The 56,888-nt window shown below is 73.8% G+C and carries 45 protein-coding genes and 1 pseudogene (1 of these 46 running past the window's edge); 21 read left to right on the forward strand and 25 right to left on the reverse strand.

Annotated elements, in window-relative coordinates; all coding sequences use genetic code 11:
* Positions 1–73: 73 nt before the first annotated feature.
* The gene (locus NLX94_RS00005; protein ID WP_254380382.1) at positions 74–1,108 is read right to left on the reverse strand and encodes a PHP domain-containing protein; all 1,035 of its coding nucleotides are present in this window, start codon (positions 1,106–1,108) and stop codon (positions 74–76) included.
* Between the two features lie 71 nt (positions 1,109–1,179).
* A complete protein-coding gene (locus tag NLX94_RS00010) occupies positions 1,180–2,289 on the reverse strand; it encodes a hypothetical protein (RefSeq protein ID WP_254380384.1) in 1,110 nt (369 codons plus the stop codon).
* Between the two features lie 184 nt (positions 2,290–2,473).
* Between NLX94_RS00010 and NLX94_RS00015 the strand changes: the two genes are divergently transcribed.
* The 3 genes from NLX94_RS00015 to NLX94_RS00030 are packed head-to-tail and all read left to right on the forward strand — an operon-like array spanning position 2,474 to position 6,215.
* Entirely contained in the window at positions 2,474–2,986 is a 513-nt protein-coding gene (locus NLX94_RS00015) for a DinB family protein (RefSeq protein ID WP_254380386.1), read from the forward strand.
* The gene (locus tag NLX94_RS00025) at positions 2,986–5,073 is read left to right on the forward strand and encodes a carboxylesterase/lipase family protein (protein ID WP_302168618.1); all 2,088 of its coding nucleotides are present in this window, start codon (positions 2,986–2,988) and stop codon (positions 5,071–5,073) included. The genes NLX94_RS00015 and NLX94_RS00025 overlap by 1 nt, the downstream gene beginning before the upstream one ends.
* Positions 5,070–6,215, forward strand: coding sequence for a serine hydrolase domain-containing protein (locus NLX94_RS00030; protein ID WP_254380388.1), 1,146 nt, complete (start codon positions 5,070–5,072; stop codon positions 6,213–6,215). The genes NLX94_RS00025 and NLX94_RS00030 overlap by 4 nt, the downstream gene beginning before the upstream one ends.
* Positions 6,216–6,270: 55 nt before the next feature.
* Here the strand turns inward: NLX94_RS00030 and NLX94_RS00035 are convergent, their stop codons facing one another.
* From NLX94_RS00035 to NLX94_RS00060, 6 genes are all read right to left on the reverse strand, one after another.
* Entirely contained in the window at positions 6,271–7,794 is a 1,524-nt protein-coding gene (locus NLX94_RS00035) for an MFS transporter (RefSeq protein ID WP_254380390.1), read from the reverse strand.
* Between the two features lie 89 nt (positions 7,795–7,883).
* Positions 7,884–8,444, reverse strand: a complete 561-nt coding sequence (locus NLX94_RS00040) for a TetR/AcrR family transcriptional regulator (RefSeq protein ID WP_254380391.1) — start codon at positions 8,442–8,444, stop codon at positions 7,884–7,886.
* Between the two features lie 103 nt (positions 8,445–8,547).
* Positions 8,548–8,808 (reverse strand): DUF6158 family protein, encoded by a 261-nt coding sequence (locus NLX94_RS00045; RefSeq protein ID WP_254380393.1) that lies wholly within the window; start codon positions 8,806–8,808, stop codon positions 8,548–8,550.
* A gap of 49 nt (positions 8,809–8,857) precedes the next feature.
* The gene (locus tag NLX94_RS00050) at positions 8,858–9,790 is read right to left on the reverse strand and encodes a LysR family transcriptional regulator (RefSeq protein WP_254380395.1); all 933 of its coding nucleotides are present in this window, start codon (positions 9,788–9,790) and stop codon (positions 8,858–8,860) included.
* A gap of 143 nt (positions 9,791–9,933) precedes the next feature.
* Positions 9,934–10,350 (reverse strand): hypothetical protein, encoded by a 417-nt coding sequence (locus NLX94_RS00055; protein ID WP_254380396.1) that lies wholly within the window; start codon positions 10,348–10,350, stop codon positions 9,934–9,936.
* A 109-nt stretch (positions 10,351–10,459) separates the two neighbouring features.
* Positions 10,460–11,389: an aminoglycoside phosphotransferase family protein gene (locus NLX94_RS00060; protein ID WP_254380397.1), complete on the reverse strand. Its 930-nt coding sequence runs from the start codon at positions 11,387–11,389 to the stop codon at positions 10,460–10,462.
* Between the two features lie 278 nt (positions 11,390–11,667).
* Here NLX94_RS00060 and NLX94_RS00065 point away from each other — a divergent pair, with 278 nt between their 5' ends.
* Positions 11,668–13,059 carry a glutamate decarboxylase gene (locus NLX94_RS00065; protein WP_254380398.1) on the forward strand — a complete coding sequence of 464 codons (1,392 nt, stop codon included), beginning with the start codon at positions 11,668–11,670 and terminating at the stop codon, positions 13,057–13,059.
* 19 nt (positions 13,060–13,078) lie between these two features.
* Positions 13,079–14,584: an amino acid permease gene (locus tag NLX94_RS00070; protein ID WP_254380399.1), complete on the forward strand. Its 1,506-nt coding sequence runs from the start codon at positions 13,079–13,081 to the stop codon at positions 14,582–14,584.
* 71 nt (positions 14,585–14,655) lie between these two features.
* On the opposite strand, the gene NLX94_RS00075 is transcribed toward NLX94_RS00070, so the two are convergent.
* Positions 14,656–17,856 (reverse strand): TIM-barrel domain-containing protein, encoded by a 3,201-nt coding sequence (locus tag NLX94_RS00075; protein WP_302168619.1) that lies wholly within the window; start codon positions 17,854–17,856, stop codon positions 14,656–14,658.
* 236 nt (positions 17,857–18,092) lie between these two features.
* Between NLX94_RS00075 and NLX94_RS00085 the strand changes: the two genes are divergently transcribed.
* Both NLX94_RS00085 and NLX94_RS00090 read left to right on the forward strand, forming a co-directional pair.
* Positions 18,093–19,427 carry a chloride channel protein gene (locus tag NLX94_RS00085; protein ID WP_254380400.1) on the forward strand — a complete coding sequence of 445 codons (1,335 nt, stop codon included), beginning with the start codon at positions 18,093–18,095 and terminating at the stop codon, positions 19,425–19,427.
* A 147-nt stretch (positions 19,428–19,574) separates the two neighbouring features.
* Entirely contained in the window at positions 19,575–20,690 is a 1,116-nt protein-coding gene (locus NLX94_RS00090; RefSeq protein ID WP_254380401.1) for an esterase family protein, read from the forward strand.
* On the opposite strand, the gene NLX94_RS00095 is transcribed toward NLX94_RS00090, so the two are convergent.
* The 3 genes from NLX94_RS00095 to NLX94_RS00105 form a co-directional block, all read right to left on the reverse strand.
* Positions 20,662–20,937, reverse strand: a complete 276-nt coding sequence (locus tag NLX94_RS00095; protein ID WP_254380402.1) for a hypothetical protein — start codon at positions 20,935–20,937, stop codon at positions 20,662–20,664. The genes NLX94_RS00090 and NLX94_RS00095 overlap by 29 nt on opposite strands.
* Before the next feature lie 162 nt (positions 20,938–21,099).
* The gene (locus tag NLX94_RS00100; protein ID WP_254380403.1) at positions 21,100–21,768 is read right to left on the reverse strand and encodes a response regulator transcription factor; all 669 of its coding nucleotides are present in this window, start codon (positions 21,766–21,768) and stop codon (positions 21,100–21,102) included.
* Entirely contained in the window at positions 21,765–22,958 is a 1,194-nt protein-coding gene (locus NLX94_RS00105; protein ID WP_254380404.1) for a sensor histidine kinase, read from the reverse strand. The genes NLX94_RS00100 and NLX94_RS00105 overlap by 4 nt, the downstream gene beginning before the upstream one ends.
* 206 nt (positions 22,959–23,164) lie before the next feature.
* Here NLX94_RS00105 and NLX94_RS00110 point away from each other — a divergent pair, with 206 nt between their 5' ends.
* The gene (locus NLX94_RS00110) at positions 23,165–25,378 is read left to right on the forward strand and encodes an MMPL family transporter (protein WP_254380405.1); all 2,214 of its coding nucleotides are present in this window, start codon (positions 23,165–23,167) and stop codon (positions 25,376–25,378) included.
* 75 nt (positions 25,379–25,453) lie between these two features.
* On the opposite strand, the gene NLX94_RS00115 is transcribed toward NLX94_RS00110, so the two are convergent.
* From NLX94_RS00115 to malX, 5 genes and pseudogenes are all read right to left on the reverse strand, one after another.
* A complete protein-coding gene (locus NLX94_RS00115) occupies positions 25,454–27,259 on the reverse strand; it encodes an ABC transporter permease/substrate binding protein (RefSeq protein ID WP_254380406.1) in 1,806 nt (601 codons plus the stop codon).
* On the reverse strand, positions 27,259–28,332 hold the full coding sequence (locus NLX94_RS00120; protein ID WP_308402343.1) for a glycine betaine/L-proline ABC transporter ATP-binding protein: 1,074 nt from the start codon (positions 28,330–28,332) through the stop codon (positions 27,259–27,261). Before NLX94_RS00120 ends, NLX94_RS00115 begins: the two co-directional genes overlap by 1 nt.
* Positions 28,333–28,637: 305 nt before the next feature.
* Positions 28,638–29,450: pseudogene (locus NLX94_RS00125) on the reverse strand (SigB/SigF/SigG family RNA polymerase sigma factor); the annotation flags it as partial.
* A gap of 473 nt (positions 29,451–29,923) precedes the next feature.
* The gene (locus tag NLX94_RS00130; protein WP_254380407.1) at positions 29,924–31,153 is read right to left on the reverse strand and encodes a MalY/PatB family protein; all 1,230 of its coding nucleotides are present in this window, start codon (positions 31,151–31,153) and stop codon (positions 29,924–29,926) included.
* A gap of 4 nt (positions 31,154–31,157) precedes the next feature.
* A complete protein-coding gene (gene malX, locus NLX94_RS00135) occupies positions 31,158–32,753 on the reverse strand; it encodes a maltose/glucose-specific PTS transporter subunit IIBC (protein WP_254380408.1) in 1,596 nt (531 codons plus the stop codon).
* A 192-nt stretch (positions 32,754–32,945) separates the two neighbouring features.
* Between malX and NLX94_RS00140 the strand changes: the two genes are divergently transcribed.
* Positions 32,946–34,508, forward strand: a complete 1,563-nt coding sequence (locus tag NLX94_RS00140) for a S8 family peptidase (protein WP_254380409.1) — start codon at positions 32,946–32,948, stop codon at positions 34,506–34,508.
* 74 nt (positions 34,509–34,582) lie between these two features.
* On the opposite strand, the gene NLX94_RS00145 is transcribed toward NLX94_RS00140, so the two are convergent.
* Positions 34,583–36,085, reverse strand: a complete 1,503-nt coding sequence (locus tag NLX94_RS00145) for a cellulose binding domain-containing protein (RefSeq protein WP_254380411.1) — start codon at positions 36,083–36,085, stop codon at positions 34,583–34,585.
* Positions 36,082–37,644 carry a beta-N-acetylhexosaminidase gene (locus tag NLX94_RS00150; protein WP_254380413.1) on the reverse strand — a complete coding sequence of 521 codons (1,563 nt, stop codon included), beginning with the start codon at positions 37,642–37,644 and terminating at the stop codon, positions 36,082–36,084. The genes NLX94_RS00145 and NLX94_RS00150 overlap by 4 nt, the downstream gene beginning before the upstream one ends.
* A gap of 241 nt (positions 37,645–37,885) precedes the next feature.
* On the opposite strand from NLX94_RS00150, the gene NLX94_RS00155 reads away from it, so the two are divergent.
* Positions 37,886–38,731 (forward strand): GntR family transcriptional regulator, encoded by an 846-nt coding sequence (locus tag NLX94_RS00155; protein WP_254380414.1) that lies wholly within the window; start codon positions 37,886–37,888, stop codon positions 38,729–38,731.
* 23 nt (positions 38,732–38,754) lie between these two features.
* Here NLX94_RS00155 and NLX94_RS00160 read toward each other — a convergent pair whose 3' ends face one another.
* From NLX94_RS00160 to NLX94_RS00175, 3 genes are all read right to left on the reverse strand, one after another.
* Positions 38,755–40,335: a M12 family metallo-peptidase gene (locus NLX94_RS00160; protein WP_254380416.1), complete on the reverse strand. Its 1,581-nt coding sequence runs from the start codon at positions 40,333–40,335 to the stop codon at positions 38,755–38,757.
* 148 nt (positions 40,336–40,483) lie between these two features.
* Positions 40,484–41,329: a winged helix-turn-helix domain-containing protein gene (locus NLX94_RS38760; protein ID WP_302168622.1), complete on the reverse strand. Its 846-nt coding sequence runs from the start codon at positions 41,327–41,329 to the stop codon at positions 40,484–40,486.
* A 125-nt stretch (positions 41,330–41,454) separates the two neighbouring features.
* Positions 41,455–43,095 carry an IucA/IucC family protein gene (locus NLX94_RS00175; protein WP_254380417.1) on the reverse strand — a complete coding sequence of 547 codons (1,641 nt, stop codon included), beginning with the start codon at positions 43,093–43,095 and terminating at the stop codon, positions 41,455–41,457.
* Positions 43,096–43,214: 119 nt separating this feature from the next.
* On the opposite strand from NLX94_RS00175, the gene NLX94_RS00180 reads away from it, so the two are divergent.
* The 4 genes from NLX94_RS00180 (at position 43,215) to NLX94_RS00200 (ending at position 48,248) form a co-directional block, all read left to right on the forward strand.
* A complete protein-coding gene (locus NLX94_RS00180; RefSeq protein WP_254380419.1) occupies positions 43,215–44,879 on the forward strand; it encodes an IucA/IucC family protein in 1,665 nt (554 codons plus the stop codon).
* Positions 44,880–44,912: 33 nt separating this feature from the next.
* Positions 44,913–45,569, forward strand: coding sequence for a class I SAM-dependent methyltransferase (locus NLX94_RS00185; protein ID WP_254380421.1), 657 nt, complete (start codon positions 44,913–44,915; stop codon positions 45,567–45,569).
* Between the two features lie 143 nt (positions 45,570–45,712).
* A complete protein-coding gene (locus NLX94_RS00195; RefSeq protein WP_254380422.1) occupies positions 45,713–47,257 on the forward strand; it encodes an FAD-binding oxidoreductase in 1,545 nt (514 codons plus the stop codon).
* A gap of 64 nt (positions 47,258–47,321) precedes the next feature.
* A complete protein-coding gene (locus tag NLX94_RS00200; RefSeq protein WP_254380424.1) occupies positions 47,322–48,248 on the forward strand; it encodes a serine protease in 927 nt (308 codons plus the stop codon).
* Here the strand turns inward: NLX94_RS00200 and NLX94_RS00205 are convergent.
* Both NLX94_RS00205 and NLX94_RS00210 read right to left on the reverse strand, forming a co-directional pair.
* A complete protein-coding gene (locus NLX94_RS00205; RefSeq protein ID WP_254380425.1) occupies positions 48,202–48,594 on the reverse strand; it encodes a hypothetical protein in 393 nt (130 codons plus the stop codon). The genes NLX94_RS00200 and NLX94_RS00205 overlap by 47 nt on opposite strands.
* Positions 48,595–48,661: 67 nt before the next feature.
* The gene (locus tag NLX94_RS00210; RefSeq protein WP_254380426.1) at positions 48,662–49,612 is read right to left on the reverse strand and encodes an AEC family transporter; all 951 of its coding nucleotides are present in this window, start codon (positions 49,610–49,612) and stop codon (positions 48,662–48,664) included.
* A 186-nt stretch (positions 49,613–49,798) separates the two neighbouring features.
* Between NLX94_RS00210 and NLX94_RS00215 the strand changes: the two genes are divergently transcribed.
* The 6 genes from NLX94_RS00215 to NLX94_RS00240 all read left to right on the forward strand — a co-directional run bounded on the left by NLX94_RS00215 (position 49,799) and on the right by NLX94_RS00240 (position 55,896).
* Complete coding sequence (locus tag NLX94_RS00215; protein WP_254380427.1) at positions 49,799–50,944, forward strand: NADP-dependent oxidoreductase; 1,146 nt, start codon at positions 49,799–49,801, stop codon at positions 50,942–50,944.
* A complete protein-coding gene (locus NLX94_RS00220) occupies positions 50,931–51,404 on the forward strand; it encodes a MerR family transcriptional regulator (protein ID WP_254380428.1) in 474 nt (157 codons plus the stop codon). Before NLX94_RS00215 ends, NLX94_RS00220 begins: the two co-directional genes overlap by 14 nt.
* A gap of 194 nt (positions 51,405–51,598) precedes the next feature.
* Positions 51,599–52,837 carry a histidine kinase gene (locus NLX94_RS00225; RefSeq protein WP_254380429.1) on the forward strand — a complete coding sequence of 413 codons (1,239 nt, stop codon included), beginning with the start codon at positions 51,599–51,601 and terminating at the stop codon, positions 52,835–52,837.
* Positions 52,834–53,502, forward strand: coding sequence for a response regulator transcription factor (locus tag NLX94_RS00230; protein ID WP_302168623.1), 669 nt, complete (start codon positions 52,834–52,836; stop codon positions 53,500–53,502). The genes NLX94_RS00225 and NLX94_RS00230 overlap by 4 nt, the downstream gene beginning before the upstream one ends.
* 133 nt (positions 53,503–53,635) lie before the next feature.
* Positions 53,636–54,679: an alpha/beta hydrolase gene (locus NLX94_RS00235; RefSeq protein WP_254380430.1), complete on the forward strand. Its 1,044-nt coding sequence runs from the start codon at positions 53,636–53,638 to the stop codon at positions 54,677–54,679.
* Positions 54,676–55,896, forward strand: a complete 1,221-nt coding sequence (locus NLX94_RS00240; protein WP_254380431.1) for an acyltransferase — start codon at positions 54,676–54,678, stop codon at positions 55,894–55,896. The genes NLX94_RS00235 and NLX94_RS00240 overlap by 4 nt, the downstream gene beginning before the upstream one ends.
* Before the next feature lie 72 nt (positions 55,897–55,968).
* Here NLX94_RS00240 and NLX94_RS00245 read toward each other — a convergent pair whose 3' ends face one another.
* Positions 55,969–56,391: a DUF350 domain-containing protein gene (locus tag NLX94_RS00245; RefSeq protein WP_254380432.1), complete on the reverse strand. Its 423-nt coding sequence runs from the start codon at positions 56,389–56,391 to the stop codon at positions 55,969–55,971.
* Between the two features lie 105 nt (positions 56,392–56,496).
* Between NLX94_RS00245 and NLX94_RS00250 the strand changes: the two genes are divergently transcribed.
* A protein-coding gene (locus NLX94_RS00250; RefSeq protein ID WP_254380434.1) for a GNAT family N-acetyltransferase crosses the window boundary here: on the forward strand, positions 56,497–56,888 show its 5' portion. Its footprint extends 274 nt past the window's final position; the window shows 392 of its 666 coding nt (coding positions 1–392); it begins with the start codon at positions 56,497–56,499; its stop codon lies off the right edge, out of view.

Consider the following 56,888-nt stretch of genomic DNA (forward strand, 5'->3'; position numbering starts at 1 on the left):
CTCGGGTGCCCCGGCAGCGCGGCGAGGTGCGGTGCCGGGCGGCGCGGGCCAGGCAAGATCCGGAAGAGACGGCCTAAGGCAGTTGGCGGGTTCGGGTCCAGGCGAGGAGGTCGGGGGCGGACCAGGTGTTGACGACCCGGTCGGCCGTCACCCCGCATTCCAGGGCGCGTTCGCACCCGAGGGTCTGCCAGTCGAGCTGTCCGGGGGCGTGCGCGTCGGTGTCGATCGCGAAGAGGGTGCCCGCGGCCACCGCGAGCCGCAGCAGCCGGCGCGGCGGGTCCAGCCGCTCGGGCCGGCTGTTGATCTCCACGGCGGCGCCCGACTCGGCGCAGGCCGCGAAGACGGCCTCGGCGTCGAACTCGGACTCGGGACGGGTCCGTCCCGTCACCAGGCGTCCGGTGCAGTGGCCGAGGACGTCGAGGTGGGGGTTGCGTACGGCGGCGACCATCCGCCGGGTCATGGCGCGGGCCTCCATCCGGAGCTTGGAGTGGACGGAGCCGACGACGAGGTCCACCTCGGCCAGGAGTTCCGGCTCCTGGTCCAGCGAGCCGTCGTCGAGGATGTCGCACTCGATGCCGGTGAGCAGCCGGAACGGGGCCCAGGTGGCGTTGAGTTCGGCGACCGTGCGCAGCTGTTCCCGCAGCCGTTCCGGGGAGAGGCCCCGGGCGACGGTCAGGCGCGGCGAGTGGTCGGTGAGCACCGCCCACTCGTGCCCGAGGGCGGCCGCGGACCGGGCCATCGCCTCGATGGGGCTACCACCGTCGGACCAATCCGAATGCATGTGGCAGTCGCCGCGCAGGGCGGCGCGCAGGGCGAGCGCCCCGGGGCTGGGCGGCGGGCCCTCGGGGTGGGCCGCGGCCTTCTCCTCCAGCCCCCGCAAGTACGCGGGGATCTCTCCGCCGACGGCTTCGCGGACGACCTGTGCGGTCTTCGGGCCGATCCCCCTGACCGCTTCGAGGGTGCCCGCGCCGATCCGTTCGGCCAGTTCGCCCTCCCCCATCCGGCGGACGGCGGCGGCCGCCGTACGGAAGGCCTGGACCCGGTAGGTCGGCTCCTGGGCGCGTTCCAGCAGGAACGCGATCCGGTCCAGCGCGGCCACCGGGTCCATCGCGCGTCTCCCTCCGCGAAGCGGCGGAGAGGGGGCCCGGGTCAGGGACCCGCACCCCCTCTCCGCCCGGGTCAGGCGCCGTCGGCCGGGCCGGCCGCCGGACGGAACTGCAGGGCCAGACCTGCGAGTACGGCTCCGGCCGCGGCGCTCAGCACGGCCGCGATGCCGGCCCACTCCAGGGAGCCGCCGACCGCGCCGCCGAGCGGGTCGAACCCGGCGACGCCGCCGATCACGTGGAGCCCCGCCACACCGAGCGCGACCACCGCGCCGGCCCGCCAGGCACCGGCCGTGTCCCGTACCGCCAGCAGGGCGCCGGCCGTCAGGCAGAGCAGGGTGACGGCCAGGGCGAGCAGCCCGCCGGGCTCGCCGGAGGCCAGGGCCGCCGGATCGCCGGGCACGTGCAGCGCACCGCAGAGGAGCAGGGCCAGCGCCACCGGCCAGCGCAGTATGTGGCGCAGCGCGCCCGATGCCGGCGCTGCCGGGCCGCGGTCGGCGGTCAGGGACCGGGGCGTGCCCCGGGCCGGGGCCGCACGGTCCTGCGGTGCGGGCGGGTGGACGGGGGGACGTGCCCGGTCCGCCTGCTCGGGCCTGCGCTGCGGGGGCTGTTCGCCGGTACCGAGGATGCTGACGAGCAGCGCCACGTCCTCGATGGGCCGGCCGAGGGCGGCGGCCCGCAGCGTGATGTCGGCTTCGACCCGCTCGTGCGGGGGCTCGCCCAGCAGGGTCACCATCTCGCGGACCTCGTGGACGGGCCGGGCCACGGCGGCCGCGCGCAGCGCCGTGTGTCCGGGGTTGGGGACCTGGCCGGATTCCTTGAGGAGGTTCACCAGATCGGTGACCTCCCGCACGGAACGGCCCGTGGCCGCGGTCTCCAGGACGGTGTGCGCGGAGGCGTCCCCGGGCCGGGCGCCGGGGTCCGGGCCGGGTGCGGCCCCTGCCCCGGCCCCTGTGCCGATCCCTGTGCCGGTCCCTGCCCCGGGACCGGCCCGCAGGCCTGTCCCGGGATCTGCCGGGATGCCTTCCGGGCAACCGGGAGCGGTCCCGGACTCGGGCCGCGACTCGGGCTCGGGGCCGAAGTCGGGGTCGTCCGTGTCGGGGGCCGATGGCCAGACGTCCGTGGTGTCGGGGAGCCGGCGCGGTTCTTCGTACTCCGTCGCGGCGAGCGTGATCGGGTCATTCATGGAAAGCTCCGTTCGCCGACGCGCGGGTCTACACATCGCACGCCGGTCATCGTGCGTCATGGGAAGCGCACGCTTTGTTACATTCAGCGGCACCCGGCTCCGCTGCGCCATTCGGGGCGGGCAAACGGGGGTCCCCCGCGGTGCCGCGGGCCCGGGCGGCTCCTGTCGTGGGCATGGTGGGGGCATGAAGGGTACGGAGGTACTGGCCGATGCGTTCGGCCGGATCCAGGGCATCGTGCACGAGGCCGTCGAGGGACTGGAGCCCGCCCGGCTGGACGAGCGGATCGACCCGGGCGCCAACTCGATCACCTGGCTCGTCTGGCACCTGACCCGGATCCAGGACGACCACGTGGCGGACGCGGCCGGCTGGGAACAGGTCTGGCACGCGCAGGGCTGGGAAGAGCGGTTCGGGCTCGGCCTGCCCCGCGGGTCGACCGGCTACGGACACACCGCCCGCGAGGCCGGCGCCGTCCGGGTCGGCTCCGGGGAGCTGCTGCTGGGGTACTTCGACGCCGTCCACGAGCAGACCGGGCGGTTCCTGCGGGGGCTGTCCGCCGCCGATCTGGACCGGGTGGTCGACGAGCGGTGGGACCCGCCGGTGACCCTCGGGGTACGGCTGGTCAGCGTGATCGGTGACGACCTCCAGCACGCGGGGCAGGCGGCCTTCGTCCGGGGCGTGCTGACGAGGGGCCGCTGATGGCCTCCCGCGGCGCGGCCGGCCTGCCGGTCCTGCTCCGGTCGGCCCCAATCCGGTCGGCCTTGCTCCAGTCGGCCCTGCTCCGGCCGTTCCCGCTCCGGCCGGCCCTGCTCCGGCCGTTCCCGCTCCGGCCGGCCCTGCTCCGGCCGTTCCCGCTCCGGCCGGCCCTGCTCCTGGCCCTGCTCCGATCGGCCCTGATCCTGCCGACCCGACGACGGCTGACCCTTCACCGGCGGGTCATGCTCCGGCCGGTCGCGCCCCGATCAGCCCTGCGGCAGCCGACCCTCCCCCGGACGGTGCTGATCCGGCCGGCCCCGCGACAGCGGATCCTGCGGCAGCCGGCCCTCCTCCTGCCTGCCCTGCTCCTGCCCGTCGTGCTCCTGCTGTCCGCCGGTCCGGCGGCGGCAGCCGGCCGGTCGGCCACGGGCGTCCGGGCAGCCGTCGCCGACCGGCCGGCCGCCCCGGCCCCGCTCGCTGCCCCTGCCCCGTTCCCCGCCTCGGCCCTCTTCCCCGGCGCCCTCCCCGGCCCCCTGCCCGGGGCACCCGCCGGCGGAGACGGCGGGCGGCCCGTGATGGAGACCGATCGGGGGGCCGTGCGCGGGCGTGAAGCCGTCGGGTACCGCACCTTCGAGGGGATCCCGTACGCCGCTGCGCCGACCGGGCCGCGGCGCTGGCGGTTTCCGGAGCCCTCCGCGCGCTGGACGGGCGTACGGGACGCCGGTGCGCCCGGGGCCCGTTGTGTGCAGCTGCCCGCGGTGGGGCCCGGTGGCCCGAGCGGCTCGGAGGACTGCCTGTTCCTCAACGTCACGGCCCCGAAGGCGGCCGCCACCGCGCCCCGGCCCGTGATGGTCTGGTTCCACGGCGGCGGGTTCATGAACGGCGCCGGGGACCTCTACCGGCCGGGCCGGCTGGCGTCGGAGGGCGGGGCCGTGGTCGTCACGGTCAACTACCGGCTCGGGATCTTCGGCCTCTTCGGGCATCCCGGGCTCGGCGGAGCCCCCGCCTTCGCGCTCGCCGACCAGCAGGCCGCCCTGCGCTGGGTGCGGGCGAACGCGGCCCGCTTCGGCGGCGATCCCGGTAACGTCACCGTGTTCGGCGAGTCCGCCGGCGCCCTCAGCGTCTGCCTGCACCTCACCTCCCCCGCCTCGGCCGGCCTGTTCCACCGGGCGATCGTGCAGAGCGGCTCCTGCTCGCTGACTGTCCCGCCGCGCTCGTGGCTCCCGACGCTGCCCGCCTACGAGCCGTTCGCGCCGGAGCCCCTGACCGTGGCCCGGGGAACCGCGGCGGCGGTCCGGCTCGGCTGCGGGCGGCCTGCGGACGCCGAGGCACTGGAGTGCCTGCGCGGCCTCGCCCCTGAGGCCCTGGCGACATCCGAACTCATGATGCTCTTCTCCGCGGTGTCCTACGGCACCCCGCTGCTGCCCACCGAACCCCGACGGGCCCTGGAACGCGGGGAGTTCCACCAGGTCCCGGTGGTGCAGGGCTCCACCCGCGACGAGATGCGGATCTTCCTGGGGCAGACGCTGGCCGCCTACCCGGTCGCCGACCCGCAGGCCTACCGCTCCCGGCTGCGCGCCGCGTTCGGGGCACGGGCCGCACTCGTCGAGGCCGCCTATCCGGTGACGGCCCATCCGACGCCCGCGCTGGCCTTCGCCGCCGCGCTGACGGACGCCTCCTTCGTCTGCCCGCAGCTGCGGGACAGCCGGGCGCTGGCGCGGCACGTGCCGACGTACGACTACGGGTTCGACGACCGGGGCGCCCCGGACTTCAGCGGGCTCCCGCCGGTGCCCGGCTTCCCGTACGGGGCTTCGCACGGGTCGGAGCTGCCGTACCTCTTCGACACCGGGCTCCCGATGAGCGCCGCGCAGCGGGTGCTCGCGGAGCGGATGACCGGCTACTGGACCCGGTTCGCGGCGACCGGCGATCCCAACGCCCCCGGGACGGGGCCCTGGTGGCCGCGCTCCCCCGCCGTACTGTCACTGGCACCTGAAACCCTGGGCGGCATCGGCCCCGTGGACGCGGCCGCCCGGCACCACTGCGGGCTGTGGGACTCCGTAGAACAGGCTCTCGAAAGGACGGGCTCGTGACCGCTCTGACCGACATCCTCCAGCCGTTCGTGGACGACGGGACCGTGCCGGGGGCGGTGGCCCTGGTGGACCGGGGCGACGGCAGCGAGCCCGAGGTGGCCGCCGTGGGCAGCGCGGACGCCGGGGGCGGGGCGCCGATGGTGCGCGACTCGATCTTCCGGCTGGCCTCCCTGACCAAACCGGTCACGGCCGCGGCGGTCATGATGCTGGTGGAGGACGGCCGGTTCGCGCTCACCGACGCGGTCGCGCCCTGGCTGCCGGAGATCGCGGCCCCGGTGGTCGTACGGACCCCCGCGAGCCCGGTCGACGAGGTGGTCCCGGCGAAGCAGCCGGTGACCGTGGCCGACCTGATGACCTTCCGGGCCGGATGGGGATTCCCCTCCGACTTCTCGCTCCCCGCGGTCGCACCGCTCTTCACCGAGTTGCGCCAGGGCCCGCCGCAGCCGCAGGAGGTCGCGGAGCCGGACGCGTGGATGGCCGCCCTGGGCCGGATCCCGATGCTGGAACAGCCGGGCGGGGCCTGGCTCTACAACACCTGCTCGGACGTGCTGGGGGTGCTGATCGCCCGGGTGGCGGGGTGCTCGCTGCCGGAGTTCCTGGCGGAGCGGATCTTCGAGCCGCTGGACATGCCCGACACCGGTTTCGCCGTGCCGGCGGGGCAGTCGGGCCGGTTCACCCACCTGTACCGGCCGGGCCCGGACGGGGGCCTCGACCTCGTGGACGCGCCCGGCGGGCAGTGGAGCTCCCTGCCCGCCTTCCCGTCCGGCGCGGGCGGGCTGGTCTCCACGGCGGACGACTACCACCGCTTCGCCCGGATGCTGCTCGACGGGGGCGGCCCGCTGCTCTCGGCCGATTCGGTGCGGCGGATGACCACCGACTGGCTGACCCCGGCGCAGCGGGCCGGCGCCGCGCTGTTCCTGGAGGGCCAGGGCTGGGGGTTCGGCGGGTCGGTCGACGTGACGCCGACCGACCCGTGGAACGTGCCGGGCCGCTACGGCTGGCTCGGCGGCACCGGCACCGCCGCCCACATCGTCCCCTCGACGGGGGCCGTCACCGTCCTGCTGACCCAGCGGGAGCTGACCGGGCCGTCGCCGTGCCCGGAGACGATGCGCGCGGTGTGGGCGTACGCGGCGGCTTCGTAGCCACGGCGGCGGCTTCGTAGGCCGCCACGCCCTTCCGCAGGTGCGCCCTCCGCCGTCAGTGGTTGTCGGTCGGCCGCAGGTCGTGCGGGATCAGCGTCCAGGTGGTCGCCGCGGCGGCGATCGCGAGGACGCCGGCCATCAGGAACGCCGGGGTGATCGCGAGGGTGTAGGCCTGCGAGGCGGCGTCGAGCAGGGTCCGGCCGACGCCCCCGCCGAGCTGTTCGGCGGTGTGGGCGGCCTCGCCCACGGAGTCGCGTACGGCGGCCAGCAGGGTGGAGTCCAGGTCCAGGGCCGGGAGGTTGCCCCGGTAGAGCGCGGCTGCGGTGGAGCCGAGGATGGCGACGCCCATGGCCGAGCCGAGCTCGTAGCAGGTCTCCTCGATGGCGGCGGCGCTGGAGACCTCGTCGGCCGGGGCCGCGGAGATCAGGGTCACCGAGGCCACGGTGGTGGCGATGCCCGCGCCCAGGCCCATGATGGTCAGCGCCGCGGCGAAGGCGGGGTAGCCGAGGCCGGTGAACTGCTGGAGGGTCCAGGGCAGGGCCATGCCCGCGGCGAGGACCACCAGACCGCCGCCGAGCACGTGGCGGATCGCGAAGCGCTGCATGAGGGTCGGGGCGACCATCGAGGCGCAGATCAGCGCGAGCGGGGCGGGCAGCAGGCGCAGGCCCGCCTCCAGCGGGGAGTAGCCCTGGCCGTACTGGAACCACTGGGTGACCAGGAAGAGGATCGCGCCCATGCCCACCATGGGCAGGAAGATCGCGGTGGCGGCCACGCTGAAGGCGGGCTTGGTGAAGAGCCGGACCTGGAGCAGCGGGTTGTCCACGCGCAGCTGGCGGCGGACGAACAGGGTCAGCGACACGGCGGCGAGGATCAGCAGGGCCCAGGGCAGCGGGTCGGCGACACCGCTCTTGCCGAGCTGCTTGATGCCGCCCGCCAGGGCCAGCATGCCGACGATCGACTGGGCGACGCCCGTCCAGTCCCACTTTCCGGCGGAGCGCGGGGAGCGGGATTCGGGGAGGTAGCGCAGGCCTGCCGCGACGATCACCACGGTGACGGGCAGGTTGAGGAGGAAGGCGGAGTGCCAGCCGTAGTCCTGGACGAGCAGGCCTCCGACGACGGGGCCGAAGGCCATGCCGCCGCCGAAGACGGCGGCCCAGACGGCGAGGGCGAAGGCGCGTTCCTTGGCGTCGGTGAAGACGCTGCGCAGGATCGACAGGGTGGAGGGCATGATCGCGGCGCCGCCGACGCCGAGCAGGGCGCGGGCCGCGATGACGTGCCAGGCCTCGGTGGAGAAGACGGCGATGAGCGAGGCGAGGGCGAAGATGCCGAAGCCCGCCATGAGCAGGCGCTTGCGGCCCCAGCGGTCACCGAGGGCGCCGGCGGTGACCAGCAGACCGGAGAGGGCGAGTGCGTAGATGTCGATGATCCACAGCTGCTGCACGGCGCCCGGCTGGAGGTCGCCGACGAGCGAGGGGAAGGCCACGTTGAGGATCGTGGTGTCCATGGAGATGAGCAGGAGACTGCCGGAGAGGATCGCGAGCACGATCCAGCGGCGCGGGTCCTGCGTGGGGGTGTGCATGGGGGTTCCGTTCACGGTTGTTTCACGGTCTTCAGGGGTCCGCGCGGCGCGGTCGTACGTCGACGGGCGCTACGCGGAGGGGTGCGGGGTCAGGCCGCCGGGGACGGCCGGGTTCCGCTGAGGAAGGAGGCGAGGACGAGCCGGCCGATGTCGCGGCGGGCGAGGTGTCCGTCGCGGACGCCCTCGGCGGCGGCGTCGAGCAGTCCCCACAGCGAGTACCAGATCCAGTACGCGGGCAGGTCGACGCGGAGCCGGCCGAGGCGCTGGCCCATCGCGAGGAAGGCGAGGGCCCGCTGGTCCTGGCGCTGGATCCCGGCCCGGAACTCGGGGTCGGCGAGCACGGTGGCATCGCGCGAGGTGAACCCGTAGAGGTGCGCGGCGGGCAGCAGCCCGGTGACGAGTCGCTCGAGCGCGGCGTCGAACTCCGCTCCGCCGGCGGTACCGGGCAGGTCGGCGGGGGCGAGGCACCCGTCGACGACGTGGATGGCCCGGACGGCCACGGCTTTGAGGAGTGCCTCGCGGGTGGCGTAGCGGCGGCTGAGGGTGGCGCGGCTGATCCCGATGCCGCCGGCGATGTGCGCCATGGAGGCGCTGTGGTCGCCGGCGAGCACGCCCGCGGCGGCGTCCAGCAGCTCTTCTTCGTTCATCATGCGATCCTCCTTCGTATCAAACGATACAAATTTGTCTCACATGAAGCAAGTCTGATTCACGGATGAGCAGGTGAACGGGCTGGGGAGCGGGCGAGCAGCAGACTCAGCCCTGTTCTTCCGTGCCCGTGCGGGCACGGGCACCCGAGCGGGTGCGGCCCGTGGTCTGGGCGCGTTCCGGATGGCGGCGCACGTACTCGCGCTCCAGCTCGTCCATCCGCCGGGTGTGCGTGACCAGCGCGTCGTCCGATCCGTGCAGCAGGGTCTCGTGACGCGTGCGGTGGATGGCTTCGAGCTCCTTCATCAGGCGGCCCTCTTCCAGCCCGCCCGCCGACGGCCCGGCCTCACGTGCCTCGTGCTCCGCCATGGCAGGTCACCTCTCCCTCGGCCGGTCCGGGCGCCTCGCCCGGCCGCGCTCATCCCATCATCACCGAGGCGGCAGAGGGCTGCGCGGTCGCGCGGGCCGCGCAGCTGCGGGCCACCTCGTCGGCGAAGGCGCGGGCGAGCGGAGCGAGGGCGGACCAGCGCCGGACGGCCCAGCCGACGGCGAGCGGCGGCAGCGCGGGGACCGACACCAGGCGGAGCGGGCCGTCCGATCCGGGGACCTGCCAGCCGGGCAGCGCGGGGACGACGGCGTGGCCGAGGCCCAGTTCGGCGAGGAGGAGGGCGGTGTCCCAGTCGGCGGCGCTGGTGTCGGAGCTGATCCGGATGCCCGCCTCGGCGAGGGCGGCGTCCAGGTGGGCCCGGGAGGTGGAGTTCTCCGGCAGCCGGATGTGGCGGAGGGCTCCGAGTTCGGCCGGCTCCAGGCGGGAGCGGGCGGCGAGCGGATCGTCGGCGCCGACCGCGAGGACCCAGGGCAGCTCCATGACGGGCCGCTGCTCGATGCCCCGTACGGGGGCGCCGATGGTGATCCACGCGAGGTCGAGGTCCTCGGCGGCCAGGGCCTCGAAGCAGCTCCGGCTGGAGTTCTCGGTCTGGAACTCCAGGCTGACCCCGGGGTGGGCGCGCCGGAAGGCGACGATCGCCCCGGCCATGAAGTGGCGCACGGTGGTGGCCCCGGTGGTGACGCGGACCGAGCCGCCGTCGCCCCGGACGAGGGCGTCGAGCCGACGCAGGGCGCCGTCGAGCCCGGCGATCCCGTCGGCGGCGGCCGCCTGGAGGATCAGACCGGCCCCGGTGGGCGAGACTCCGCGCGGGTGCCGCTCCAGGAGCGCGGCGCCGGTCTCCTTCTCCAGGCGGCGGATGTGCTGGCTGACGGCGGACTGGGTGCGGCCGAGGTCGCGGGCGACGGCGCTGAGGCTGCCGGCCCGGCAGACGGCGACGAAGACGCGGAGATCATCGAGGGTCACAACCCCCAAGGTATCCCTTGGGGGTTACCAGAAATCCGGAGGATTGACTTGGATGTCCGGCTGCCCGACGATCACTTCACGGCCCAGGGCGGCAACCCGGTCCCGCCATCGCGAGGGCGGGACCGGGTGCCGACCCGCTGCCGCTAGGCCGCGGTGGCACCAGCCGCACCGGCCGTACCGGTGAGCTTGGCCAGGACCTGGTCGCGCAGGAGCTCGTACTCCGTGCGCAGGCGGCGCAGTTCGCTGTCCGGGGGGCGGGGTATGACGATCCCCTCGGTGACCTGCTCCTCCGGTGCGAACTGCTCGCGGGTGAGGTCGATCTCTATGCCGAGGCCCAGGCGGTTCCACCAGTGGTAGTCCACGCGCTCCCCGTCGACGAGGACCTCGCCTCGGATCAGCTCGCCGCCGAGCAGGTCGTTGAGGACGAGCGCGGTGACACCGCACTGGTCACGGGCCGGGTTCTCCCTGGTCCACCGGTCGCGGTACTCGGGCGTGCACGTCATCGCGCTCCAACTGCTGCGGACGGCCCGGTCGATGTCGGTCAGAAGGAAAGGTGTCATGCCGCCCATCCTCGCAACCGGCACTGACAACGATCCAGACCCCGGCCGACCGTCCGGTCGGATCGTGCGCGTTCCGGTCATTCGCGCTGCGGTTCCGTGCGCGTTCCGGTCATTCGCGCCCGGGGCCGGCCGCGAGGAGTTCGCCGATGACCTGCCGGGCGATGGACGCCATCCTCGGGTTCGTCACCCGGTAGTAGTTCAGCTCCATGAGCGCGATCGACAGGGCCCAGCCGCGTGCGCGGGTCCACATCGCGTCGTCGGCCCCCACCGCGGCCCGGAAGGCGGGGCGGGCCGCGCCCGGGAGGACGTACCAGGCCGGGATCAGGTCGACTGCGGGGTCCCCGAGGCCCGCGCAGCCGAAGTCGATGACCGCGCCGAGCCCGCCGCCGTCCGCCAGGAGCAGGTTCCCCGGTTGCAGGTCGGCGTGGATCCAGACCGGCCCGCCGGGCCACTCGGGAGCGCGAAGGGCCGTGTCCCACAGGGCGGTTGCCGCTGCGGCGTCGACCGCGCCGTCGGCGTCGAGCGCCGCGATCACGGTGCGGACCTCGGAGTCCCGCGCGGCCAGGGGTTCGCTGCGGTAGGAGGGCGGCCCGTCGGCGGGATCGACCCGGCGCAGGGAGAGGACGAACTCCGCGAGGTCCCGGGCGAGCAGCTCCGGTTCCGGAAGGCGCCCCGTCACCGGGATCTCGCCCGGGAGCCACCGGTAGACGGACCAGGGCCAGGGGTACCCCTCGGCGGGCCCGCCGATGCCCAGCGGCACGGGTACGGCCACCGGCAGCGAAGGGGCGAGCCGCGTCAGCCAGTTCTGCTCGGCCTCCACGTCGCCGGCGGAGCCCGCCGTACGGGGAAGGCGTACGACCATGTCGCCACCCAGCCGGTACATGGCGTTGGAGGTGCCCGCGGTGTCGACCCGCTCGACGGGAAGGCCCGCCCACCGGGGGAACTGAGCGGCGATCAGCCGGCGTACGAGCGCGGTGTCGATGTCCGGTTCTCCGGCGTGCATGCGGTCGGGGTGGGACGTCTCCGTGGCGTCGGGCATGGGCACCTGCATCTTCCTGAGCGGTCCGGGATCGGGGCGTCCGCCATGATCGCCGACCCGCTCTGCTCCTTTCCATTCCTTTTCATTCGTTGACGGGAGGGGCCGCCGCGCCGGGCCCTCCGCACTTCAAGTCGGGTCGGATGCGGCCGTCCGGGCGCCCCGGACGGATGTGGCATGGAGGGAGGGCGACATCCCGTCAGGGTGTGGCCCGCCCGCCCGCGCCGGGACTCTCCGGCGGGCGGCACCATCCGTACGACCCCAGATCGTGAGTGATTCCCGTGACGGTCACCAACCCCGCTCAGGAGCCCTCCTCGGCCTCGAACGGCGTCTACACCTCGTCCCTCGGGCGGGCCGCCCTGCCCAGGGACCGCTTCCCCGTCCCGTCCGCCGACCCCGAGGCCGTGTACCAGCTGATCCACGACGAGGTGGAGCTCGACGGGAACTCCTCCCAGAACCTCGCCACCTTCTGCACCACGTGGAGCGAGCCCCTGGCCCGGGCGCTGATGGGCGAGAGCCTCGGCAAGAACATGATCGACAAGGACGAGTACCCGCAGACCGCCGAGATCGAGCAGCGCTGCGTGCGCATGCTCTCCGACCTGTGGCACGGCCCCGATCCCGAGCACGCCCTCGGCTGCTCCACCACCGGGTCCAGCGAGGCCTGCATGCTCGGCGGCCTGGCCATGAAGTGGCGCTGGCGCAAGGCCCGCCAGGCGGCCGGACGGCCCGCCGACCGGCCGAACATCGTGTGCGGTCCGGTGCAGATCTGCTGGAAGAAGTTCGCCCGCTACTTCGACGTCGAGCTCCGCGAGGTCCCGCTGCTGCCCGGCGCCACCGGCCTGCGTCCCGAGCAGCTGCGCGCGCACGTCGACGAGAACACCATCGGCGTCGTCGCCATCCTCGGCGTCACCTTCACGTGCGACTACGAGCCGGTCGCCGCGCTCGCCGCCGAACTCGACGCCATCCAGGCCGAGACGGGCCTCGACGTCCCCATCCACGTGGACGCGGCCAGCGGGGGCTTCATCGCCCCCTTCGTCCAGCCCGACCTGGTCTGGGACTTCCGGGTCCCGCGCGTGGTCTCCGTCAACGCCTCGGGCCACAAGTACGGTCTCGCCCCGCTGGGCGTCGGCTGGGTCGTGTGGCGCGAACCGGAGCTGCTGCCCGAGGAACTCGTCTTCTACGTCGACTACCTGGGCGGCAACATGCCGACCTTCGCGCTGAACTTCTCCCGACCCGGCGGCGAGATCATCGCCCAGTACTACCTCTTCCTGCGCCTGGGCCGGGAGGGCTACCGGCAGACCCAGCAGAGCTGCCTCGACACGGCCGCCCACCTCGGCGAACAGATAGCGGCGATGGGCCCGTTCACCCTCCTCTACGACGGCCGCGGCGCGCTGCCCGGTATCTCGTACACCCTCACCGACCCCGGCAGCACCCCCTACACGCTCTACGACCTCTCGGCGAAGCTGCGCGAGCGCGGCTGGCAGATCGCCGCCTATCCGCTGCCCGCGGACCGCCAGGACACCGTCGTCCACCGCATCCTGGTCCGCCGCGAGATCAGCTACGACAAGGCATCCCTGTTCCTCGACGACATGCGGCGGGCCGTCACCCAGCTGTCCGGCGCCGTTGCCGCCCCTGCCCCCTCGACCGCCGGGCCGGTCTCCTTCCACCACTGACCGCGATCAGAGGTCCGCCATGCCCACGAGAGATCCGACTCGACCCGCTGCCCGGCCCGTTGCCCCACCCGACACCCGGGCCGTCCTGACCGAGGCCGGCCGGGCGAGGGGCCTGACCGTCCCCGCCGTCGGCCTGATGACGGCGGCGTCCGTGATCACCAGCCTCCGCGGCCTTCCGATGATGGCCGAGGAGGAGATGACGATGTTCGTGTACATCGGCTTCGCCACCCTCCTCTTCCTCATCCCCGCGGCCCTGGTCTCCGCCGAACTCGGCAGTGCCTTCGCCAGCCGCAAGGGAGGCGTCTACGACTGGGTCGGCGAGGCCTTCGGCCGGCACTTCGGCTTCACCGCCGTCTGGCTCCAGTGGATCCAGAACGTCGTCTGGTACCCCACCGGACTCGGCTTCGCCGCGGCCGCCGTCGCCTTCGCCGTGCACGACCCCTCGCTCGCCTCGAACCACGTCTTCGTCGGCCTGTTCTGCATCGGCGCGTACTGGCTGGCCACCCTGGTCGCCCTCAGCGGCACCGGGTTCCTGGTGAAGATCGCCAAGCGGGGCTTCGTCCTCGGCACGGCCCTGCCGGGACTGATGCTGCTCGGCCTGTTCGTGTACTGGATCGCCTCCGGCCACCCGATCGGCTGGGAGCACGCCGCGGCCACCGCGGTCACCAGCCACGGACACCCGCGCTTCTTCCCCGCGCTCACCGGGCTCAGCACGCTCGCCTTCCTCGCCGGGATCCTGCTGCTCTTCGCGGGCGGCGAGTCCCAGGCGGTGCACGTCTCGGAGATGGACCGGCCCGAGCACGGCTACCCGAAGGCCATGTGGATCGCCGCCGGACTGGCCTTCGCGATCTTCACGGCCGGGTCCCTCGCCGTGGCGGGCATCCTCCCGTACGGCGACATCAGCCTCACCTCCGAAGTCTTCGACGCCTTCCAGTCCGTACTCGGCGGCGCACTGCACGTCGGCTGGCTGGTCCCGCTCGTCTCCGCCCTGGTCGGCTACGGCGCGCTCAGCGGCGCCCTCGCCTGGATCAACGGCCCGAGCAAGGCCCTGCTCTCCACCGCCCGGGACGGGCTGCTGCCGCCGGCCCTGGCGCGCACCAACAAGAAGGGCGCCCAGCGCAACATCCTGCTGACGCAGGGCGTGATCGTCACCCTGATCTCTTCGATCTACCTGATCACGCCGAACGTGTCCGCCGCGTTCTTCCTGATCTCGGCCATGACGGTCTGCCTCTACATCGTCATGTACCTGATGCTGTACGCGGCCGCCATCCGGCTCCGCTACACCCACCCCGAACTGCCGCGCAGCTTCCGCATCCCCGGTGGCAACGCGGGCATGTGGGTGGTGGCCGGCACCGGCTTCGCCGCCGTGGCCTTCGCCCTGGTGCTGTCCTTCGTACCGCCGGCCCAGCTGCCCATCGGCAGCCCGGGCACGTACGTGGGCCTGGTCGCCGCCGGTCTGGTGGTCTTCACCGGAGCACCCGTCCTGCTCTGCAGGCTGGCCAAGCCGTCCTGGCGGACGCAGTAGCGGCCACGGCGCACGGAGCCCGGCCCGGCTGGAATGCCGGGCCGGGCTCCGCGGAATGCGAGCGGTACCGGTCAGGGGGTGAAGGTCCAGCGCTGGGCCGGTGTGGAGGCGCAGGCGACCCGGGTGAGCCGGGTGCCGTTGGCGGTGGCGGAGCCGGCCGGGGTCAGGCACTGGCCGGAGTTGCGCAGGCTGCCGTCCGGGCCGGTCTGCCAGCTCTGGCCCGGGCTGCCGTCGCAGGTCCGGATCGCGACGGCGGTGGCGGTGGCGGCGTCCAGGCAGACTCCGCCGAGGCCGGTCAGCCGGCCGTCGCCCTGCAGGGTCCAGCGCTGGTTGGGTCCCCCGTGGCAGCTGTACAGGGTGGGCTGGGTGCCGGGGGTGGTGGCGCTGCCCGGGAGGTCCATGCAGCTGGCCGAGGCCCCGTTGACCAGGGTGGCGGCCGCCGGCAGCGGGGTCGGGCGGCCGGTGAGGGTGATCTCGGCGGCGCTGGTCCAGGGGCCGCGGCCGCCGGCCTCGGTCAGTGCCTTCAGCCTGAGGTAGCGGCCCGCCTTCGCGGAGAGGGGGACCGACTTGAGGGCCGCGGTGTCGGCGAAGGTGCCGGTGGCCACGGGGGATCCCCAGTCGGTGGTGGTGTCCGAGACGTACACCTCGTAGCCGCCGATCCGGCCGTTGACCCCGCCGTCCTGGCGGGGCAGGTAGCCCAGACCGTCGGCCGTGTACCGGGCTCCGAGGTCGATCTGGATCTCGTGCGGGAGCGCGGCCGGGTTGCCGCCGGACCAGGCGGTGTGCCAGATGGTCCCGCCGTTCCCGTCGAAGGCATTGCGGGCGGCGCCGTTCTCGCTCGCGGTCTCCTGGCTGTCGGCGGAGACCAGGGTCCACGCCGACTGCGGGACGGGGCTGGAGGTGACCGGGATGGGGTCGGCGGCCGGGACGGAGGTGCCGGTGGCCGAGACGCTGAACGCGGCCGACTTCGTACCGGTCTTGGTCCACAGGATGCCGCCGCGGTCGGCGGCGTCGAAGAACCAGCCCGTCGTCGCCGCTTCGTAGGCGGCCTTGCTGCTCAGCCGGGTCAGGGCGGCGCCGTCCACGGTGAGCGCGGTGGGGGCGGTGGCCACGTGGAGGCTGAACTCGTAGCCGCGCGAGGCCGGTTTGCCGGTGTAGCTGCCGGCCGGAGCGGAGACGGACACGGTGACCGTGCCGGAGCCGGACGCGGGGGCGGTGACGTCGACCTGCTGGCGGGCGAAGGCTCCGCTCTGGTGGGCGCGGGTGATGCCGTCGTCCTCGTAGAGGCTGAAGGAGGTGTTGCCGCGCGGGTGGATGTCGTAGGTGAGGGTGGAGACGGGCTTCTCCCCCGTGTAGTTCATCTGCGGCCACATCGGGACGATGGCGCCGCCCTTGACGAAGAGGGGCAGGGTGTCGAGCGGGGCCTGGTAGCCGTTGAGCCAGCCCGGTCCGGCGTAGGTCCTGCCCGTCCAGTAGTCCGTCCAGGTGCCTGCCGGGAGGTAGATGCCGTCGCGCACGGCGGTGTCGGAGACCACGGGCGCGACGAGGAAGGAGTCGCCGGCCATGAACTGGCCGCTGGTCAGGTTGCCGCGCGCGACCGGGTCCTCGGGGTACTCCAGGACCATGGCACGGGTGCTCGGGACGCCGGTCTCGTGCGCGGTCCGGCTCATCGTGTACAGGTACGGCATGAGCCGCATCTTCAGCTGGAGGTACTTGCGGTTGATCGAGAGGTACGGCTCCGCGAACCGCCAGGGCTGCTTGTCCTGGTAGCCGGCCGACGGACCGGTGGCGCCCCAGCCGGACATGGTCATGAAGGCCGGGGTGAAGGCCTTCCACTGGAGGTCGCGGGCGTACGTCTTGGGGCTGCCGGCGAAGATGCCGTCGACGTCGCCGGTGGCGTAGTTGAAGCCGGAGAGGCCCGCGCCGGTGATGGCGGGGACGTGCCAGCGCATGTCGTCCCAGGTGCCGTTGGTGTCACCGGTCCAGACGACGGCGTTGCGCTGGGTGCCGGACCAGCCGTCGACGGTCCAGACGTAGCGGCGGGCGTCGGAGTTCTTCTCGATGCCGTCGACGGCCTGCTGGACTCCTGCGAAGGCCGTCTTGTAACCGCCGCCGATCCAGGCGACGTCGGTCTTCACGCCCCGCGAACCGGCCGTCCCCACTTCCTCGTTGATGTTGCCGAGGCCGGTGGAGGTCCACAGCCCGGTCTGGAAGCCCTTGGCCTTCAGGGCGTCGACGGTGGACTTCAGGGGCGCGGTGTAGCCGCAGCCGTAGCCGTCGTTGGGCAGGAACCAGCCCGAGGGCATGTCGGCGGCGCGGGCGTCCGTGGCGTAGCCGACGACATCCGGGGTGGTCTGGTGCCGGAGCCGGTTGTGGTCGCCCTGGTAGGCCGGGTTGGAGGCGTTGAAGCAGTCGGCGTTGCCGAGCTCGAAGCCCCACGCGGGAGCCATGAAGGGCTTGCCGCTGACGTCGGTGTAGGCGTCCAGGACGGTCTTGAGGGAGTCGCCGGTGAAGTACCAGGCGTCGAAGCGCTTCTCGTCGTGGGTGAGGGTGGTGGGGGCGTTGAAGCCGTACGAGCCCGGGGCCCAGGTGTTGCGCATCACGCCGTAGTGGTTGGTCGACACGTAGAAGGGCGCGGGGCTGGCGTTGTTGTTCTCGCGCCACTTGTTGTCGACGGCGATGGGGACGGTCTTGCCGCGCAGCGCCCATTCGCCCAGGCGCAGGCCCGTTCCGTAGAACTGCTCGTCCGTCCCGCGCGCCAGGTACTGGGTGGTCTGGCTGCTGGTCCAGGAGGTGGGCTGCGTCTCCTGCCAGACGAGGGTGGAGTTGTCGGCGCGGTAGACGGAGAACTGGAGCGGGGTCTTGTTGGCCCGGATAGTCAGGGATCCGGTGGTGATCTTGTAGTACGTGCCCGCGTCGGTCCAGGCGGCGCTCACGGGGCCGAAGTCGGTGGTGGGGGCGAGGTCGGTGCCGGCCGGGTCGTTGGTGAAGGCGCCGTCGGGCGAGAGCCAGAGCCGGAAGATGTCGGCGCGGGCCACGACCACCCGGACCTTGGCCGCGCCGGAGGTCGCGATGGTGAAGGTGTTCCCGGACTGGGTGAGGCCGGTGGCGTTGCCCGCCGTGGCGGGGGCCGGGGCCGAGGGGGCCGCCGAGGCCGGTGAGGTGAGGGAGCCGGCGGTGGCCAGACCGGACACGGCGAGGAGTCCGGCGAGCAGTGCGGCCGCCGGGGCGCGCCGTCGCCGTGGGCTTCTGCGGATGCTGATGAGTCTCATGGGGCGGCTCCTCGTGCGGTCCGGACTGCGGACACACCTTTTGGCATGCACCGGGCAACATAGCGCTCGAGAGGTCTCATTTGAAGGAAGATGATTGAAATGGCTTGTCACCGAGCATCTTTGAGCATGTCCACGCATGCCGGCCCCTCACCCGTATGGCCCACCCGCCCTGCGCGAACCGCTCCCCGCCCCGACCCTGGAGCGAACTGCGCACTTTTCTGGAGGGCCCGGCACCCATGGAACAGGCTCAACAGCCCGCATCGCTCCGTCAGCTCCTCCTCGCGCCCGCGACCCTGAGACTGCTCGCGCTCTCGGCGCTCGTCGGCATCCCCGTCTCGCTTTTCGCCTTCGGCTTCGTCAGCCTCGAGCACGAGCTCCAGCACTGGGTCTGGCACACCGCACCCGACCTGCTCGGCTACGACCGCCCCCCGTGGTGGTGGGGCCTGCCCACGCTCACCCTCGCCGGACTGCTGGCCGCGCCGATCATCACGCGGATGGCGGGCGGCGGCGGACACGTCCCCGCCCACGGCTTCGGCGGCCCGGCGACCATGCCCCGCGAGACGCCGAGCGTGATCCTGGCCGCGCTGGCCTGCCTGCCCCTCGGCGTGATGCTCGGACCCGAGGCACCCCTGATGGCCATCGGCAGCGGGCTCGCCCTGCTCACCCTGCGCGCCGCCAAGCGCACGGCCCAGCCCGAGCTGGCCACCGTGCTCGGCATGGCCGGATCCACCGCCGCCATCAGCACGATCTTCGGCAGCCCGCTGATCCCGGTCGTGATGATCCTGGAGGGAGCCGCCCTCGTCGCCGGGGGTCCCCGGCTGTTCGTCCTGATCCTGCCCGCCCTGGTCTCCAGCGGGGTCGGAGCCCTGGTCTTCACCGGCTTCGGACACTGGACCGGCCTCGGCATCGGCGCGCTCACCCTCCCCAAGGAACCCGCCGCCGGCCTGCCCGACGCGGGCGACTTCCTCTGGGGCATCCCCATGGCCGCCCTGATCGGCGTCCTCATCGCCCTGGGCAAGTCCGCTGGCCTGCGCGTCCACGCCTGGACGGGCACCTCCGCGCAGCGGATCGTCCTGTGCGCGGTGGCCGTCGGCGTCTGCGTCACCGGCTACGCGCTGATCACCGGACGCTCCCCCGAGGAAGTGGCGCTGTCCGGCCAGAACACCGTCGGGCAGCTGGCCGCCGACCCCTCGTCCTGGGCGGTGGGCGCGCTGGTGGCCCTCACGGTCTTCAAGCTGATCGGCTGGAGCATCGCCCTGGGCAGCCTCCGCGGCGGCCCCATCTTCCCCTCGATCATGATCGGGGCCTCGATCGGCATCGCCTTCGGCAGCCTTCCCGGCTTCGGCATGGCCCCCGCCCTGGCGGCCGGCATCTGCGCGGCCGGGGTCGCCGGCACCCGGCTCCCGGTCACCGGCGTGGTCCTGGCCGCCGCCCTGCTGGGCAAGGAGGCAGCCACCCTGATGCCGCTGCTGGTGATCTCCGCCGTGACCGCCCTCCTGGCCTCCACTCTGATCGACCGCCAGCGGCCCGCCGACCCGGCCCACCTCCAGCCCGCCCCCGCCGACGCCTGAGCGCGCCGGCACCCGGGCTCGGCGACTCCTGACCGGCTCTTTGCCCTTTTCATACGCTTTGGTGGCGAACCCCTCCCTTCCTCGCGGGCTCTCACTCCCCGGCAGCCACACCGGCCGCCTCCGCACAGGGCTCAGGAGTCACGCACGATGAAGCAGGGCAAACGCCGGGAGGCGCAGGACGGACAGGGCCGGGTCCACCGGCGCCCCAAGGGCCGGCCGTCCCTGCGGCGGTGGATCGCGGTGGCCGTCCCGCTGACGGTCGTGGCCGGCATCACCACCGGATTCGTGACCCACTCCTCCTGGTCCGACGACACCGGCGACACGGTGCACCTCGACCGGCCCGCCACGGCCCGGGGTAAGGCGGGTGACGCGCCGGGCGACCCGCTGACCCTGATGCCCACCGGACCGGAGCCCGAGCTGAAGGTGTCCGGCACCATCCCGGAGGACGGCAGCAAGGTGATGGTGACCACCCTCGCCGGGAAGAAGTCCGGATTCACCGGCAAGGTCTGGCTCTGGGTGCCGCCGCAGTACCACGACCCGAAGTACGCGCACAGCGGCTTCCCCGTGATGATCGCGCTGCCCGGCGGGCCCGGTTTCAACGAGAACTACTGGAGCGGGAGCAACCTCAAGCTGGAGGCCGACATCTCCAAGTGGTCGAAGGAGGGCGCCAGCCTCCCCTTCATCCTCGCCATGCCCGTGCTGAACCCGGCGTCCGACAAGGACGGGCTGTACTGGGACGGCAGCGACATCCCCGGCCAGCCGAAGATGGGCACCTGGCTCACCGAGGACGTCCCCGACCTGGTCCGCGCGACGTTCCGTACGATCAGGTCCCGCGACGGCTGGGCCTTCATGGGCAGCTCCTCCGGCGGGTTCGCCGGGCTCAAGGCGGTGCTGCAGAAGCCCGACCAGTTCAGGGCGGTGATCGCCGGCGGGCCCGACATCGTGCCCGACTCCCGGCTGTGGAACGGCCACCCCGCCGAGAAGGCGGAGAACAGCCCGCCCGAGCTCGCGCAGAAGCTGATCGACCGGGGCGGACCCGAGGTGGACCTCGCCTTCCAGGTCGGCACCAAGGGCAGCGACGTGCAGAACCGGCCGCCGATCGAGAAGTTCATCAAGGACTACGGCAAGGGGCCCGTGAAGACGAAGTTCCACGTCGACGAGGGCGGCGGCCACGACGCCTACACCTACGTGCCCGGCATGTACGACGGCGGGCTCATCCAGTGGATCAGCAAGCTCATGCGAGGGCCCGTCCCCAGCCCGTGACGGGCGCGGGGCTCACGGCCAGCACCGGCGCCGCCGGGGAGCCGTGCCGGTGCCCGCAGGGGTCGAAGACCAGCACCACCGGCTGCCCCGGACGCTGCCGCCAGGAGATGCGTTCCGGGGCTTCGTCGCACACCGGGCAGCACGGCAGCGGACCGGGCCGGCCCGACGGACCCGACGGATCCGGCCGGCTCTGCTCCGGCCGGCACCCGGGGACGGTCGCGAGCTGCGTGGCCTGCGGATCGCTCATGGAGACTCCCTGGTCGTGCGGTTGGGCTGCTCGCACTGTGCCATGGACCTGCCCCTTCGCGCACGGGTGAATCCTCCAGTGTTCCGGCGATGTTCCGGCAGGTCAGAGGTGTGCGCCCCGGGCGGACCGGGCTCCCGGCGCCCCTCCCCGCGGACTTGGCGCTCAGCGCGGCCCCTCGGCGACCGCCACCACGCCCGATTCGTAGGCGGCGATGACCGCTTGGGCCCGGTCGCGCACGCCCAGCTTGCCGAAGATGCCGGTGATGTGGTTCTTGACCGTGGAGACGCTGATGTCCAGGTCTGCGGCGATCTCCGCGTTGTCCAGTCCGGTGGCCAGCAGCCGCCAGATCTCCCGCTCCCGCGGGGTGAGTCCGGCCGGGACCCCCACCGGCTGCCGGGCGGGCCGCGCGGGGGCCCGTACGTACGTGGAGATCAGCCGGGTCAGCAGGCGCGGAGCCACCGCCGCCTCACCGGTGTGGACGGTGCGGATCGCGGCGGTCAGCTCCTCCGGGGAGACGTCCTTGGGCAGGAACCCGTAGGCTCCGGCGCGCAGGGCCGCGACCACGTACTCGTCCATGTCGAAGGTGCTCAGCGCCAGGACCCGGCAATCCGGCAGCCGTGCGGACAGCTGTCCGGTGGCCTCGACCCCGTCCAGGACTGGCATCCGGATGTCCATGACGACCACGTCGGGGCGCAGCCGCTCCGCGAGGGCGACCGCCTCGGCGCCGTCCCCGGCCTCGCCGACGACCTCGAACTCCGGCTCGGGGGCCAGGATCAGGGACAGGCCGCGACGGACGAGCGGCTGGTCGTCGGCAATGAGCACACGGATCATCCGCGTTCTTCCTCTCCTTCTCCCCCGGGCGCGTCCGGACCGTGCGGCGCCGGCAGGCGCGCCGCCACCCGGAATCCGCCGCCGTCGAGCGCGGCCGCCTCCAGGGTGCCGCCCTGCAGGGCGACCCGTTCTCGCATTCCGATCAGACCGTAGCCGGAAACCGGAGCCGTACGCGAAGGCCGCGGCCGCTCCCCCGCGCCGTCGTCCCGGACCTCCACCCCCACCTCGTCCGGACGGTACGTCAGCCGTACGTGGGCCTTGGCGCGGCCGGCGTGCTTGCGGGTGTTGGTCAGCGACTCCTGCACGATGCGGAACACCGTCAGGCCGAGGGCCGGCGGCAGCGGGCGGACCGGCCCCTCCACGGTGAACCCGGTCTCCAGGCCGCCGAGCCTGGCTTCGGCGACGATCCGGTCCAGGTCTCCGGTGCCGGGCTGCGGGGCCGGCGGGGTGCGTTCCGGTTCCTCCCCCGCCCGGAGCACGTCGAGCAGCTGCCTCATCTCGCGCAGCGCCATCCGCCCGGAATCCTCCAGGGTGACCAGGGCTTCGCGGGCCGTCTCCGGGTCGCGGGCCAGGTTGGCGCGGGCCCCGCCGGACATCAGCTGCATGGTGGTGATGTGGTGCGCCACGATGTCGTGGAGTTCGCGGGCGATGCGGCGGCGCTCCTCGGCGACCGCGCGTTCGGCCAGGAGGACGCGCCTGGCCTCGGTCTCCTGTTGCCAGCGGCGCGTCAGCAGCGCGGCGGCGACGACGAGGACGACGGCGATCGTGTTGCCGAGCAGGCCCGCGAATCCGAATCCGGTGGTCGCACCGACGCCGAGGCCTTCGCCTTCGCCGCTGCCGAGCACCGTCAGCGGCACGGCCGCCAGGGCGGCCGCCGCCGTGACCGCCGGGCCGCGCACGCGGGCCACGGAGTAGAGGGCGACGGTCGCCGCCGCGGAGAAGTGCGGGCCCTGGGAGGCGACCAGGTTCAGCGCGAGGCCGAGGGCGAGGACGGCGCCGAGCACGGCGACCGGCCTGACCCGCCGGGCCAGCAGGCAGGGCGCGGTCAGGACCACGAGGACGAGGGCGGACACCGTGAGGGGCCGGCCGTTCTCGGCCGCGCCCAGCGCGTAGCCGACCAGGTCCACGACGACGGCGGCGATGGCTACGAGCGCGTCGTTGCGGGTCCAGTTCAGTCTGATCTTCGGCATGCTCCATCTTCCCATCGGGCGGCGCCCGGACCCCGGGCCCCGAGGAGGAGGGGGAACCAGGACCTGGGTCCTGGTCCGGGGTCCCCACCGGTCCCCGGTCCCGGGTGCGAACTCCTCCCGGGACCCGACGTTTCGGGGCGCGGCCGTTGATGAGCTGGTGAGCGGGCCGGGAACCCCCGGCCGCCGCTCCCGTTACGGAGGACTCCTTGATCCGCGCCCTGACCGCCTTCGCCACCCGAAGTCCGTGGAAGGTCATAGCCCTCTGGGCGGTGCTGGGCATCGCCCTGACCATCCTCGGCCAGGCCCTGGTCTTCCGTGCCACGCAGACGAGCACCGGCGCGTTCCTTCCGGACTCCTACGATTCGGCGGCCGCGCTCAAGGTCGCCGAGGAGCACTTCGGGCTCGAGCCCGATGCCAATCCGCTGACCGTGCTGGTGGCCCGCGCCGACGGTGCTCCGCTGACCGCCGCCGACGAGCGGCGGATCGACGCGGGGGCGGCGGAGCTGGCCGGGCGGCGGATCGCCATGCCGAAGCCCAAGGACACTCCGTCCTTCCTGGCGCAGGACCGGTCCCAGCAGCCCCGGATCAGCCCGGCGATGACGGCCCCGGACCGGAGCTTCCGGCTGCTCTCGGTCGAGTTGACCGGCAATCCCATGGATCCCGGGATGCAGGACCTGTACCGGGCGTTCCGGGACCACACTCGGGCCGAGTTCGAGCAGGCGGGTCTGCGGACCGGGTTCACCGCCGGGCTCGCGGACACCGTGGACACCGTGGACGCGGACGAGACCCGGTCGAAGATCGTGGGCGCCGCGATGCTCGCGGTGATCGTCCTGTTGCACGTGCTGGTGTTCCGCAGCGTTCTGGCGGCGCTGCTGCCGCTGGTCGCCGTCACCATCATCGGCGGCGCGGCGGCCGGGGCCGTGGTCGGCGTCGCACTGCTGACCGGGATCGAACTCGACGCGTCCACGCCCCAGTTGATCAGTGTGGTGCTGGTGGGCATCGGCATCGACTACTTCCTCTTCCTGCTCTTCCGCTTCCGCGAGCAGTTGCGCCGGCACCCGGAGCAGTCGGGCCGGGCCGCGGCCGCCGAGGTCGCCGGCCGGGTCGGTACGGCGATCACGTGTGCGGCGCTGACCATCGTCGCCGCGTTCTCCACCCTCGCGGTGGCCACCTTCGGCCAGTTCCGGGTACTGGGCCCGGCCATCGCGGTGTCCGTCCTGGTGATGCTGCTCGGCAGCCTGACCCTGATGCCGGCCCTCCTCGCCGTCACCGGCCGCAGGATGTTCTGGCCCTCCCGGGCGCTGGAGCGGGAGCCCCGCGAGGGCGTGGCCGCCCGGACGGGCGCCCTGGTGGCGCGGCGGCCGCTGGCCCTGGTGCTCGCCTCGGTGGCCCTGCTGGGCGCGCTGGCCGCGGGCATGGCCGGGATGCGGGTGGACTACGGGCAGAGCAGCCCGGGCGGGGACCGTACGGCTTCGGCGGCGACGGCGGCCGAGATCGCCCGCGCGCTGCCCGCCGGGGTGTCGGATCCGGCCGGCGTGTTCGTGACCGCCACCGACGGGGGCACGCTGACGGCCGAGCGTCTCGGCGGGCTCTCCCGCGCACTGGCTTCGGTCGACGGGGTGGGCCGGGTGGCGCCGACGGTGCTGAGCGAGGACCGCCGGGCGGCCCGCATCGATCTGTTCCCGACCGCCGATCCGCACGGGCAGGAGGCCCGCGACCTGGTCTCCGGACCGGTCCGGGAGGCGGTGGCCGCGCACCGGCCGAGCGGTACGGAGGCGCATGTGGGCGGTACGGCGGCGGTCTTCTCCGACATCGCGTCCGCGGTGGACAAGGACCTGAAGGTGGTCTTCCCGGTGGCTGCGGCCCTGATCGCGCTGATCCTGTTCCTGCTGCTGCGGAGCCTGCTCGCGCCGGTGGTCCTGATGCTCTCGGTGGGTCTGGGCTTCGCGGCGACCCTGGGTGCGGCGACGCTGGTGTTCCAGCACGGGGCGGGCCGGCCGGGCGTGGACTTCTCGCTGCCGCTGGTGCTGTTCCTGTTCGTGGTCGCGCTGGGGACCGACTACAACATCCTGATCACCGACCGGATCAGGGAGGAGATGGACCGTCCCGGTCCGGCGCGTGCGGCGGTGGCCAGGGCCGTGCGCCACACGGCGCCCGCCATCGCGACCGCGGGCCTGGTGCTGGCGCTCTCCTTCGGGAGCCTGGCGGCGAGTCCGGGCTCCGCGACCCAGCAGGTCGGCTTCGCCACGGGGCTCGGGATCCTGCTCTCCGCGTTCGTGCTGTCGATCGTGCTGGTGCCGGCCCTGGCCGCGCTCCTGGGCTGGTCCCTGTGGTGGCCGCTGAGGCAGCGCCCGGCTTCCGGCGGGCCGGTGCCGGACGGCGGCGGGCAGCGGGAGCCGGAGCGGGTCATGACCGGCTGAGCCGCCGGCCGGGCCGGGCGGGGGCCGGCGCGCGCAGCTCCGTAGGACGGGCTGCGCGCGCCGGCCCCCGCGGGCTCACGCCAGTTTGGCGACCTCGGGGTGTTCGGCCAGCCAGCCGCGGACGGCCTCCTGCTCCTTGCCCTTGCCGGATTCCTGGATCCTGGCCTCCAGGCCGGTCAGCTGGGCCTCCGTCAGCTTGAAGGAGCTCAGCCACTGGGCGACCTTCGGCTCGTCGGCGGCGAACCCCTTGCGGGCGACGTTGTGGATGCCGTCGCCCGTGCCCCAGGCGCCCTGCGGATCGGCGAGCTTCGTCAGCTCGTAGGAGGCGTACGCCCAGTGCGGCGACCAGAGGACGACCGCGACGGGCTCCTTCTTCTCGTAGGCCCGCTTGAGCTCGGCGAGCATGCCCGGGGTCGATCCGTCGACGACCTTGTACTCGCCGTCGAGCCCGTACTGGGGCAGCACCTTGTCCTTGAGGAGGCCCATCGCGCCGGCGCTGGGCTCGATGCCGATGATCCGGCCCTTGAACTCGCCCGCCTTGCCCTTCAGGTCGGCGAGGGTCTTCACGTCCTTCATGTAGGAGGGGACGGCCAGCTCGATCGAGGTGGGACCGAACCAGGAGCCGAGGTCGTCGAGCTTGTTGCCGTACTTCTTCCAGTACTCGGCCTGCGTCGACGGGAGCCAGGCGTCGGTCTGGAAGTCGACCTGCCCGCCCGCGAGCCCGGTGTAGAGCGCGCCGAGCTCCAGCTGCTTGGCCTCGACCTGGTACCCGCGGCGCTCCAGGAGCTCCTTCCAGAGGAAGGTGGAGGCGATGCCCTCGTCCCACGGGATGTAGCCGATGCTGATCTTGCGGCCCTTGCCGGTGTTCTCGACCCCGGCCCCTCCGACGGCGTTGACGTGGGACTTTCCGGAGTCGCCGAAGATGCCGAGGCCGCCCGCGACCAGGGACAGCACCACGGCCGAGGCCACGGCGAAGACGGGCTGCGGGCGGTGGCTCCACACCTTGGCGGAGCCGGTGGCGGCGGAGCGCGCCTTGGCGAGGGCGCGGCGGCCGAGCGGGGAGACCTGGCGGCCCAGCGCTCCGGTCATCCGGTCCAGGTACATGGCGAGGATGACGATGGAGATGCCGGCCTCGAAGCCGAGGCCGATGTCCACGCTGCCGATGGCCCGGTAGACGGCGCCGCCGAGGCCGCCGCCGCCGACCATGCCGGCGATGACCACCATGGACAGGCCGAGCATGATGACCTGGTTGATGCCCGCCATGATCGTGGGCAGCGCCAGCGGGAGCTGGACCCGTACGAGGGTGTTGCGCGGGGTGGTGCCGAAGGCGTCGGCGGCTTCGACGAGTTCGGGGTCCACCTGGCGGATGCCGAGCTCGGTCATCCGGACGCCGGGCGCCAGCGAGAAGATGATGGTGGCGATGATGCCGGGCACCACGCCGACCCCGAAGAAGATGATGCCGGGGATGAGGTAGACCATGGCCGGCATGGTCTGCATGAAGTCCAGGACGGGCTTCAGGGCGGCGCTGACCCGGTCGGAGCGCGAGGCCCAGATGCCGAGCGGGATCGCGAAGACCAGGGTGACCAGGGTGGCGACCAGGACCAGCGCGAGCGTGGACATGGCCTCGGGCCACAGGGCGACGGAGTCGACCAGGGCGAAGCCGGCGAAGGCGAGCAGGGCGGCGAGCAGTCCGCGCAGCCACCAGGCGGCGACGGCGAGGACACCGGCCAGCAGCAGCGGGTTCGGCGCGGACAGGACGGTTTCGATGCCGTCGTAGAGCCCGGTGACGAGCGAGGCGATGGCGTCGAACAGCCAGGACAGGTGGCTCTGGAGGAAGTCGACACCGCTGTCGACCCAGGCGCCGAGGTTCAGGCGGGGCATCAGGCGGCCACCTCCGTGCAGTCCAGGGCGGCGCGCCGTTCGTCGCCGATGAAGGCGACGAGGCGGCCCTGCGGGACGCGGCCCACGACGGAGCCGTCCTCTGCGGTGACGGCGACGGCGTGCGGGACGCGGGCGCTGACGGCGCACACGTCGGCGAGCGGGGTGCCGGCGGAGACCGTGGGGCAGCCGCAGCCGGGCCGGCCGCCGGGGTCACCGGTCATGACGGCGTCGGCCGTCAGCACCCGCGAGCGGTCCACGTCCTGGATGAAGGAGGCGACGTAGTCGTCGGCGGGGCGGGTGAGGATGTCCTCGGCCGTGCCCTGCTGGACGATGCGGCCGTCGCGCATGACGGCGATGGAGTCGCCGAGCCGCATGGCCTCGTTGAGGTCGTGGGTGATGAACACGATGGTCTTGCCCAGGCTCTTCTGGAGTTCGAGGAGCTGGTCCTGCATGTCGCGGCGGATCAGCGGGTCGAGCGCGCTGAAGGACTCGTCCATCAGCAGCAGGTCGGCGTCGGTGGCCAGGGCGCGGGCGAGGCCGACGCGCTGCTGCATGCCGCCGGAGAGCTCGTCGGGCCAGGACTTCTCCCAGCCGCCGAGCCCGCAGAGGGCCAGCGCTTCGGCGGCCCTCCGGTCGCGCTCGGCCCGGGGGACGCCCTGGACCTCCAGGCCGTAGCCGGCGTTCTCCAGCACGTCGCGGTGCGGGAACAGGGCGAAGTGCTGGAAGACCATGCTGATCCTGGTGGAGCGCACGCGGCGCATCTCTGCCGGCGAGAGGGCCGTGAGGTCCTCGCCGTCGAAGAGGATGCGGCCCGCGGTGGGCTCCAGGAGGCCGTTGAGCATGCGCAGCAAGGTGGACTTGCCCGAGCCCGACAGACCCATGACGACGAAGATCTGGCCGGGCTCGACGCGGAACGAGGCGTCGATCACCGCCGCCGTCGTTCCTTCGGCGCGCAGCTCGTCGCGGTCGGTCTCGCCGCTTTCGAGCGCGCGGACCGCCTTCGCCACGGCCGCGCCGTTGTCGGGTCCTTTGCCGAACACCTTGTACACGTGCTCGGCTATGAGCGTGGACACATACACCTCAAGGGTCGTACCGGAAACGGCCCACCGGCGTGCGTGCGGCCGGCGGGCCGTGGAGCGCGACGGGATCCGCCCGTCACCCGGGCCCCGGCCGCTGTGGCCGGGGGGACGGGTCCGTTCCAGCAGCGCTCCTGCCCTGGCTTAACCCTTGCAAACGGTGAAGTGAGTCATGTCACGTGCGGCGTGCCGCTGTCCGTGCCCTCGACCGCGCCCGTGGACACGGATTCCGTTTGTGGTCCGGACCCGGTTGCCGAAACGGCTGCGGGCACGGCTGACGCCCCGGCTCCGGGCCCCTCCGGGTCGGCGAGCATGGAGGCCCGCAGATGGGCGAGCACCCGGGTCAGGAGGCGCGAGACCTGCATCTGCGAGATGCCGAGGGCGGCGCCGATCTGGGCCTGGGTGAGCTCCTCGCCGAAGCGCATCGACAGCATGCGGCGCTCGCGCTCGCTGAGGCGTTCCAGCAGCGGCGCCAGGGTCTGGATGTCCTCGACGCGCTCCAGCGCCGGCTCCTCGGCCCCCATGGTCTCGGCGAGGCTGTGGCCCTCGGTGCGGCCGTCGGTGTATTCGGACCCCGGGGCGTCGAGGGAGCCGCTGGTGTGGCCGTTGGCGGCGACGAGCCCCTCGATGACCTCCTCCTCGGTGAGCGAGAGGTGCGCGGCGAGGTCCCGGACCGTCGGCGGCCGGTCGAGGAGCGCGGTCAGCTCCTCCTTCGCCTTTGCCAGGTCGATGCGCAGTTCCTGGAGCCGGCGCGGTACGCGGACCGCCCAACTGGTGTCCCGGAAGTGCCGCTTGATCTCCCCGGTGATGTACGGCATCGCGAGGGAGGCGAACTCCACCTCGCGGGCCGGGTCGAACCGGTCGATGGCCTTGATCAGGCCGATGGTGCCGACCTGGAGGAGGTCCTCCAGGTCGCCCCCGTCCCCGCGGCCGCGGAAGGGGCGCATCGCGAACCGGACGAGCGAGCAGTTCATCTCGATGAGGGTCTCGCGGACGTACCGGTACTCGGGGGTGCCCTCCTCCAGCTCGTGGAGCCGGCGGAAGAAGAGTCTCGTCAGCTCGCGCGCGTCCGCCGGTGCCACCTCGCGGGGCTCCGCGATCCGGGGCGGGAGCACGGTGGCGGCGGGCTCCGCGGCGGTGGCGGCAAGCTCAGTGCCGGGTCCGGGACCGGGGCCGGACCCCGGGACGGGGCCGGCGAGCCGGCCGGCGCAGGGGCCGGCGCGGCGACCGGTACGGGGACCGGGCAGGGCACTGGCACCGGCAACGGAGCCGGTACGGGGACCGGCGACGGCGCCGGGCAGGGAGCCGGTGCGGGGGCCGGGAACGGAGCCGGGCAGGGAGCCGGTGCGGGGACCGGGCAGGGGGCCGGCGGTATGGGAGAACGGGGCGGGCATCGGCACGGGGTCGCTCCTTGGGCTGGTCGGCTTGCGGCGCATGACCTTGATGGGCGTTCACCCTAACCGGTTCCGGATCCGTTCCCCAGTCCTCCCGCTCCGTGATCAACCAGCCGGAGCCCGGCCGCATTTGCGGCAGGGCTCCGTTCCGGTAGCACATCGGCCGTACGGCCACGGCTCCCTCGGCCGAACGGTCAATTCCCTTCGGTGGCGTGCCCGGTGGCGAATCCGGCAGTGGCTTCGCGAGGGGCTCCGGCGGGGGTGCCCGCGGTTCTGCGGAGCGCCCGGATCAGGGCCTCGGTCCCGGCCTCCGCCTTGGAGCGCGGGCAGCCCACGTTGAGGCGCACGAACCCCGCGCCCTCGGGCCCGTAGGCGGTTCCCGGCATGATCGCCACCTTCTCGGTATGAATCAGCTCACGTTGGAGCACCTCGTCGGGAACTCCGAGGGGCCGGAGATCGATCCAGGCGAGGTAGCCGGCCCTCGGGGGCTGCCAGCCGAGCTCGGGGAAGGCCCCTGCCAGCCGCTCCCCGACCATGTCCAGGTTCCCGCGGACGTACGCGGTGAGCGCGTCGAGCCACGGCCCGCCCTCGCGGTAGGCGGCGATGTGCCCGGCCACGGAGAGGACCGCCGGGGAGGACAGTCCGTCGGCGTCCTTGAGGAGGGTGAGGTAGCGGGCGCAGGACTCCGCGTCGCCGAAGATTCCGTAACTACCGGTCAGGGCCGGGATGTTGAAGGACTTCGAGGCGGAGGTCACGATGGCCCAGCGTCCGCCGGGCCGGCCGTGCAGCGCCCAGGGGCGGTGCCGGTACGGGGCGTGCGCGAGATCGGAGTGGATCTCGTCGCTGATCACCGCGACCCCGTACCGCTCGCACAGCCCGGCCATCCGCTCCAGCTCGGCCTCGCTCCACACGTGCCCGGTCGGGTTGTGCGGGGAACACAGCAGCAGCACGCGGGTGCCGGGGCGGGCCAACTCCCGCTCCAGGGCGTCCCCGTCGTGCAGCGGGACCCCGCGCAGCTCCCGGCCGCGGGCCTCGATCAGGCGCGGGAAGGCGTCGTAGGCCGGGGTGTGGACCACGACCCCGTCGCCGGGCGAGGACCAGAGGTCCAGGATCCGGCCGACCTGGTAGAGGACGGCGGGGGCGTAGGCGATGCGGTCCTGCTCGACGGCGGTGCCGTAGCGGGTGGCGTACCAGTGCCGGACCGCGGAGAGGAAGTCCTCGTGGCGCCAGCGGGAGTAGCCGAGGACCCCGTGCTCCAGGCGGCCGCGCAGGGCGGCGAGCACCTCGGGGGCGGTCTCGAAGTCCATGTCGGAGATCGTGAAGGGGAGCAGGTCCGGGGTCCCGAAGCGGTCCTCGACGTAGTCCCACTGGGTGCACCAGGTGCCGTGCCGGTCGACGGCCGTGTCGAAGTCGTAGGTTTCCATCGGTTCAGCCGACCGGGGTGAGCTCGGCCAGGGCGTCCTTCACGGACTGCACCTGGGGGCCGATGATGACCTGCACGTTGTGTGCGTCGAGCCGGACCACGGCGATGGCTCCGAGCTTCTTCAGCCGGGCGTCGTCCAGCAGGGCGGCGTCGCCGACCGTCATCCGCAGGCGGGTGATGCAGTTGTCGAGCGCGTGGATGTTGGCCGGGCCGCCGAGGGCCTCGAGGATGGCGACCGGGTCGTACTTGCCGGCGACGAGCTCGGCCTCGGGGGCGCCCGCGTCGGCGGTGTCCTGCGCCGTACCGGGGCCGGTGGGCTCGTCGTCGCGCCCGGGGGTCTTCAGGTCGAACCTGGTGATCGCCCAGCGGAAGAGGAAGTAGTACACGGCGAACCAGATCGCGGCGATCACCGGGACCAGGTACCACTTGGTGGTCGTGCCCTGGAGGACTCCGAAGACCAGCAGGTCGATGATGTTGCCGTCGGTGTTGCCGATGTAGACGCCGAGGACGGCGGAGACCAGGAAGCCGAGGCCCACCAGGACCGCGTGGATCAGGTAGAGCCACGGGGCGATGAAGAGGAAGAGGAACTCGAGCGGCTCGGTGACCCCGCCGACCACGCAGGCGACGACACCGGAGATGAGCAGCGCCTTGATCTCCGGGCGCATGGCGCGCTTGGCGCAGTGGTACATGGCGAGGGCCGCGCCCGGCAGCCCGCCGAGGTACGCGGCCATCTTGCCCTGGGACAGGAACTGGGTCGCGGTGTGTGCCGCGCCCGAGGGGGTGGAGCAGGAGAGCTGGGCGTAGAAGAGGTTCAGGGCCCCGCTGACGTGCTCCCCGCAGACCGTCCCTGCGCCGCCGGCGTCGGTGAAGCGGAACAGCGCGACGAGGATGTGGTGCAGGCCTATGGGCCGCAGCAGCACCTCGCCCATGCCGAAGAAGAAGGGCCCGAAGACTCCCGCGTGGGCGATGCCCGTGCCGACGGAGGCGATCCCGCTTCCGAGGGTCGGCCAGACCAGCGGGACGAGGAGTCCGACGATGCTCATGACCAGGGCGGAGACGATCGGGACGAAGCGCAGCCCGCCGAAGAAGGCGAGCGCGTCGGGCATCCGCTTGGTGCGGTAGCGCTTGTGCAGCAGGGCCACGATGACGCCGACGGCGACCGCGCCGAGCAGTCCGGTGTCGATGGACTTCACGCCGAGCACGTCGGCGATGCCGTAGTGCGCGATCTCGCCCTTGTCCTCGAAGTCCACGCCGCGCGTGGTGAGGAAGAAGTTGACGGCGAGGTTCATGGAGGCGAAGCCGACGAAGCCGGAGAAGGCGGCGACCCCCTTGTCCTCGCGTGCCAGGCCGAGCGGAATCGCCATTGCGAAGAGGACCGGGAGGAACTTGAAGGCCACCAGCCCGGTGTTGGACATCCAGGTGAACGCCAGCTGGACGGGTTCGTGGTCCAGGAAGGAGAGGTTCCGCAGGACGGCCGGGCTGGAGAGCGAGGAGCCTACGCCCAGCATGATGCCGCAGAAGGCGAGGAGCGCCACGGGCAGCATGAAGGTCTTGCCCAGGCCCTGGAGGAACTCCCAGAGCGCTGCCTTGGTCTTCTGCATGGGGGGATCTTTCGTCCGTGTGCGGAGGGGTGGGTCGCACATAAAGATTCCGTTCTGTGAACGGGTGGAGCTAAGAGGAGAAGGACCCCAATCGCGCGGGCCCGATTCCCCTCGCGCGGGCCCGTGCGGGGCTCTTGTGCGGAGGTTGTGAAGGGAGCACTCTGAGCGGACGACTCAGGGGGGTCCCATTTCATGATCATGCGATCACGTTTACTGCGGCGGTACGGAACCGCTTTCGCACTCGCCTCGGCGCTCGCGCTCGGGGTGGACACCACGGCCTCGGCCGCCGGCCCGCCGGAGGGCGAGGTCCTGTACGCCGGAGCACCCGGAGCCGTCGCGGGCAGCTACCTCGTCCTGCTGGACCCGGCGCGCGCGGGGTCCCGTACCGCGCAGGGCCGGGCCGTGATCGAACGGTTCGGCGGCACGGTGGGCCTGACGTACGACTCGGCCGTCAACGGCTTCTCCGTGAAGATGACCGAGGCCCAGGCGCGTCGGCTCGCCGCCGACCCGGCCGTGGAAACGGTCGCGCAGAACCGGAAGGTGAGCCTCGACACCACCCAGCCGAACCCGCCGTCCTGGGGCCTGGACCGGCTCGGCCAGCGCAGGCAGCCGCTCAACAATTCCTACGCGTACGAGTCCTCGGCCGGTACGGGCGTGACCGCCTACATCCTCGACACCGGGATCAACATCAGCCACCAGGACTTCGGCGGGCGGGCCAGGTACGGCTACGACGCGATCGACGAGGACCGCGTGGCCGACGACCTGCACGGGCACGGCACGCACGTGGCCGGGACGGTCGCGGGCACCACCTTCGGAGTGGCCAAGAAGACGAAGCTGGTGGCCGTCCGGGTCCTCGACGAGAACGGTTCGGGCACCTACGCGCAGGTGATCGCCGGCATCGACTGGGTGACCCGGAACGCCGTGAAGCCGGCCGTGGCGAACATGAGCCTGGGCGGTGACCCGGACAGCGTGCTGGACGCGGCCGTCCGGAAATCCATCGCCTCCGGCATCACCTACGTGGTGGCCGCCGGCAACCAGAACAAGGACGCCTCCACGCATTCGCCGGCCCGGGTCTCCCAGGCGCTGACGGTCGGGGCGACGAGCGAGCACGACGCGCGCTCCTCGTACTCCAACTACGGTTCTCTGGTCGACCTGTTCGCCCCCGGCGACAACATCACCTCGGCGTCCTACCTGGGTGGCGACTGGAGCACCGAGATGTCGGGCACCTCGATGGCCTCCCCGCACGTGGCGGGCGCGGCGGCGCGCTACCTGTCCCTCAACCGCACCTCCACCCCGGCCCAGGTGGCGACCTATCTGAAGAACAAGGCCACCACCGGTGCGGTGCTCGGACGCGGGACGGGCTCCCCGGACCGCGCCCTCTACATGGGCAACGCGCCGAACAAGGTGCCCGGCCCGCGCTTCGCCAACCTCAAGGACTACACGATCGGGGACAAGCAGACGATCAGGTCCCCGCTCACGGTCAGCGGGGTCTCGGGCAACGCTCCCGCAGCGCTGGAGGTGGAGGTGTTCGTCAAGCACGCCGCTTCCGGGGACCTGCGGATCGACCTGCTCGCACCCGACGGGACGGCCTACCCCCTCAAGGACGAGTGGACGGGCTGGGGAGAGACCAACCTCACCGCGCTGTACTCGGTGAACGCCTCCTCGGAGAAGGCGGCCGGCGTGTGGCGGCTGCGCGTGTACGACGCCTTCACCGGGGACACCGGCTATCTGAGCTCGTGGGCCCTGCGGTTCTGACCTGAACGGCCTGCGGCGGCGCGCTCCGGGGTAACCACCCCGGAGCGGGCCGCCGTTCGTGCGATCCGGTCCGGTCAGCCGTTGGGGACGGTGTCCACGAAGGCCGTGCCCGCGGTGCGGAAGCCTCCGACCTTGGCCGCGACCTGGGCCGGGGTGAGGACCTGGTCCTTGACGTGCAGGACGTAGTCCACCTTCTGGTCGTAGGCGCGCGGGGCCGAGCCCGGCTGCCCGTTGAGGTCGATCAGCCACTGGTTGAAGTTGATCGACATGGTCCGCTCGGGCAGGTACTTGGCGTCGTGCACGCCGAAGACCTGGCCGTCGACGTAGTAGGTGATGGCGTTGTTGTCGATGGTGAGCACCAGGTCGTGCCAGCCCGCGTAGCTCTGCCGGGACTCGGTGTGCTGGTTGACGGCCACCCACGGGTCGGCCTGGTACGTCTCCCAGGACGTGGTGTAGAGGATGTTCGAGGGCTCGCCCCAGCCGCCGTTGGGGAGGTACTCGAAGTCGTACTCCGAGTAGTCGTCGGCCAGCGGGGCCTTGAGGTCGTTGATGGGGAAGAAGGTCTGCACGAGGTGGTCCCCGTCCGGTCCGTACTTGGGGGCGTCGGAGAACTTCACCCGCGCCGCGTACGTGCCGTTCTTGAACTTCATGGCCTTGGTGAGGACTTCGGTGTGCTTGGTGCTCTCGCCGGTCCCCGCCGTCGAGGTCTCCAGGTTCATGACGGTGTTGCCGCCCTCGGCCGCGAACGTCACGTTCTCCGGCGCCCAGGTGGCGCCCGGGACGCCGGGGCCGCCCGCGTTGGAGCGCACGCTCCAGCCGTGGGCCGCTATCGCCGGGTCGGTGTGGGAGGTGTACGTGAAATCGTCGAAGAGGGTGGCTCCGGCCGGTCCCGGGTCGGTCGGGGTCGGGGTGGGCGTGGGGTCGGTCGGCGTCGGAGTCGGCGTCGGGTCGGGTACGTTGCCCCCGGGCGCGGTGCCCCAGACGGTGCCGGTGCCCAGCTTGGCGGTCACCTTGTCCCAGTCGGCGTACGCCGTGCGGGAGCCGTCGAAGGAGTAGTCGTCGGACTGGCGCAGCGTCTGCCAGTCGGCGCGGTGGAAGCGCAGCTGCATGTCGCCGGTGTCGGCGCCCGGGGCGAGGCTGCCGGCGCCCGCGGTGAAGGCGATCTCCAGGTAGCGGTCGGCGGTGGCCGTCGGGGTGGCCATGGTGTGGAAGGTGCCGGTGATGTTGGCGCAGCCCTTGACCGCCCACGAACAGGCGTACCGGTACTGGGTGTCGGGGCCGTCCGCCTTGAAGTAGTAGCGGAAGGTGACCTGGTTCAGGGAGACGGTGCCGGAGCCGTTGTTGACCACCTTGAACCAGGGCTCCACCTGGTCGGCGGTGGCACCGGTCGCACTGGTGCGGTACTGGACCTTGACGGAGTCGGCCGCGGCGGTCGCGGGCAGGGCCGTCAGGGCGGCCGAGCCGAGACCGGCGGTCAGGGCGACGGCCAGGGCCAGGGCCGTACGGCGCTTGCGGACGGGGGTGTGGCGCGGGGCATGGCTCGGGGCGCTGCTCGGGTCATGGGTCGGGCTGCTCATGCTGCGTTCCTCTCGGGGTGGGGGGAGGGAAGGGATCGGCCGCGCACGCCGAGGGCGGCGAGCCGGGTCTGGTGGTGGCGCTGGCGGCGGAGGAAGTCCGGCCAGTCGCGGTGCGCCGACCAGGCGGTGTCGGCGAGGGCGCACAGCCGCGGGAAGGCCAGGTACTCGAGCTCCGCCGGGGTGCGCGCGTACTCGGTCCACAGCTGCGCCTGGGTGCCGAGGACGCGGCGCGCGGCCTCGGGCTCCCAGTGCCCGGGGGCGGGCTCGTTGTCGTAGACGCCGCGCAGGTCGAGCACGCCGCCGTCCTGGCCGCGCGGTTCGCCGGGGTCGGTGGACTGCGGGTAGTCGAGGTAGGTGGAGCGGTAGGGGGTCATGATCACGTCGTGGCCGCGCAGTGCGGCGGCCCGCCCGTGGTCCGCGTCGAGCCAGGCCAGGGCCGTGAAGGGGGCAGGCAGTTCGGTGCCGGTCCCGGTCCAGCCGAGCGGGCGGCGGCCGAGCCGGGCCAGGTGCGCCGCCGCCTCGCCGAGGAACCAGCCGTGGAGGGCGTCCGGGCCGGCCAGCCCCTCGGCGGCGATCCGGGCGCGGGCGGACGGGGAGCGTTCCCATTCCGTGCGCGGGCATTCGTCGCCGCCGAGGTGCACGTAGGGCGCCGGGAACACGTCCGCGACCTCGTCCAGCACGCCCCGGCAGAAGTCGAGCACGCCGTCGTGGACCCCGAAGACGTTCTCGCAGACGCCCCAGCGGGTCCAGGTGTCCAGCCGGACGCCGGGCCGGTTGCCGAGTTCGGGGTAGGCGGCGAGGGCTGCGCGGGCGTGGCCGGGCATCTCGATCTCGGGTACGACCGTGACCCCGCGCCGGGCCGCGTAGGCGACGAGCCCGGCCAGTTCCGCGCGGGTGTAGGCGCCCTCGTGCGGGATCCCGTCCCCGGCGGTCTCGGCGCGGCGGCCGCCGACCTCCGTGAGCCGGGGATAGGCCGCGACGGGCATCCGCCAGCCCTGGTCGTCGGTGAGGTGGAGGTGCAGGACGTTGAGCTTGTGCAGCGCGAGCAGGTCCACGAAGCGGCGTACCCAGGCCACCGGCTGGAAGTGGCGGGCCACGTCCAGCAGGGCTCCGCGCCAGGCGAACCGCGGCCGGTCGGTGATCCGTACGCAGGGCAGCGACCAGCCGTCGGCCGGCCTGCGGGGCTGCGCGCCCCCGGCGCCCAGCGCCTCGGGCGGCAGCAGCTGGCGCAGGGTCTGCACCCCGTGGAGCAGCCCCTCGGGGCGGGCGGCGCACAGCAGGACGGAGTCGGGGCGGACGGTGAGGGCGTACCCCTCGGCGCCGAGCGCCTCGTCCCCGGGGGTCAGGAGGAGGGCGATCCGCCCGTCGGGGTCCGGGGCGAGCGTCAACCCGGTGGCGGGGGTGAGCAGTTCGCGCAGCAGGCCGGCCGCCGCCGCGGCGCCGGGTCCGGCGCGCAGTCCGGTGCGGTGGTCCAGGGCGAAGCGGCCGGGCAGGGCGGTGACCGAGTCGGGGCGCGGGACGAGCGCGAGCTCGGGGCGGGGGGAAGCAACGTCGGTCACGGTCCGAAGATTCCTCACTGGCTGTTGCGTCAACTCATGCGTCAACTCATCTGGAGACCAATGGAGTTGACCAACTGACCAATTGGTTAGCTGAGTGGCTAGAAGGTGACACGACCCGCGCACGCCGTCAACCCTGCCGGGTCGGAATTTTCTCGACGGACCACTCCCCTCCGCCCTCCCCCGAGTGGTTAGATGCACATGACCAGTTGGACAGGTGAGCAGAGAGAAATGGGGGCGGGCCATGACGAAGGACGCAACCGACTCGTCGGGATCCGTACTCAAGCGCGAACGGGTCCGCGAGCACCTGCTCGGGCTCATCGACATCCGTCGGCCCGGCGACGCGATCCCCTCCGAACGCACCCTGTGCGCCACCCTGGAGGTCTCCCGTCCCACGCTGCGCGCGGCGGTGGACGAGCTCGTGGCCACGGGCCTGCTCGTACGCGAGCACGGGCGCGGGATGTTCGTCGCCCCGGCCAAGATCACCCAGGAACTGGCCGCCGACGAGGCGGCCTTCGCGATGCGGCAGGCGTCCGGCCACTGGTCCAGCCGGATCCTGGAGCACTCCACCGTCCAGGCGGGTGCCCGGATCGGCCGCCGCCTGCGCATCTCACCCGGTGCGGGACTGCTCTACATCGCCCGGCTGCGGCTGGTGGACGGGGCTCCGATGGCCATCGAGCACCTGCACATCCCGGCCGATCTGGTGCCGGCCCTGACCCCGGCGGAGCTGGAGGCCGGGGACCTCTACGAGCACCTGCGCGACCACCACGGCGTGTACGTGCACGAGGCGCAGCAGTCCATCGAGCCGACGGTGGTGAACGAGGGGGAGGCGGGCCTGCTGGACGTCCCGCTGCTCTCCCCCGCCCTGCTCATCGAGCGGCTCACCACCGACTCCACCGGCCGGCCCGTGGAGTACGTGCACTCCGTGTACCGCGGCGACCGCTACCGGATCGTCTCGCGCCTGGCCCTCGGGGTGTCCCCGGGAGCGGGCCGGCCGGACGGCCACCACCCGGGGATCCCGCCGGGCGACCTCGGCCGCCGGGCGGTCATCACCTCCACCACCACCGGGGACGTCCACACCAGCACCTGACGCCGGCCGTGCACCATCGGACGTCAGGCGCGGACGAACACCGCCTTGAGGTCGTGGGCCCGGTCCATCGTGACGTTGACCTGGGCCACGGTGATCGCGTAGCGCTGCCCGTCCAGCTCCCACGCGGCGATCCGGTACCCGCGCGGCGGGGTCGCGGTCACCTTGATCGAGGTCCCCGGCCGGTACGGGCCCCAGGTGTCGGGGCGCAGCCCCTCGCCCAGGGTCAGGGCGTGGCGCTGGCGCGGCTGCGCGGGGGCGCGGTAGCCGGCGACGATCGGGGTGGTGATCCGGGCGACGGCCGCGTTGTTGTTGTACGCGTCGCCGAGCGGCTGGCCGTCCCAGGTGTTCTCGGTGTTCGAGTACTGGTTGACGGCCGTGCAGGGACCGCCGCAGGCCGAGGAGTAGGCCATCAGCGTGTGGAACCGGCGGTCGGGCGTGACGTAGCCGGTGCTGTACGGGGTCGTCAGGTAGGGGCGGTAGTCGGCGCCGCCCGTCTGCTCGTCCAGGGTGGCGCGGTCGTGCCACAGACCGAGGTTGTGGCCCACCTCGTGGCCGAAGTTGTACCAGAGCGCCACGGTCCGGTAGTCGACGACCGAGTACGCCTGGTCGTCGGTCTTCTCGCTCGGCGGCTGCGGGAGGTTGCCCTGCCCGCTGCTCGTGCCGTTCGGGACCTCGATCATCAGGGAGACCAGGTCGGCACCGTACTTCTCGCGCAGCGCGGCGGCCGGGGCGCCCAGCCGCGGCTCCCTCGGGTTGGAGAGCAGGCCGTGGACGACGGGCGCGGTCTCCTGTTCCGCCGCGGCGTAGTAGTTGGCCTTGTAGGTGGCCACGATGTCCACGCTCGCCCTGATGTTGCTGTCGGCGAAGGCGTGGTTGATGCTCGTCTCGGCGAAGGCGATCCGCGCGAGCATCGCCTCCTCGCCGCCCATCCCCCACTCCGCGCGCGGGGTGTAGCCGACGACCATGTCGATGACCACCGGCTCCGCGGACGCGGCGCGGGTCATCAACTGCCGGCGGGCCTCCGCGAGGAGCGCGGGGTCGGGGTTCTCGTACTGCGGGTCCGCATCGTCCTGCGGGGGCTTGATGTGGAGGTCGGGGTCCTCCTCCGTGATCAGCAGCCGGCCCGGTTCGTTCCGGGGCTGCGCGATGCGGTACGCCCGCGCGCCCAGGTCGAAGAGGGCGTCGACGCCGACGGTGTCCGGCCGGGCCCCGGGGTCGCAGACTCCGGTGGTCGACAGCACCACCCGGCGGTGCACCCCGGACCCGACCGGGTCCCCGTCGACCTTGACGACCTCACCGCTCCACTGGACGGAGCCCGCGGCCGGGTCCCGTTCCACGCCGGACTCCACGACCTCGATGGAGGTGTCGGGGAACGGGCGGAAGGTGTGCCGGCGCGGGGCGCCGAAGGGCTGGGGCGTGCACAGCCAGCGGTAATCGGCCAGGTCGAGGTCGATGGTGCGGCTGCGCAGGACGTGGCCGGGCGGCGAGGGCTCCGCCGCCGGGTGCGAGGCGGGCGCGGCGGCCAGGGCGGGCGGCAGGCCGAGGGCGGTGGCGGAGAGGGCGGCGAGCAGCCCGGTGGCCAGGCCGAGACGGGAGATGATCATGCGCGTACGAACGCACGCCCCCACCGCCCGGTCCACACCGACACCCGCTCCCGCGGCCGCGTCACCCGGCCACCCCGCCGGGCCTCACCCTGACGGGCCCCGGCCCGGCCCGGCCGCGTCCCCACCCGGCCCGGCCCCGTCGCGCCCGCTACGTGACCCGGAAGCCGATGGCGGCCGGGGACCGGTCGAAGGTCAGCCGGTCCCAGCTGGGGAAGGCGAGGTCCGTGACGGCCAGCAGCCGTCCGGAGGCGTCGTGCAGGGTGCGGCGTACGGTGAGGCCGCCGGCCTGACCGGCGGCCTGGGGCGAGTTGGTGCGGGTCATGGTGATGGTCTCGGCGACCCGGCCGGCCCGCGCGGCCCCCTCCAGCCAGTGGTGCAGGGGCCCCAGGTCCATGTCCCGGACTCCCGCCACCAGGCGGTCCCGGTAGCGGGCCAGTTCCGGGGTCCGGACCACCGTGCGGGGGCAGAGGTACGTCACCGCGTGCCGCCGGGTCTGGCCCGTCGGGCCGCTTTCGCGGTGGTGGTGGACCAGGGTCTGCTCCCCGCCGCGCATGCCGAGCTGCTCGGCGAGCGCCGGAGCCAGCGTGACGAGGGTGAGCCACGCCTGCGCGGAGGCGGCGGAGGACCCGGAGGCCGGCTGCGCCGCCGGCGGCGCAGGAGTGGCCGCCGGTGCGGGGGCGGAGGCCCGGGCCGGGGCGCCGCCCGGGGCCGGACGGCCCGCCGGGTTCGCCTCCGGGGGCCGGTGCTCCGGCGCCGGGAAGGCGGGCCGGGTGCCGCGCCGCCCGGTGACGACGAGACCGTCCTGCCTCAGGTGCTGGAGGGCGGCCCGGATGGTCTGCCGGTTGACCTCGTAGCGCGCGGCAAGGCTGCGCTCCGAGGGAAGGCGGGCGCCGGGGGTCAGTGCGGTGAGGTCGAGCTCGCGCCGCAACGCTGCGGCGATCCGCTGGTACTTGGGCATGGCGGCCGGGCCGCCGCCCCGCGAAGGGGAGGGCATGGCTTCTCCTCTGACGGGAGGTCAAGGACTGCGCGGTCTGCTCGACCAACGTAGCATTGGTCTATACCTATCCGTGAGAGGGGCTCCGGTATCCGGACCCTCTTTGGCCGGAACCGCGCCCTCCTTCAGCGCCGCAGCGGATTGGGAAGCGGCAGGTAGCGGGAGTCCGCACCGTCGGCGCGGGTCCAGCGCAGCAGCAGGTTGGTCTTGGCCGGGAGCGTGGGGGCGGCCACCAGCGCGGCCACCTCGGGCAGATCGTGGGCCTCCCCGGCACGCAGGAACTCCTCGCGGGCCGCGGGCCACAGCTCCCCGGCCACCTCCGGACGGCTCTCCGCGAGGGCGCCCGCCACCTCGGTCAGGTGGTTGACCACCAGGCAGTAGACGAGGCGCTGCCAGCCGGCCTCCCGGTCCAGGTCCGGGAGGAGCTTCACCCCCTCCGCGTCCCGGAAGAGGGCCTGCGCGGGCATGCCCCGGTCGTCGACGGCGACCAGGGTGTTCTGGAGGTGCGCCTCCAGGACGACGCCGTGCCGGGCGAAGAGGTGCAGCACGGGCGGCACCACCTGGCGCAGGTAGGCCCGCCACCACGCGGCCGGGTCCGGCGCTGCCGCCGGCGGACTGTCCGGGTACCCCTCCGCGAGCGCGGCCGCCAGCAAGGGGGTGAGGCCGGGCTCCACGTGCGCCGCCAGGCCGTCACGGACCAGTACGGCGAGCTCCTCGAAGGCGAAGGAGGCCGTCCGGTACCCCCGGTCGGACAGCCAGGCCGCTCGCGACCCGGACCGGCGCAGTTCCGCGAAGCCCGCCTCGACCGCCACGTCCGTGCGGCGCAGTTTCAGCAGGTCGTGCCGCCACAGCCGGCGCACGTCGTTGGTGATCCGCACGTCGAGGCTGAACTTCACGAAGAGGTCGCCTGCCGCGGCTCCGCCTCCACCCCCGCTCCCGCCGCCGGGCACGTACAGGGTCCGGATCGACGCGGTCGGCCAGACCGGCACCCGCCCGGTTCCCAGCGACAGCAGCCTCCCGTCCGCGAAGGCCTCGCGGACGGCGGGCCTGCCCGCGACCAGGTCGAGCTGCCACGGGTGGGCGGGCAGCAGCCGGTAGCCGGCCGGCGGGCGCGGCCCGCCCAGCGCCTCCGCGAGCGAGTCGACGGCGGCCTCCGCGGCCGGCCCGCCCTCCCCCGCCACCTGGTCCTCGCGCACGCCCAGGAAGGCCAGCGGGAAACGGGCGCGGGCCTCGGGGGCGTACGGCAGCCATCCGTTGGCCGGCCCGCCGCCCCGGGCCTTGGGGGCCGGATGGTGGGGGTGGCCCATGACCAGGGACTGCTCGGACCGGACGTACGGGTCCGCCGGCGGCGGCACGGCGGCGCGGGCGGCCAGCAGCGCGGCTATGGTCTCGCGGCTGTCGGCGATCTCGACCGGGAGCTCGTCGTTGGACACCCCGGTGTACTGGCGCAGTTCGTCGGCGACGAGTTTCACCAGCTCGGCATGGGTGAGCGGGTGCCAGCCGGCCCCGGTCCCCAGCTCGGGCCGTCCGGGCCGGCGCCCGGCGCGCACCCGCAGCAGCCTCCCGCTGCCCGACAGCCGGTACGCGCACCAGCCGTCCTCTTCAGAATCGGCGGACCCTCCGGACCCTCCGGACCCCCCAGCCCCGGCGGACCCCGCGGGCGGGACCGGTTCGGCGGCCTCCCGCAGGAGGCAGTTCAGGAGCGGGGCGGCCGCGTAGGCGTCGGCGGCGGCGTTCTCGGTGGCGTTGAGGTCCACGGATTCCATTCGGTACGTCCAGAGCGCCGGAGGTGCGCGGGGGCGTACCACCGGCCGTGATCTTCAGTATCCGCGATGATGAAGTGATCATCACGTCATCCGAGAGGACCGGGGCCCTGGATCCCAGCATGCACCTCCCCGCCACCGCGGCCGAAGAGGCCGTAGCCGCCGAACTGGCCGGGCTGTCCGAAAGGGGCCCCGCCGGACCGTACGGATCCGGCGGATCCGGCGCCCCCGCCGGACCGCCCCGCGCGCGCCCCGGCCTGGAAGCCGCCTACGCCGCCGCGCTCCCCGGCGCGCGCGCCGCCGTACTCACCCGGCTGTGGCGGGCGTTCTCCTACGAGCCGCTGCCCTGGATCACCCGCCGGGAGCGGGGTTCCGGGGCGCTCGCGCTCCGGCTGGCCTCGGGCTCCCTGCTGGAGGGGCCCCTCCCCGACCCGTACGCGACGACCTTCTCCGCGGCCCGCGCGAGCGCGCCCCCCGTGACCGAGCTGCTGCTCGACGGCCGCCCCTACCGGAGGGCCGCCCCGCTCGTGGCGGCCCTCGGGCTGCCGTACGGCGAGGAGTTCGCCGCGGAGCTCGACGAGAGCACGGCCTCCCTGGCCCTGTCCCGCGCCGGCCAGCCGGCCGACTCCGGGACCGACTCCGGGACCGGCACCGGCGCCGGGGACCTCGCCGCCTGGGAGTGGGAGCAGCGGGTGGTGGACGGCCATCCGTACCACCCCAACTGCCGCTCCCGCCCCGGTTTCACGGTGGCCGAGCAGCTCGCGTACGCCCCCGAGCACCGGCCCCTGGTCACCCTCGGGCTGGCCGTCGTAGGGGCCCGGGAGTGCCGGGTGACCGGGGAATGGCCCGACCGCTGGCGGGAGTCCGGGCGGATCCTCGTACCGGTCCATCCCTGGCAGGCCGAGCACGTGGTGAAGCAGGGGGAGCCGGGAGCCAGGGACAACGGGAACGGGCACGAGCTGCGGCCCGGGCCCGCCGCGCACCCGTTGATGGCCCTGCGCACGCTCTCGCCCGCCGACGGCGGCCCGCACGTCAAGACCGCCCTCAGCACCCGGCTCACCTCCTCCGTGCGGGACATCTCCGTCTACTCCGTCGAGACGGCCGCCGCGCTCTCCGACTTCGCCCAGGACCTGTCCGGGCGGCTCGACGGCCGCCTGCACATCACCCGCACCCTCGGCGCCGTCACCGCCGGCACCCCGGACCTGGCCGCCGTGCTCCGCGAACCGCCCGAGGCGTACGCGGACCGGGGCGCGGGCGAGCGGGTGCTGCCCGTGGCCGCCCTGGCGCTGACCCCGTACGCGCGCTCCGACGCCTGGCGGGCCGGCTTCGCCCGCCACGCGCTGTCGGTGTGCCTGCGGGTCCTGGATCTCGGGGTGGCGCTGGAGGCCCACGGCCAGAACCTGCTGGTCGTCCTGGACGCCGACGGCTCCCCGCTGCGGCTCGTGTACCGCGACCTCGCCGACATCCGGATCAGCCCGGCCCGCCTCGCCCGGCACGGCCTGCCCGCGCCACCGCTGTCGGGGCGGCTGATCACCGACGACGAGACCCTGCTGCGCCGCAAGCTCTTCGGGTCGCTGGTGGCGGGTGCGCTCGGCTCCACGGCCGGTTCGGCCGCCGCGCTCGCGGCGGACCTGGCGGCGGCCGGGCCCGGCCTGCCGCCCACCGCCGACACCCGGGCGCTGCTGACCGGGCCGCTGCCGACGAAGGCGCTGACGCTGATGCGGCTGAGCCCGGGGGTGCCCGGCGATCAGTGGGCCGAGCTGGACAATCCGCTGACCGGGGGCTGAGTTCGCGGCGCGGTCGGGCTACTGTCCGGGGGCATGGGATCGACTTCGCACCTGAACTCCGTCCGGTCGTCCTACGACGCCGTCGCCGTCGACTACGCCGCGCTGCTGACCGGGGAGCTCGAGGGCAAACCGCTGGACCGGGCCATGCTGGCCGCCTTCGCGGAGTGCGTGCGCGGGGACGGGCCCGGCGCCGGCCGTGCGGTCGCGGACCTGGGCTGCGGCCCGGGCCGGGTGACGGCGCACCTCGACGGCCTGGGCGTACGGGCCTTCGGAGTCGACCTGTCCCCCGCGATGGTGGCGGTGGCCCGCCGGACGTACCCCGGGCTGCGGTTCGAAGTCGGCTCGATGGCCGCGCTGGACATCGCGGACGGGGTCCTGGGCGGGGTGCTGGCCTGGTACTCCACCGTCCACACGCCGCCGTCCGGGCTGCCCGCGCTGTTCGCCGAGTTCGCCCGGGTGCTGGCCCCGGGCGGGTACCTGCTGATCGCGTTCAAGGCCGGCGACCGGCAGCTCCGGCTGGAACACGCGTACGGGCATCCGGTCGACCTCGACGTGTACTGGACCCCGCCGGAGCTGATCGGCCGGCTGCTGGCGGAGGCGGGCCTGGCGGAGACGGCCCGCCTGATCCGGGAACCGGACGCCACCGAGAAGTCCCCGCAGGGCTTCCTGCTGGCCCGCCGGACGGGCTGACCCGGCCGGAGGCCCCGCCGGAGCCGCCTTCGCTCCTCCCCGAGCCGCCTCCGGCCCCCGGGGCATCGGCCGATCGGGCGGCAAGCCGGTCCCCGTGGGCCCGCCTTCGCCCCGAACGGGCGGGGCGGTGGCAGGAAGGAGGGATGACCCTCCACCGCCGCCAGGTCCTCGCGGGAGCCGCCACGGGCGTCCTCGCCTCGATCGGCGCGACGGCGCCCGCGACGCCCCGTACGGGAACCCGCCGCGCGGACCCCGACTACGGGGCGCTGGCCCGGTCCCTCGACGGCCGGGTGGTGACGGCCGGCGAGCGGGACTACGACGAGGCCCGGCGGCTCTTCCAGCCCCGCTACGACACGGTCCGGCCGGGCGCCGTGGCCTACCCCGCGCACCCGGGCGACGTGGCCGCCTGCCTGGACTTCGCCCGGCGCTCGGCCGTCCCCGTGGTGCCGCGCGGCGGCGGCCACGGCTACGCCGGCTGGTCCACCCGCGAGGGCGGACTCGTCGTCGACACGGGAGCCATGGCCGAGGTGACCGCGGAGTCCGGGGCCGTGGTCCGGATCGGCGCGGGCGCCCGGCTCGGAGACGTGAACTCCGTCCTCGCCGCCCGCGGCCTGGCCGTCCCGACGGGCCTGTGCCCCTCCGTCGGCATCGCCGGCCTCACCCTCGGCGGCGGACTGGGCCTCTCCTCCCGATCCTGGGGCGCCACCTGCGACCGGCTCACCGGAGTGACCCTCGTGACCCCCGACGGGACCGTCCGCGAGGTCGGCGCCGACCACGAGCCCGACCTCTTCTGGGCCCTGCGCGGCGGCGGGGGCGGCAACTTCGGGGTGGTCACCGGGTTCCGCTTCCGCACCCACCCGGTCTCCGACTGCGCCTTCGCCGAACTGCACTGGCCGGCCGCCGACTCCCCCGCCGTCCTGCGCGGCTGGCAGCGCTGGCTCGGGGCGCTGCCCGATCCGTTCTGGAGCCAGGTGGAGTTCACCGTGGACGGCGGCCCGGTCGGCGCCCCCGCCCTGCGGGTGCTCTGCCTGGACGGCGGGCGCGCGGAGCTGGAGCGGGAGCTGACCCGGCTGTCCGACCTGGTGGGCGGCGCGCCCCGGGACAGCTGGACCGTCGTACGCGGCTACGGGGACACCGTCCGGGCGATGGCGGGCTGCCAGGACCGCAGCCCCGCCGCGTGCCGGCTGCCGGGCAGCCTGCCGGGACACGATCCCGCGGGGCGGCTCGGCCGGTACTCCTACGCCGCCCGGTCCGACTTCTGGGCCCCGGACGGGCTGACCGAGCCGGCCGTCCTCGCGGCCTTGGCGGCCCTGCGGCGCTACGCCGGGAGCGTGCCGCCCGGCGGGTCCGGCGTGGTGCAGTTCGACGGGGTCTGCGGCGGAGCCCTGGGCCGGATCCCGGCGCGGGACACCGCCTTCGCGCACCGCTCGGCCGGGTTCCTCGCCCAGTACCTCGTCTCCTGGCCCGCCGCGGCCACGGCCGCCGAGACCGGCCGGCACCAGGACTGGCTCGACGGGCTCTGGCAGGACCTGCGGCCCTGGGCGGGCGGAGCCGCGTACCAGAACTACGCCGATCCGAAGCTGACGGGCTGGCGCGAGGCCTACTACGGGCCGAACCTGGCCCGCCTCGAAGAGGTCCGGCGCCGCTACGACCCGGACCGGCTGTTCCGCTTCCCCCAGGCCCTGTAGCCCCGTACAGCCCCGGCCGTACGGCCCCTCGCTCTCCCGCCCATCCCCGAAGAAGGAGACGGACATGCGACGTACGTTGACGGTGGCGGCGGCCACCGCCGCCCTGCTGCTGCCCGCCGGGCCCCTGCCCGAGGCCGAGGCCGGCACCGCGCCGGCCCCGGCGCCCGCCGCCGGCCGGTGGTCGGCCCGGGAGGCGGAGTCGTTCTGGACCCCCGACCGGATGGCGTCCGCGGTCCCCGTGAGCCGCGGCGGCGCCCCGGCGGCGGTGGACGGGACCGGCCGGGACTTCGACGGCATCCCGGTCGTCGGCCGGATGTTCGTCATGAAGGGCGGCGGCGCGTACTTCTGCACCGCGAGCGTGGTCTCCTCCCCCGGCCGCGACCTGGTGCTCAGCGCGGCGCACTGCCTGCTCGGGACGGACGCCCGGCAGGTGGCCTTCGTACCGCAGTACACGGCCGGGAACCCGCAGCCGTACGGGATGTTCCCGGTCCTGCGCGACGCGGCCGGCCGCTCCAAGGTGTGGATCGACCCGCGCTACCGGAAGCTCGGCGCGGACAAGGGCGCCGCCCTCGACGTGGCCTTCGCGCAGGTCGGCCCGGACGCCGACGGCTTCCCCGTGGAGGACGTGGTGGGCGGGAACCGCCTGGTCACCGGCGCAGCGTACGCGCACAAGCAGGTCTCGCTGATCGGCTATCCGACCTCCGCCGCCCGGCCGCGGCTGTGCGTGAACCGGACGACGAAGTTCACCAGCAAGGATCCGGGGATCCCCGGCTCGTTCCTGCGGATCGACTGCACCGGCTATCCGGGCGGCACCAGCGGCGGCCCGTTCCTGACCGGCTTCGACGAGCGGACCGAGACCGGCGACGTGGTCGGGGTGATCGGCGGCTGGAAGACGGGCGGGGACACCCCCGACACCTCCTACAGCTCCTACTTCGGCGCCGACATCAGGAAGTTGTACGAGACGGCGCTTGCCGGGGCGCGGGTGGCGTGAGCACCCGCACCCAGCGGGTCCGGCGCGGGTTGCCGACCGTGCGCGGGGTCACCGGCAGTCCCTCCGCGGTCAGCGCCTCGGCGGGCGCGAGGCCGAGCTGCCGGCGCAGGTCCGCGAGGGCGGTGTGCACGGGTCCGAGGATGACCTCGGCGCGCGGATGGGCGTACGCGAGGGCGTGCGCGGCCGTCTCGATGGCCTCGGCGGCGTCCTCGGCGGCGCCCCGGCTCCACCCCCCGGGGGCGGTGCGCCCCCAGGGCGCGAGGGCGTCGTAGAGGTGGCAGGCGGCATCGGCCACGGCGTCGGCCTGTTCACCGACGCCGGGCGCCGCGATCGACGGGAGCTCCATACCCGCTCAACGAGCGGAGCCCGCCCGGGGAACGAAGGCCGGCGGCGCGGTCACGGGCGCACCTCCGTCAGGAGGACACCGTGTGCAGCCAGAGGGGCAGCAGCAGGAGGGAGACCAGGGAACTCTTGATCACGACGGCGGCGGAGAGGTCCACGCCCACGTCGTAGCGCTGGGCGAAGATGAACAGGTTCTGGGGCGTCGGCATGGCGGCGATCAGCACGAGGTACGTGAGCCACTCGCCCCGGACCCCGAACAGCGCCCCGCACACCGCCCATGCCAGCAGCGGGAAGGCCACGCACTTGAAGCCGATGAGCGCCAGCTCCTCGCGTGTGGTGCCCCGGACGTCGAGGCCGATGCCGCCGAGGTGCAGCCCGAGGGCGAAGAGGGCCACCGGGGAGGCGCTGTCGCCGACGAAGGCGGCCCCGTCGAGGACCACCTCCGGGACGTGCACGGAGAGCAGGTTGAGCAGGATCCCGGCGTTGCAGGCGAGGACCAGCGGGGTGACGAGCGAGGCGCTGACGGCACGGCCCAGGCGCCGGGCGGGACCGCCGCCCGAGCCGGGGCCGGTGCGGCCCAGTTCCATGATGGCGATGACGACGAGCGACAGCACGCAGACCTGGAAGAGCAGCACCGGGAAGATCGGCGCGGCCGTCCCGAAGAAGGTGATGAAGACGGGGACGGCGAAGTAGGCGGTGTTGACCTGCACGCCGGCCATCACGCGCAGGGCCACGGACCGGGGTTCGCGCAGTCCGGCCGCCGCCGAGGCGATGGCCACGGCCGCCACCGCGAGGGCGGCGGCGGCCGCGTAGCCGCCGATGGCCCGCCAGTCGAAGAGGGCGGAGAGGTCCGCGGCGTAGATGTTGCCGAACAGGTAGCAGGGGACCGCGAAGAGGAACGCGTAGTCGGCGAAGGCCTTGGAGGCCTCGGCCGGGACCACCTTGCGGCGGGCGAGGAGCACGCCCACGCCGAAGGCGAGTGCCACCGGTATCAGTTTCTCCAGCGCGGCCGCCCCGCCCATGCGTACCCGCTCCCCGCCGTTCAGTGATCTTCCGAGCCGGGCGCAGTCTATGCCGGGCGGGTGGGTCGGCAGATGCCGCCTTGACCCTGACCTGCGGGTCAGGGTTTAGCGTCGGCGCACCCACCCGCCCCGGCCCGGCGGCGGCCGTCCGCGCCGTCGCCGGCCGCGCCGTTCCGAGGAGCCCCGATGGCCACGGCCGCCCTGCCCCGCACTGCACGCGAGATCCGGCTCGCCGCCCGCCCCGAAGGGCTGCCCGAGCGGGCGCACTTCGCCGTCGCCGAGGCACCGGTGCCGGAGCCCGGGCCCGGTCAGGTGCTCGTGCGCAACCGCCACTTCCTGGTCTTCCCCGGGCTGCTCACCCTGATCGGCGGCGCGGTCGAGGGGCTGCCGCTGCCCCCGCTGCACGCCGGTGACACGCTGTTCGGGCCGGCCGTCGGCGAGGTGGTGGCCGCCCCGGCCGGCAGCCCGCTGCGGCCGGGTGCGCTCGTCTCGCACCTGCTCGGCTGGCGGGAGTACGCCCTGGTGGACGCCGCCGCCTGCACCCCGCTGGACGACACCCTCCCCGATCCGGTGGCGTACCTCGCCCAGGGCTCGGCCCCCTACGGCGCGCTGACCCGGCTGGCCGGGATCCGGCCCGGGGACACCGTCCTGGTCACCGGCGCGGCCGGCGCGGTCGGGACGCTCGCGGGCCAGACGGCCCGGCTGCTGGGCGCGGGCCGGGTGATCGGCACCACCGGCTCCCCGGAGAAGGCGGAGCGGCTGGTGGCGGAGCTGGGCTACGACACGGTCCTCCTGCGGGGTACCGGGCGGCCGATCGCGGAGCAGCTCGCCGGGGCGGCGCCCGCGGGAATCGACGTACTCGTGGACACGGTGGGCGGTGAACAGCTGGCCGCGGCCCTCGGCGCGGCCCGGCAGGGTGCCCGCTTCGCCTTGGTCGGGGCGCTCTCGGCCCAGTTGGCGCCGGGGCGGGCCGGGGGCGGCCCCCCGGTGGAGCCCGTGGGGATCGACCCGTTCCGCCTGGTCGTCAGGGGGATCTCGGTGCGCGGGTACCTCGGCTCGGAGCATCCGGACGTGGAGGAGGAGTGGACCGGGCGCTTCGGGGCCTGGCTGCGGTCCGGCGGGATCCGCTTCCCCCACGTGCGGATACCGGGCATCGATCGCGCCCCGCAGGCGTTGCGGGAGTTGGCGGAAGGCCGGCACTTCGGCGCCGTGGTGGTGGAGTTGGCGGACCAGGCCGTCTCTTTCGGATCTTGCCGGCAAGATCCGAAAGAGACGGCCTGGCCCGGGCGGCGGGCGGTGGACACGGGGGTGGCGCGGGATGCGGATCGGTGAAGCGGCGGCGGCAGCGGGGACCACGCCCCGGGCACTGCGGTTCTACGAGCAGCGCGGACTGCTCGACCCGCAGGGCCGCAGCCCGTCCGGCCAGCGGCAGTACGGGCCCGGGGACGTGGCCAGGATCCGGATCATCCGCGACCTGCTCGCCCACGGATTCACCGTCGGGGACCTGTGCGGGGTGGCCGACCGGCTCCACCTGCTCGCGGCGGACCCGCCGCCGAGCTGCGGCTCCGGCGGCGGGGTCGTCGGGCACCGGCTCTCCGTGCTGGACGCGGAGATCGAGCGGCTCACCCGCCTGCGCGAGGCCCTGGCCCGGCGGGCGGGGATCCCCGGCCCGCCCGGCACCACTGCGGGGGTGCCGGAGCCCGGGCGGGCCCCGCACCCGCCCCCCAGTGGCCAGGGCAGGGCCGGAAGATCCGGTCGGCCGGTGAGTGCCGGGCGGGGCCCGGGCGGGTAGCGGCCGCATACGCTGGACCGATCATGAGCGAGCGAGCCCGATCCCGATTGCGATCCCTCTTCCGAGCCCGGCCCGGATCCCCGTCTCCCTCCCCGTCCGGCCCGTCAGGGTCGCCACAGGGGGCCCCGGCCGGATCCCCCGACCGGTCCCGGTCCGCGCCCGCCCCCGCCCGGCCAGGGCCAGGGCAGTTCGCCGTGGCCCTACGGACGCCCGCGCGGGCCGCCGAGCCGCTGCTCGCGCAGGCACCCGAGGCCTGGCAGCGACTGTTGCCGTACGCCGTGACCGCCGTGTGCGTGATGACGCTGCTGCCGGTGACGATCACGGTGCTGACCAACGACTACAAGGCGGGCGGCGGCTGGGCCGGGGCCCTGGGCGTGGCCCAGACCCTGCCGCTGCTGCTCGCAGTGACCCGGCCGCTGCCCGCATGGGCGATGGTGCTGCTCGCGGACACCATCGGGGCCGCCGTACTGACTCAGGCGGACGCGGTCACCGGGCACCCCTGGCCCTGGACCCCGATGGTGATCATCGGCTACCTGGTGCTGATGGCCTGCCTGGGGCTGCGCGAGTCCATCCGGACCCTGGTCGGGGTGTGGCTGGCGACCGGGGTGGTGGGGGCTGCGCTGTGGGGCTTCCACCCGGACGGGACGACCAACACGGTCGCCCTCCTGTTCGTCCTGGCCGGGGTGGTGCTCGCGCTGACGGGGGCCCTGCGCGGGCTCGGCGACGCGCGCCAGAAGATCGCCGAGCAGGAGAGCATCAGCGAGGCCGAACGGGCCCGGCGCACCCTGCTGGAGGAACGGGCGCGGATCGCGCGGGAGTTGCACGACGTGGTGGCCCACCACATGTCGGTGATCACGGTGCAGGCGGATTCCGCGCCGTACCGGCTGCCCGGCATGGCGGAGCCGGTGCGCGAGGAGTTCGCCGCCATCGCGTCGAGCGCGCGCGAATCCCTGGGCGAGATGCGGCGGCTGCTGACGGTACTGCGCGGGGACGAGGCGAACGGCGCCGACCGGACCCCGCAGCCGGGGATCGGCCGCTTGCAGCAGCTGGTGGAGGCCACCGTACGGGCCGGGCAGCCGGTGGAGTTGGCGCTGTCCGCGGGCGCGGCCGGGGCGGCGGGGCCGGCCGCGGACCTGTCGGCGTACCGGATCGTCCAGGAGGCGCTGGCCAATGTGGTGCGGCACGCGCCGGGAGCTCCGACCCGGGTCTCGGTGACCTTCGACGAGGAAGACCTCCTGGTCCTGGTGGTCAACGGCCCGGCGCGGGACGCGGTGGTGGCGGTGGAGACCTCGGGCACCGGGCACGGACTGGTGGGGATGCGGGAGCGCGTACGGTTGACGGGCGGGACGCTGGACACCGGCCCGCTGCCCGACGGCGGCTTCCGGGTCGCCGCCCACATGCCCCTCACCACCCCACCCGAGGAACCAAGTTGATCATCGTCGACGACCAGGCCATGGTGCGGGCGGGTTTCGCCGCACTGTTGTCGGCGCAGGCCGACATCGACGTGGTCGGCGAGGCGCCCGACGGCCGCCAGGGGATCCAGGTCTCCCGCACCGTCCACCCCGACGTGGTGCTGATGGACGTCCGGATGCCGGAGATGGACGGGCTCAGCGCCGCCCGCGAACTCCTCGATCCCCCGCCGGGGGTGGTGCACCGGCCGAAGGTGCTGATGCTGACCACCTTCGACATCGACGACTACGTCTACGAGGCCCTGCGCGCGGGCGCCTCCGGCTTCCTGCTGAAGGACGCCCCGCCGGCGGATCTGATCGCGGCAGTCCGGGTGGTCGCCTCGGGCGAGGCGCTGCTGGCTCCGTCGGTGACCCGGCGGCTGATCGCGGACTTCGTCGAGCGGCGGCCCGCGCCGCGCCGCGATCCGGCGCTGCGGCTGAACGGGCTGACCCCGCGGGAGACCGAGGTGCTGGAACTGATCGCGCGCGGGCTCTCGAACCAGGAGATCGCCGGCCACCTGGTGGTCGCCGAGCAGACGGTGAAGACGCACATCGGGCGGGTCCTCGGCAAGCTGGAGCTGCGGGACCGGGCCCAGGCGGTGATCTTCGCGTACGAGGCGGGGCTGGTGCGGCCGGGCGACGGCGGCTGATCCCCCCTGGTCCCTGCTGGTCTCTCCTCCACCCCCTACCGGGGTATGACATCCGACTTGGCTCCCCGGTGCGACGCCCGCCCCGGCACCTCCTTCCTACCTTCCTCCTCGTCACGAGGAGAGGAGAAGGGGCATGCGCCGCTTCGCAAGGACACTGGTCACGGCCGCACTGGCGGTGACCGTCGTCGCCGGCACCGCGGGATGGGCCTCCGCGGACACCCAGCCGCTGGTCACGGGCCCGCTGCCGGGCACGGCCGGCTGGCGGGCCGACTCGGTGTCCGGGCGGCCGCTGCCGGATCCGGAGCGGACGACGCCGTCCGGGGTCGCCCGGTTCTTCGCCGGGCTGGACCCGTCCCGGGCCCGGGAGCTCGTACGGGCCCACCCGCTGGTGGTGGGCAATCTGGACGGAGCTCCGCTCCCCCTCCGGTACGAGGCCAACCGGCTGGCGGTCCTGGCGGCCGGTGAGCCCCGCTTCGCCCCGCTGGCCGCGCCCGGCCGGCGGATCCTGGCCTTCGACCCGCGCGGACGGGGCACCGTCGCCGAGGTGTTCGGGGACCTGGAGCGGACCGCGCACCTCTCGGTGATCGTGCCGGGCTCGGACAACGACGCCACCACCCACGACCGCGCGCGGGCCTCGCACACCGGCCCGGCGGGGATGGCCCGCTCCCTGCGCACGGCGACCGGGGAGACGGCCGCCGTCATCGCGTGGACCGGTTACACCACGCCCGTCGGGGTGGGACTGGACACGGCCCGCGGGCGGCTGGCGGAGGCGGGCGCGGTCCGCCTCGCCCGGTTCACCGAGGGGCTCGCCGCGGTCGGCGCGCCCGACCCGGTGCTCTTCTGCCACAGCTACGGCTCGGTGGTCTGCGGGCTCGCGGCCCGGCACACGCACGCCACCGACATCGTCGCCTTCGGCTCCCCCGGGATGCGGGCCGACAGCGTCCGGGGGCTCGGCACCGGCGCCCGCGTCTGGGCGGCGCGCGGACCCTCGGACTGGATCGCCGACATACCGAACGTGGCGTTCGCGGGGCTCGGCCACGGAGCCGATCCCACCTCGGCCACGTTCGGCGCCCGCCGGATCGACGCCACCGACGTGATCGGCCACACCGGCTACTTCCTCCCCGGCACCCGCTCGCTGAAGGCCTTCGCCGCGATCGCGACGGGAGAGGCCCGATGAGCGCCCCGTCCCTCCTCACCAGGGCACGCACCGTCGCCGGCCGGATCGACGCGAAGACCCCCGCCCACCGCGACCGGGCGATCGACGGGCTGCGGGCGCTCGCCCTGCTGGCCGTGCCGACCGGGCACTGGCTGCTCGGCGGATTCACCCTCGACTCCGACGGGGCCCTGCACAACGCCAGCCCCCTCTCCGCCTTCGGCGGCCTGGCCCCGGCGAGCTGGGTGCTGCAGATGCTCGGCATCTTCTTCCTCGTCGGCGGCTACGCCTCGGCGCTCTCCTTCCGGCGGCACACCGGATCGGCCGGGGCCTGGCTCAAGGGCCGGGTCGCCCGGCTGGCGCGGCCGGTGCTCGGGGTCACCGCGGTGTGGGCCCTGGCCGTGCCCGTGCTGTACGCGGCCGGGGTGCCCGAGGCCACCCTGCGGACCGGGGCGAAGCTGGTGATCCAGCCGCTGTGGTTCGTCGGGGTGTACCTGGTGGTCACCGCGCTGACCCCGTACTGCGTGCGCGCCGCGCACCGGTTCGGCGGCTGGGCGGCGGCCCCGCTGCTCGGCTCGGTCGCCGTCGTGGACTTCCTGCGCTACGGGCCCTTCGCGGACTCGGTGCCCGGCTGGGTGGCGCTGGTGAACATCCTGCCGGGCTGGCTGTTCGCGTACCAGCTCGGCGTGGACTGGGGAGAGGGCCGGATCGGGCGGCGCGGGGGGTGGCTGCTGCTGGTGGGCGGGAGCGCCCTGTTCGCGGCGCTGCTGATGGTCTTTCACTACCCGGCCTCGATGGTCGGCGTGCCGGGCGAGGCCCGGACCAACTCGCATCCGCCGTCGCTGCTCGTCCTGGCCCTGGCCGCGGCCCAGTCGGGCGCGGCGATCCTGCTGCGGGACCGGCTGGCGCGGCTGCTGGCCCGGCCGCTGCTGTGGGCTCCGGTGGTCGTGATCAACCTGTGCGCGATGACGATCCTGTGCTGGCACCAGACGGCGATGCTGGCGGCCGCCGTACCGGGGTCGTTCGCGGGCGGGCTGGCCGGGCTGACGACGGCGCCGGACAGCGTGGGGTGGATCCTGGCGCGGCTGGCGTGGATGCCGGTGTTCGCGGCGCTGCTGGTGGGCATCGCCCGGTACGCGCGCCGGTTCGAGCGGCCCTGGACCAGAGCCACGGCACTGCGCCGGACCGCGGCGGGCCTCCTGGCGGCCGGCTTCGCGGTGTTCGCGCTGGGGCTGGCGTAGCCGGAGCACCGGTACACGACGAGAGCGCCGCTCCCTTCGGGGAGCGGCGCTCTCGTGCGGTCTCGGTGCGCCTCAGGCGATGGAGGCGGCGACGATCGCGGCGACCGCCAGGTTGCAGGAGGCCGACACCCACACGGCGGGGTGCGGCTCGGGGTCGACCACGATGGCGCCGAGCCGGCCCGGGGTCACCAGGTCCAGCAGCAGGAAGGCCACCGCCATCAGGACCAGGCCGAGCAGGCCGAAGGCCGCCGTGGAGAGCAGGCCCTTGCCGAAGTCCTCGTAGGTGGTCCAGATCGAGGTGAAGACGATGCCGCCGATGCCGAGCAGCGCCGAGGACAGCAGGACGGAGGCGTTGCGGTTGCGCTCTTCCCAGATCTGCTTCGGCAGCTTGCCGGGGGTCAGCACGTCCACCAGGACGATGCCGAGGATGAGCAGCACCAGGCCGACGCCGCCGAATGCGGTGGTGCGGCCAAGTCCGTTGATGATGTCGCTCATTGAGAAGCCGTCTCCGGGATGGGGTAGGAAGTACGCCGCGTGTCTGTCGTCGCGGTGGCCGAATCTATCGCACGGCATGGCACCCGACCATGGGGAGGTCAGGAAATGGCGGAGCTCAGGGTGGCGCGGCCCGGTGAGGCGGGGGCGCTGACGGGGCTGGTCATGCGCTCCAAGGCGCACTGGGGGTACGGGGCGGAGTTCCTCGCGGCCTGCGCGCCGGAGTTGCGGATCGCGCCCGGGGACGAGGTGCGGCGGCGGATCGTGGTCGCCGAGGACGCGGCGGGCGCGGTGCTCGGGCTCGCTTCCCTGGACGGGGAGCCGCCGCTCGGGCGGCTGGGGCTGCTCTTCGTCGAACCGGCCGCGATCGGCGGGGGCGTGGGGCGCCTGCTCTACCGGGACGTGCTGCGGCGCGCCGCCGGGCTCGGCTTCCGCCGGCTGCTGATCGACTCCGATCCGCACGCCGCAGGGTTCTACCGGGCGATGGGCGCCGTGACCTC

This window comes from Streptomyces sp. TBY4, from assembly GCF_024213195.1.
GTDB lineage: Bacteria > Actinomycetota > Actinomycetes > Streptomycetales > Streptomycetaceae > Streptomyces.

Coding starts and splice junctions, on each gene's coding strand:
- NLX94_RS00005 (WP_254380382.1), bottom strand. CDS start 1,108: ATGGACCCGGTGGCCGCGCTGGACCGGATCGCGTTCCTGCTGGAACGC.
- NLX94_RS00010 (WP_254380384.1), bottom strand. CDS start 2,289: ATGAATGACCCGATCACGCTCGCCGCGACGGAGTACGAAGAACCGCGC.
- NLX94_RS00015 (WP_254380386.1), top strand. CDS start 2,474: ATGAAGGGTACGGAGGTACTGGCCGATGCGTTCGGCCGGATCCAGGGC.
- NLX94_RS00025 (WP_302168618.1), top strand. CDS start 2,986: ATGGCCTCCCGCGGCGCGGCCGGCCTGCCGGTCCTGCTCCGGTCGGCC.
- NLX94_RS00035 (WP_254380390.1), bottom strand. CDS start 7,794: ATGCACACCCCCACGCAGGACCCGCGCCGCTGGATCGTGCTCGCGATC.
- NLX94_RS00040 (WP_254380391.1), bottom strand. CDS start 8,444: ATGATGAACGAAGAAGAGCTGCTGGACGCCGCCGCGGGCGTGCTCGCC.
- NLX94_RS00045 (WP_254380393.1), bottom strand. CDS start 8,808: ATGGCGGAGCACGAGGCACGTGAGGCCGGGCCGTCGGCGGGCGGGCTG.
- NLX94_RS00055 (WP_254380396.1), bottom strand. CDS start 10,350: ATGACACCTTTCCTTCTGACCGACATCGACCGGGCCGTCCGCAGCAGT.
- NLX94_RS00060 (WP_254380397.1), bottom strand. CDS start 11,389: ATGCCCGACGCCACGGAGACGTCCCACCCCGACCGCATGCACGCCGGA.
- NLX94_RS00070 (WP_254380399.1), top strand. CDS start 13,079: ATGCCCACGAGAGATCCGACTCGACCCGCTGCCCGGCCCGTTGCCCCA.
- NLX94_RS00075 (WP_302168619.1), bottom strand. CDS start 17,856: ATGAGACTCATCAGCATCCGCAGAAGCCCACGGCGACGGCGCGCCCCG.
- NLX94_RS00085 (WP_254380400.1), top strand. CDS start 18,093: ATGGAACAGGCTCAACAGCCCGCATCGCTCCGTCAGCTCCTCCTCGCG.
- NLX94_RS00090 (WP_254380401.1), top strand. CDS start 19,575: ATGAAGCAGGGCAAACGCCGGGAGGCGCAGGACGGACAGGGCCGGGTC.
- NLX94_RS00095 (WP_254380402.1), bottom strand. CDS start 20,937: ATGAGCGATCCGCAGGCCACGCAGCTCGCGACCGTCCCCGGGTGCCGG.
- NLX94_RS00100 (WP_254380403.1), bottom strand. CDS start 21,768: ATGATCCGTGTGCTCATTGCCGACGACCAGCCGCTCGTCCGTCGCGGC.
- NLX94_RS00105 (WP_254380404.1), bottom strand. CDS start 22,958: ATGCCGAAGATCAGACTGAACTGGACCCGCAACGACGCGCTCGTAGCC.
- NLX94_RS00115 (WP_254380406.1), bottom strand. CDS start 27,259: ATGCCCCGCCTGAACCTCGGCGCCTGGGTCGACAGCGGTGTCGACTTC.
- NLX94_RS00130 (WP_254380407.1), bottom strand. CDS start 31,153: ATGGAAACCTACGACTTCGACACGGCCGTCGACCGGCACGGCACCTGG.
- malX (WP_254380408.1), bottom strand. CDS start 32,753: ATGCAGAAGACCAAGGCAGCGCTCTGGGAGTTCCTCCAGGGCCTGGGC.
- NLX94_RS00140 (WP_254380409.1), top strand. CDS start 32,946: ATGATCATGCGATCACGTTTACTGCGGCGGTACGGAACCGCTTTCGCA.
- NLX94_RS00145 (WP_254380411.1), bottom strand. CDS start 36,085: ATGAGCAGCCCGACCCATGACCCGAGCAGCGCCCCGAGCCATGCCCCG.
- NLX94_RS00155 (WP_254380414.1), top strand. CDS start 37,886: ATGACGAAGGACGCAACCGACTCGTCGGGATCCGTACTCAAGCGCGAA.
- NLX94_RS00160 (WP_254380416.1), bottom strand. CDS start 40,335: ATGATCATCTCCCGTCTCGGCCTGGCCACCGGGCTGCTCGCCGCCCTC.
- NLX94_RS38760 (WP_302168622.1), bottom strand. CDS start 41,329: ATGCCCTCCCCTTCGCGGGGCGGCGGCCCGGCCGCCATGCCCAAGTAC.
- NLX94_RS00175 (WP_254380417.1), bottom strand. CDS start 43,095: ATGGAATCCGTGGACCTCAACGCCACCGAGAACGCCGCCGCCGACGCC.
- NLX94_RS00180 (WP_254380419.1), top strand. CDS start 43,215: ATGCACCTCCCCGCCACCGCGGCCGAAGAGGCCGTAGCCGCCGAACTG.
- NLX94_RS00185 (WP_254380421.1), top strand. CDS start 44,913: ATGGGATCGACTTCGCACCTGAACTCCGTCCGGTCGTCCTACGACGCC.
- NLX94_RS00195 (WP_254380422.1), top strand. CDS start 45,713: ATGACCCTCCACCGCCGCCAGGTCCTCGCGGGAGCCGCCACGGGCGTC.
- NLX94_RS00200 (WP_254380424.1), top strand. CDS start 47,322: ATGCGACGTACGTTGACGGTGGCGGCGGCCACCGCCGCCCTGCTGCTG.
- NLX94_RS00205 (WP_254380425.1), bottom strand. CDS start 48,594: ATGGAGCTCCCGTCGATCGCGGCGCCCGGCGTCGGTGAACAGGCCGAC.
- NLX94_RS00210 (WP_254380426.1), bottom strand. CDS start 49,612: ATGGGCGGGGCGGCCGCGCTGGAGAAACTGATACCGGTGGCACTCGCC.
- NLX94_RS00215 (WP_254380427.1), top strand. CDS start 49,799: ATGGCCACGGCCGCCCTGCCCCGCACTGCACGCGAGATCCGGCTCGCC.
- NLX94_RS00220 (WP_254380428.1), top strand. CDS start 50,931: ATGCGGATCGGTGAAGCGGCGGCGGCAGCGGGGACCACGCCCCGGGCA.
- NLX94_RS00235 (WP_254380430.1), top strand. CDS start 53,636: ATGCGCCGCTTCGCAAGGACACTGGTCACGGCCGCACTGGCGGTGACC.
- NLX94_RS00240 (WP_254380431.1), top strand. CDS start 54,676: ATGAGCGCCCCGTCCCTCCTCACCAGGGCACGCACCGTCGCCGGCCGG.
- NLX94_RS00245 (WP_254380432.1), bottom strand. CDS start 56,391: ATGAGCGACATCATCAACGGACTTGGCCGCACCACCGCATTCGGCGGC.